The organism is Micromonospora sp. NPDC023814 (assembly GCF_040639595.1).
In the GTDB taxonomy this organism is placed as follows: domain Bacteria; phylum Actinomycetota; class Actinomycetes; order Mycobacteriales; family Micromonosporaceae; genus Micromonospora.
The window spans coordinates 1-55691 of sequence record NZ_JBFAAF010000024.1; the positions used below are offsets into that span (position 1 = coordinate 1).

At 74.4% G+C, this 55691-nt stretch carries 51 protein-coding genes (1 of these 51 running past the window's edge); 24 read left to right on the top strand and 27 right to left on the bottom strand.

Translation table 11 applies throughout. The annotated features are described in order from the left end of the window. The coding region (locus AB0G14_RS15080; protein ID WP_357697563.1) for a Tex family protein at positions 1-2347 on the bottom strand (2347 nt) is incomplete at its 3' end. A 239-nt stretch (positions 2348-2586) separates the two neighbouring features. Here AB0G14_RS15080 and dgt point away from each other — a divergent pair. After that, positions 2587-4098, top strand: a complete 1512-nt coding sequence (gene dgt / locus AB0G14_RS15085) for a dGTP triphosphohydrolase (protein ID WP_350706438.1) — start codon at positions 2587-2589, stop codon at positions 4096-4098. Between the two features lie 6 nt (positions 4099-4104). Here the strand turns inward: dgt and AB0G14_RS15090 are convergent, their stop codons facing one another. From AB0G14_RS15090 to AB0G14_RS15115, 6 genes are all read right to left on the bottom strand, one after another. After that, complete coding sequence (locus AB0G14_RS15090; protein ID WP_357697566.1) at positions 4105-5250, bottom strand: MBL fold metallo-hydrolase; 1146 nt, start codon at positions 5248-5250, stop codon at positions 4105-4107. Positions 5251-5366: 116 nt separating this feature from the next. Continuing rightward, complete coding sequence (locus tag AB0G14_RS15095; RefSeq protein ID WP_357697568.1) at positions 5367-6380, bottom strand: serine hydrolase; 1014 nt, start codon at positions 6378-6380, stop codon at positions 5367-5369. 134 nt (positions 6381-6514) lie between these two features. After that, positions 6515-7696 (bottom strand): zinc-dependent alcohol dehydrogenase, encoded by a 1182-nt coding sequence (locus AB0G14_RS15100; RefSeq protein ID WP_357697570.1) that lies wholly within the window; start codon positions 7694-7696, stop codon positions 6515-6517. Between the two features lie 1074 nt (positions 7697-8770). After that, the gene (locus AB0G14_RS15105; protein ID WP_350706426.1) at positions 8771-9535 is read right to left on the bottom strand and encodes a succinate dehydrogenase/fumarate reductase iron-sulfur subunit; all 765 of its coding nucleotides are present in this window, start codon (positions 9533-9535) and stop codon (positions 8771-8773) included. Further along, complete coding sequence (locus tag AB0G14_RS15110) at positions 9532-11469, bottom strand: fumarate reductase/succinate dehydrogenase flavoprotein subunit (protein ID WP_357697572.1); 1938 nt, start codon at positions 11467-11469, stop codon at positions 9532-9534. Before AB0G14_RS15110 ends, AB0G14_RS15105 begins: the two co-directional genes overlap by 4 nt. A 1-nt stretch (position 11470) precedes the next feature. Further along, entirely contained in the window at positions 11471-12160 is a 690-nt protein-coding gene (locus AB0G14_RS15115; protein WP_357697574.1) for a succinate dehydrogenase cytochrome b subunit, read from the bottom strand. Between the two features lie 77 nt (positions 12161-12237). Here AB0G14_RS15115 and AB0G14_RS15120 point away from each other — a divergent pair, with 77 nt between their 5' ends. Both AB0G14_RS15120 and AB0G14_RS15125 read left to right on the top strand, forming a co-directional pair. After that, positions 12238-13167, top strand: a complete 930-nt coding sequence (locus AB0G14_RS15120) for a LysR family transcriptional regulator (protein WP_357697576.1) — start codon at positions 12238-12240, stop codon at positions 13165-13167. Between the two features lie 87 nt (positions 13168-13254). Beyond that, positions 13255-14577 carry an FAD-dependent monooxygenase gene (locus tag AB0G14_RS15125; RefSeq protein WP_357697578.1) on the top strand — a complete coding sequence of 441 codons (1323 nt, stop codon included), beginning with the start codon at positions 13255-13257 and terminating at the stop codon, positions 14575-14577. A gap of 112 nt (positions 14578-14689) precedes the next feature. Here AB0G14_RS15125 and hrpA read toward each other — a convergent pair whose 3' ends face one another. After that, on the bottom strand, positions 14690-18724 hold the full coding sequence (gene hrpA, locus AB0G14_RS15130) for an ATP-dependent RNA helicase HrpA (protein ID WP_357697580.1): 4035 nt from the start codon (positions 18722-18724) through the stop codon (positions 14690-14692). A 149-nt stretch (positions 18725-18873) separates the two neighbouring features. On the opposite strand from hrpA, the gene AB0G14_RS15135 reads away from it, so the two are divergent. Next, positions 18874-19314, top strand: coding sequence for a cytidine deaminase (locus AB0G14_RS15135; RefSeq protein ID WP_357697582.1), 441 nt, complete (start codon positions 18874-18876; stop codon positions 19312-19314). Between the two features lie 4 nt (positions 19315-19318). Here AB0G14_RS15135 and AB0G14_RS15140 read toward each other — a convergent pair whose 3' ends face one another. Beyond that, entirely contained in the window at positions 19319-19678 is a 360-nt protein-coding gene (locus tag AB0G14_RS15140; RefSeq protein WP_357697584.1) for a YciI family protein, read from the bottom strand. 125 nt (positions 19679-19803) lie between these two features. Here AB0G14_RS15140 and AB0G14_RS15145 point away from each other — a divergent pair, with 125 nt between their 5' ends. The 4 genes from AB0G14_RS15145 (at position 19804) to AB0G14_RS15160 (ending at position 23902) form a co-directional block, all read left to right on the top strand. Beyond that, positions 19804-20850 carry an iron ABC transporter permease gene (locus tag AB0G14_RS15145; protein WP_357697586.1) on the top strand — a complete coding sequence of 349 codons (1047 nt, stop codon included), beginning with the start codon at positions 19804-19806 and terminating at the stop codon, positions 20848-20850. Positions 20851-20917: 67 nt separating this feature from the next. Next, entirely contained in the window at positions 20918-22021 is a 1104-nt protein-coding gene (locus AB0G14_RS15150; protein WP_357697588.1) for an iron ABC transporter permease, read from the top strand. A 25-nt stretch (positions 22022-22046) separates the two neighbouring features. Further along, positions 22047-22958, top strand: coding sequence for an ABC transporter ATP-binding protein (locus AB0G14_RS15155; RefSeq protein WP_357697590.1), 912 nt, complete (start codon positions 22047-22049; stop codon positions 22956-22958). Continuing rightward, complete coding sequence (locus AB0G14_RS15160) at positions 22958-23902, top strand: iron-siderophore ABC transporter substrate-binding protein (RefSeq protein WP_357697592.1); 945 nt, start codon at positions 22958-22960, stop codon at positions 23900-23902. The genes AB0G14_RS15155 and AB0G14_RS15160 overlap by 1 nt, the downstream gene beginning before the upstream one ends. 81 nt (positions 23903-23983) lie before the next feature. On the opposite strand, the gene AB0G14_RS15165 is transcribed toward AB0G14_RS15160, so the two are convergent. The 3 genes from AB0G14_RS15165 to AB0G14_RS15175 form a co-directional block, all read right to left on the bottom strand. Beyond that, a complete protein-coding gene (locus AB0G14_RS15165) occupies positions 23984-24430 on the bottom strand; it encodes a DoxX family protein (RefSeq protein WP_357697594.1) in 447 nt (148 codons plus the stop codon). Positions 24431-24828: 398 nt separating this feature from the next. Beyond that, positions 24829-25473: a hypothetical protein gene (locus AB0G14_RS15170; protein WP_357697596.1), complete on the bottom strand. Its 645-nt coding sequence runs from the start codon at positions 25471-25473 to the stop codon at positions 24829-24831. Positions 25474-25681: 208 nt separating this feature from the next. After that, positions 25682-26293, bottom strand: coding sequence for a TetR/AcrR family transcriptional regulator (locus tag AB0G14_RS15175; protein WP_357697598.1), 612 nt, complete (start codon positions 26291-26293; stop codon positions 25682-25684). A gap of 55 nt (positions 26294-26348) precedes the next feature. Here AB0G14_RS15175 and AB0G14_RS15180 point away from each other — a divergent pair, with 55 nt between their 5' ends. Next, positions 26349-27176, top strand: a complete 828-nt coding sequence (locus tag AB0G14_RS15180; RefSeq protein ID WP_357697600.1) for a class I SAM-dependent methyltransferase — start codon at positions 26349-26351, stop codon at positions 27174-27176. 78 nt (positions 27177-27254) lie between these two features. Here AB0G14_RS15180 and AB0G14_RS15185 read toward each other — a convergent pair whose 3' ends face one another. Beyond that, a complete protein-coding gene (locus tag AB0G14_RS15185) occupies positions 27255-29759 on the bottom strand; it encodes a DUF3516 domain-containing protein (RefSeq protein WP_357697602.1) in 2505 nt (834 codons plus the stop codon). A gap of 113 nt (positions 29760-29872) precedes the next feature. Further along, on the bottom strand, positions 29873-30502 hold the full coding sequence (gene trmB, locus AB0G14_RS15190; protein WP_357697729.1) for a tRNA (guanosine(46)-N7)-methyltransferase TrmB: 630 nt from the start codon (positions 30500-30502) through the stop codon (positions 29873-29875). A 225-nt stretch (positions 30503-30727) separates the two neighbouring features. On the opposite strand from trmB, the gene AB0G14_RS15195 reads away from it, so the two are divergent. After that, positions 30728-31384 (top strand): hypothetical protein, encoded by a 657-nt coding sequence (locus tag AB0G14_RS15195; protein ID WP_357697731.1) that lies wholly within the window; start codon positions 30728-30730, stop codon positions 31382-31384. Between the two features lie 8 nt (positions 31385-31392). Beyond that, the gene (locus AB0G14_RS15200) at positions 31393-32070 is read left to right on the top strand and encodes a class F sortase (RefSeq protein ID WP_357697604.1); all 678 of its coding nucleotides are present in this window, start codon (positions 31393-31395) and stop codon (positions 32068-32070) included. Positions 32071-32085: 15 nt separating this feature from the next. Here the strand turns inward: AB0G14_RS15200 and AB0G14_RS15205 are convergent, their stop codons facing one another. The 3 genes from AB0G14_RS15205 to AB0G14_RS15215 form a co-directional block, all read right to left on the bottom strand. Then, positions 32086-32400, bottom strand: coding sequence for an antibiotic biosynthesis monooxygenase (locus tag AB0G14_RS15205; protein ID WP_357452010.1), 315 nt, complete (start codon positions 32398-32400; stop codon positions 32086-32088). A gap of 28 nt (positions 32401-32428) precedes the next feature. Beyond that, positions 32429-33226: an exodeoxyribonuclease III gene (locus tag AB0G14_RS15210; protein WP_357697607.1), complete on the bottom strand. Its 798-nt coding sequence runs from the start codon at positions 33224-33226 to the stop codon at positions 32429-32431. A 68-nt stretch (positions 33227-33294) separates the two neighbouring features. Next, a complete protein-coding gene (locus tag AB0G14_RS15215) occupies positions 33295-34215 on the bottom strand; it encodes a PAC2 family protein (protein ID WP_357697609.1) in 921 nt (306 codons plus the stop codon). 420 nt (positions 34216-34635) lie between these two features. Here AB0G14_RS15215 and AB0G14_RS15220 point away from each other — a divergent pair, with 420 nt between their 5' ends. The 3 genes from AB0G14_RS15220 (at position 34636) to AB0G14_RS15230 (ending at position 36522) form a co-directional block, all read left to right on the top strand. Next, the gene (locus AB0G14_RS15220) at positions 34636-35472 is read left to right on the top strand and encodes a peptidase M23 (protein WP_357697611.1); all 837 of its coding nucleotides are present in this window, start codon (positions 34636-34638) and stop codon (positions 35470-35472) included. A gap of 103 nt (positions 35473-35575) precedes the next feature. Further along, on the top strand, positions 35576-35719 hold the full coding sequence (locus AB0G14_RS15225; protein ID WP_176737248.1) for a hypothetical protein: 144 nt from the start codon (positions 35576-35578) through the stop codon (positions 35717-35719). A gap of 35 nt (positions 35720-35754) precedes the next feature. Continuing rightward, positions 35755-36522 (top strand): EcsC family protein, encoded by a 768-nt coding sequence (locus tag AB0G14_RS15230; protein WP_357697614.1) that lies wholly within the window; start codon positions 35755-35757, stop codon positions 36520-36522. Between the two features lie 70 nt (positions 36523-36592). On the opposite strand, the gene AB0G14_RS15235 is transcribed toward AB0G14_RS15230, so the two are convergent. Both AB0G14_RS15235 and AB0G14_RS15240 read right to left on the bottom strand, forming a co-directional pair. Next, entirely contained in the window at positions 36593-37444 is an 852-nt protein-coding gene (locus AB0G14_RS15235) for a GDSL-type esterase/lipase family protein (RefSeq protein WP_357697616.1), read from the bottom strand. A 157-nt stretch (positions 37445-37601) separates the two neighbouring features. Next, entirely contained in the window at positions 37602-38213 is a 612-nt protein-coding gene (locus tag AB0G14_RS15240) for an antibiotic biosynthesis monooxygenase (protein WP_357452030.1), read from the bottom strand. 158 nt (positions 38214-38371) lie between these two features. Here AB0G14_RS15240 and AB0G14_RS15245 point away from each other — a divergent pair, with 158 nt between their 5' ends. The 5 genes from AB0G14_RS15245 (at position 38372) to AB0G14_RS15265 (ending at position 42950) form a co-directional block, all read left to right on the top strand. Beyond that, the gene (locus AB0G14_RS15245) at positions 38372-38635 is read left to right on the top strand and encodes a DUF6343 family protein (protein ID WP_357697619.1); all 264 of its coding nucleotides are present in this window, start codon (positions 38372-38374) and stop codon (positions 38633-38635) included. A gap of 12 nt (positions 38636-38647) precedes the next feature. After that, positions 38648-40060 carry an NADP-dependent succinic semialdehyde dehydrogenase gene (locus AB0G14_RS15250; protein ID WP_357697621.1) on the top strand — a complete coding sequence of 471 codons (1413 nt, stop codon included), beginning with the start codon at positions 38648-38650 and terminating at the stop codon, positions 40058-40060. Between the two features lie 68 nt (positions 40061-40128). Further along, complete coding sequence (locus AB0G14_RS15255) at positions 40129-41094, top strand: TIGR03885 family FMN-dependent LLM class oxidoreductase (protein WP_357697623.1); 966 nt, start codon at positions 40129-40131, stop codon at positions 41092-41094. A gap of 27 nt (positions 41095-41121) precedes the next feature. Beyond that, the gene (locus tag AB0G14_RS15260; protein ID WP_357697625.1) at positions 41122-42696 is read left to right on the top strand and encodes a Na+/H+ antiporter; all 1575 of its coding nucleotides are present in this window, start codon (positions 41122-41124) and stop codon (positions 42694-42696) included. Beyond that, complete coding sequence (locus tag AB0G14_RS15265) at positions 42693-42950, top strand: UBP-type zinc finger domain-containing protein (RefSeq protein WP_357697627.1); 258 nt, start codon at positions 42693-42695, stop codon at positions 42948-42950. The genes AB0G14_RS15260 and AB0G14_RS15265 overlap by 4 nt, the downstream gene beginning before the upstream one ends. Before the next feature lie 13 nt (positions 42951-42963). On the opposite strand, the gene AB0G14_RS15270 is transcribed toward AB0G14_RS15265, so the two are convergent. After that, complete coding sequence (locus tag AB0G14_RS15270) at positions 42964-43497, bottom strand: GNAT family N-acetyltransferase (RefSeq protein ID WP_357697629.1); 534 nt, start codon at positions 43495-43497, stop codon at positions 42964-42966. A gap of 452 nt (positions 43498-43949) precedes the next feature. On the opposite strand from AB0G14_RS15270, the gene AB0G14_RS15275 reads away from it, so the two are divergent. Then, positions 43950-44675 carry a PP2C family serine/threonine-protein phosphatase gene (locus AB0G14_RS15275; protein WP_350706369.1) on the top strand — a complete coding sequence of 242 codons (726 nt, stop codon included), beginning with the start codon at positions 43950-43952 and terminating at the stop codon, positions 44673-44675. Between the two features lie 6 nt (positions 44676-44681). Here AB0G14_RS15275 and AB0G14_RS15280 read toward each other — a convergent pair whose 3' ends face one another. Both AB0G14_RS15280 and AB0G14_RS15285 read right to left on the bottom strand, forming a co-directional pair. After that, entirely contained in the window at positions 44682-47309 is a 2628-nt protein-coding gene (locus AB0G14_RS15280) for an ATP-dependent helicase C-terminal domain-containing protein (RefSeq protein ID WP_357697733.1), read from the bottom strand. Positions 47310-47475: 166 nt separating this feature from the next. Next, a complete protein-coding gene (locus tag AB0G14_RS15285) occupies positions 47476-48303 on the bottom strand; it encodes a SigB/SigF/SigG family RNA polymerase sigma factor (RefSeq protein WP_357697631.1) in 828 nt (275 codons plus the stop codon). Between the two features lie 373 nt (positions 48304-48676). Between AB0G14_RS15285 and AB0G14_RS15290 the strand changes: the two genes are divergently transcribed. After that, a complete protein-coding gene (locus AB0G14_RS15290; RefSeq protein ID WP_357697633.1) occupies positions 48677-49420 on the top strand; it encodes a hypothetical protein in 744 nt (247 codons plus the stop codon). Between the two features lie 4 nt (positions 49421-49424). Here the strand turns inward: AB0G14_RS15290 and AB0G14_RS15295 are convergent, their stop codons facing one another. Then, positions 49425-51014: a phospholipase D-like domain-containing protein gene (locus AB0G14_RS15295; protein WP_357697635.1), complete on the bottom strand. Its 1590-nt coding sequence runs from the start codon at positions 51012-51014 to the stop codon at positions 49425-49427. Between the two features lie 142 nt (positions 51015-51156). On the opposite strand from AB0G14_RS15295, the gene AB0G14_RS15300 reads away from it, so the two are divergent. Further along, positions 51157-51285, top strand: coding sequence for a hypothetical protein (locus AB0G14_RS15300; RefSeq protein ID WP_350706359.1), 129 nt, complete (start codon positions 51157-51159; stop codon positions 51283-51285). 93 nt (positions 51286-51378) lie between these two features. Here the strand turns inward: AB0G14_RS15300 and AB0G14_RS15305 are convergent, their stop codons facing one another. Both AB0G14_RS15305 and AB0G14_RS15310 read right to left on the bottom strand, forming a co-directional pair. Then, on the bottom strand, positions 51379-52365 hold the full coding sequence (locus AB0G14_RS15305) for a pirin family protein (protein ID WP_357697637.1): 987 nt from the start codon (positions 52363-52365) through the stop codon (positions 51379-51381). A 10-nt stretch (positions 52366-52375) separates the two neighbouring features. Then, positions 52376-52858 (bottom strand): MarR family transcriptional regulator, encoded by a 483-nt coding sequence (locus AB0G14_RS15310; RefSeq protein WP_357697639.1) that lies wholly within the window; start codon positions 52856-52858, stop codon positions 52376-52378. A gap of 146 nt (positions 52859-53004) precedes the next feature. Between AB0G14_RS15310 and AB0G14_RS15315 the strand changes: the two genes are divergently transcribed. Continuing rightward, on the top strand, positions 53005-53538 hold the full coding sequence (locus AB0G14_RS15315) for a GNAT family N-acetyltransferase (protein ID WP_357697641.1): 534 nt from the start codon (positions 53005-53007) through the stop codon (positions 53536-53538). Between the two features lie 102 nt (positions 53539-53640). Here AB0G14_RS15315 and AB0G14_RS15320 read toward each other — a convergent pair whose 3' ends face one another. Together AB0G14_RS15320 and AB0G14_RS15325 are read right to left on the bottom strand one after the other, a co-directional pair. After that, positions 53641-54228 (bottom strand): general stress protein, encoded by a 588-nt coding sequence (locus AB0G14_RS15320; RefSeq protein ID WP_357697643.1) that lies wholly within the window; start codon positions 54226-54228, stop codon positions 53641-53643. A 151-nt stretch (positions 54229-54379) separates the two neighbouring features. Continuing rightward, entirely contained in the window at positions 54380-55189 is an 810-nt protein-coding gene (locus AB0G14_RS15325) for a helix-turn-helix transcriptional regulator (RefSeq protein WP_357697645.1), read from the bottom strand. 67 nt (positions 55190-55256) lie between these two features. On the opposite strand from AB0G14_RS15325, the gene AB0G14_RS15330 reads away from it, so the two are divergent. Beyond that, positions 55257-55691, top strand: the 5' portion of a protein-coding gene (locus AB0G14_RS15330; RefSeq protein WP_357697647.1) for a metallophosphoesterase. It continues 69 nt past the right edge of the window; the window shows 435 of its 504 coding nt (coding positions 1-435); the start codon lies at positions 55257-55259; the stop codon falls past the right edge of the window.

The following is a 55691-nucleotide window of genomic DNA, read 5'->3' on the forward strand; positions in this document are numbered from 1 at the left end:
ATCCGCCGCGCCCGCCGCGGCCGCCCTGCCCACCGCCGTCCCGGCCGCCCTGCCCACCGCCGTGGCCGCCGTCCCGGCCGCCCCGGTCGCCGCGCGGCCCGCCCTGCCCACCGCGCTCGCGGCGGCCGCCCTCCGGACCGCCGCGACCGGCGCCGGCCTCCGCGTCGTCCTCCAGCCGGAGGGTGAGCGAGATCCGCTTGCGGGGCACGTCGACGTCGAGCACCTTGACCCGGACCACGTCGCCGGACTTGACCACCTCGCGCGGGTCCTTCACGAACGTCCGGGACATGGCAGAGACGTGCACGAGGCCGTCCTGGTGGACCCCGACGTCCACGAACGCGCCGAACGCGGCCACGTTGGTGACCACGCCCTCCAGCACCATCCCCGGCGTCAGGTCGCTGATCTTCTCCACGCCCTCCACGAAGGTGGCGGTGCGGAACTCCGGCCGGGGGTCGCGGCCCGGCTTCTCCAGCTCGGCCAGGATGTCCGTGACGGTGGGCAGGCCGAAGGTGTCGTCGACGAAGTCGGTGGCCCGCAGCCCGCGCAGGATCGTGCTCCTGCCGATCAGGGAGCGCACGTCCTGCCCGGTGCTGGCCAGGATCCGGCGCACCACCGGGTACGCCTCCGGGTGCACGCTGGACGAGTCCAGCGGGTCGTCGCCGCCCGGGATCCGCAGGAAGCCCGCGCACTGTTCGAACGCCTTCGGCCCGAGCCGGGGGACCTTCTTCAGCTCGGCCCGGGTGCGGAACGGCCCGTTGGCGTCGCGGTGCAGCACGATGTTCTCCGCCAGCCCGGCGCCGATGCCCGACACCCGGGTCAGCAGCGGCGCGGAGGCGGTGTTGACGTCGACCCCGACCGCGTTGACGCAGTCCTCGACCACCGCGTCCAGCGACCGGGAGAGCTTCACCTCCGACAGGTCGTGCTGGTACTGGCCGACGCCGATCGAGCGCGGGTCGATCTTGACCAGCTCGGCGAGCGGATCCTGCAGGCGGCGCGCGATGGAGACCGCGCCGCGCAGCGAGACGTCCAGCCCGGGCAGCTCCTGGGCGGCGTACGCGGACGCGGAGTAGACCGACGCCCCGGCCTCGGAGACCACCACCTTGGTCAGGTTGAGCTGCGGGTGCCGCTTGATCAGCTCCCCGGCCAGCTTGTCCGTCTCCCGGCTGGCGGTGCCGTTGCCGATGGCGACCAGCTCGACGCCGTGCGCGCCGGCGAGCCGGGCCAGGGTCTCGATCGAGGCGTCCCACTGCCGGCGCGGCTCGTGCGGGTAGATCGTGTCGGTGGCGACCACCTTGCCGGTGGCGTCCACCACGGCGACCTTCACGCCGGTGCGCAGGCCCGGGTCCAGCCCCATCGTGGGCCGGGTGCCGGCGGGCGCGGCGAGCAGCAGGTCGCGCAGGTTGGTGGCGAAGACCCGCACCGCCTCCTCCTCGGCCGCCTGCCACAGCCGCATCCGCAGGTCGGCGCCGAGGTGGATGAGGATCCGGGTGCGCCAGGCCCAGCGCACCGTGTCGGCCAGCCACCGGTCGGCCGGCCGGCCCTTGTCGGTGACGCCGAACCGGCCGGCGATCGCCGCCTCGTAGCGGCTCGGCCCGGTCGGCGCCGCGTCGGCCTCGCCGGCCTCCTCGGGCTCCATGGTCAGGTCGAGCACGCCCTCCTTCTCGCCCCGGAACATGGCGAGGATCCGGTGCGAGGGCAGCTTCGGGTACGGCTCGGCGAAGTCGAAGTAGTCGGCGAACTTCGCGCCGGCCGACTCCTGGCCGTCGCGTACCCGCGAGACGAGGCGGCCCCGCGACCACATCTGCTCGCGCAGCGTGCCGATCAGGTCGGCGTCCTCGGCGAACCGCTCGATGAGGATGGCACGGGCGCCCTCCAGGGCGGCGGCGGGGTCCGCGACCCCCCGGTCCGCGTCGACGTAGCCGGCGGCGGCCTCGCGGGGATCCCGGGACGGGTCGGCCAGCAGCGACTCGGCGAGCGGCTCCAGCCCCGCCTCGCGGGCGATCTGCGCCCGCGTCCGCCGCTTGGGCTTGTAGGGCAGGTAGATGTCCTCCAGGCGGGACTTCGAGTCGGCCGCCATGATCTGCGCTTCCAGGGCCTCGTCGAGCTTGCCCTGGCCGCGGATCGACTCCAGCACCGCCGCGCGCCGCTCGTCCAGCTCGCGCAGGTAGCGCAGCCGTTCCTCCAGGGTACGCAGCTGGGTGTCGTCGAGCAGGCCGGTGGCCTCCTTGCGGTAGCGGGCGATGAACGGCACGGTGGCGCCGCCGTCGAGCAGCTCCACGGCCGCCCGTACCTGACGCTCGGCGACGCCGAGCTCCTCGGCGATCCGCTGATGAACAGAGAGGGTCACGATCTCGATCCGCCTTCGGTGTGGGTTCCGCTGAGCATTGTGCCGGCCCCCACCGACTGCCGTCGCCGCCCCCGCCCCGGCGCGTCGGGTGTAAGGAAGGGCACCTTGTTATCGCCTGGGTAGAGGAAGGGGCCCTTCCTTACACCCGCCTCGCCCGCGACGCCGCGGCCGGTGCGCCGCCGGCTACCGAACCGGCGGGCGTGCGCCGTTCCGGCCCACGCTGCGCTAGCGTGGCGATCATGGAACCTCCCGCGGACCCGCGGGCCCGGCGGCTCTTCGGCGGCAGCGCCCGGGCCCTCGGCGACCTTGCCGCCAGCCCCTTCCGGGCCGACCGGGACCGGATCGTGGCCTCGCCGTTCTTCGCCCGGCTGAACGGTGTGACCCAGGTGGTCAGCCCCGGCGGCTCCGGCCTGCTGGTGCACAACCGGCTGACCCACAGCCTCAAGGTCGCCCAGGTGGCACGCGCGATCGCCGAGCGGCTCACGGCCGACGGCGAGCACCGCGACCTGCTGGAGAAGCTGGGCGGCTGCGACCCGGACGTGGTGGAGGCCGCCGCCCTCGCGCACGACCTCGGCCACCCGCCGTTCGGGCACCTGGGGGAGCGGGTGCTGGACCGGCTGGCCCGGCAGCGGCTCGGGCTCACCGACGGCTTCGAGGGCAACGCCCAGTCGTACCGGATCGTCACCAGCACCGAGATCCGCGGCGCGGCGACCACCGGCCTGGACCTCACGGCGGCGGTGCGGGCGGCCATGCTGAAGTACCCGTGGACGCGCCTGGACCACCCGGACCCGCACCCCCGGCTGCTGGACCCGCCGCCGCGCGGCGCCACCCCGCCGCCCGACGACCCCGGCAGCGGCTCCTCGAAGTTTGGCGCGTACCGGACGGAGGTCGACGACCTGCGGCAGGCCCGGGAGCCGTTCGTCGGCCGGATTCCCGACTGGCAGCAGACCGTCGAGGCGTCGGTGATGGACACGGCGGACGACATTGCGTACGCGATCCACGACGTGGAGGACTTCTACCGCGTCGGGGTGCTCCAGCAGGGCGCGGTCTCCGCCGAGCTGATGGCCTGGCAGCGCGAGAGCGGGCACTTCCGGGCCATCACCGACGCGGCCCTGACCGCCGCGGCCCGCCGGCCCGGCTCGGCGATCGAGCGGCTGCGCCGGCAACTGCACCGCAAGGACGCCTGGATTGCCGACGACGAGGCGTTCGCCGCCGCCGTCGAGCACGTCCGCGAGGAGCTGGTGGAGGGGCTGCTGGCGATGCCCTTCGACGGCTCCATCGAGGCGGAGCAGTACGTGGCCCGCTTCTCCGCCCGCTGGACCACCCGCTTCGTCGACGCGATCACGGTGGTCGAGCAGCCCTCGGTCCGCTCCGGCCACGTGCTGCTCGCCCCGGCGCAGTGGCACGAGGTGCAGGTGCTCAAGTTCGTCCACCACCGGTTCGTGCTGGCCCGGCCCGACCTGGCCCTGCACCAGCGCGGGCAGGCCCGGCTGCTGGGCACCCTGGTGGAGGCGCTGCTGGACTGGCTGCTCGACCCCGAGGAGGAGTCCCGGCTGCCGCGCCGCCTGCACGACCTGGTGGAGCTGGCCGAGGCGGAGCTGCACCCGCGTACGCCGGACCGGCTCGGCAAGGCCCGCGGCCGGGCGATCGTCGACTTCGTCGCCCAGCTCACCGACGGCCAGGCGGTCGCCATGCTGGACTCCCTGTCGGGCCGCTCCGGCGCGCTCTGGACCGACGCGTTCGTCCTCTGAGGACGGTCAGGCGACGGCCTGCCACCAGCCGTCGACGGCCGGCGGGTCGTCCACCACCACCCGCTCGCCGGGGCGGGGCACGGCGAGCCGCACGTCGCGGGCCTTCGCCTCGGCCCAGATCCGGTCCACCGGCTCCGACCAGTCGTGCAGGGCGAGGTTGAACGTCGCCCAGTGCACGGGGACGAGCAGCCCGCCGCGCAGGTCGAGGTGGGCGGCGACGGCCTCCTCGGGAAACATGTGGATGCTCGGCCAGGCCCGGTCGTACGCGCCGATCTGCATCAGCGTGACGTCGAACGGCCCGTGCTCCGCGCCGATCGCCGCGTAGCCGTCGAAGTAGCCGGAGTCGCCGGTGTAGAAGACCTTCCGGTGCGCGCCGGCCACCACCCAGGAGCCCCACAGCGTGCCGTCGCGGCGCAGCCCCCGGCCGGAGAAGTGCTGGGCGGCGGTGGCGGTGATCTCCAGCCCGGCCACCCGGTGGCTCTCGGACCAGTCCAGCTCGACGATCCGCGCCGCCGGGACGCCCCAGCGGTCCAGGTGCGCGCCCACCCCGAGCGGCACCAGGAACGGCGCCGACTGGAGGTCGGTCAGCGCCCGGACGGTCGCCATGTCGAGGTGGTCGTAGTGGTCGTGCGAGATCAGGATCGCGTCGACCGGGGGCAGCTCGTCGAGGCGGACCGGCATCTCGTGCAGGCGGCGGGGGCCGACCAGGGCCGACGGCGAGCACCGCTCGCTCCACACCGGGTCGATCAGCACCTTGTGGCCCTCGATCTCGATCAGCGCGGAGGCGTGGCCGTACCAGACGACGTTCAGCTCGCGCGCGACGTCGGTGGCCGGGGCGGCGCTCGGGCGCAGCAGCGGCACGGGGGCGCTCGGGCGGCGCTTCTGCTTGCCGAAGATCAACTCACGGATCAGGCCCCGGTCGGGCGCGCCGGGCATCGAGCGGGCGCCACCGGGGTTGTGGAAGGTGCCGTCGCGGAACTGCGGCGAGCGCGCCGCCCGCTCCGCCCGCGCGCCGGTGAGCCGGCCGCCGAGCGCCGCCGGCACGTCCCGGGCCACCCACGCCAGCGCGGCCAGCGCGGCCAGCCCGGCCGCCCCGCGTAGCTGGCGCCCCAGCGCCCGGTCGAGTCCCGCGCGTTCCGCTGGTGCGCCCATCGCCGTCCCTCCGCCGTGTCCCGTCGTACACGGTAGCCGGGTCCTCGGCGGGTCTGCGGGCGGTCAGGGTGGCCCCCGTCGCACGCCGGCCGGGGCCACCCGCGCCGCGCGGCGGCTCAGCCGCCGTTGCTGGGCCGCTGCACGGCCGGGCGGTGGGTGGCGCCGGCGCCGGTGAGGCGGTCGACCGCGGCGAGGAAACGCCGGCCCATCCGGGCCCGGGCCTCGACGGCGGGATGGGTGGCGCCGTAGTCGTCGGCGCCGGCCTGCCCGTCGGCGAAGAGGGCGTACGTCAGCAGGGGCGCGCCGGCCGCGTCGAAGATCACCCCGGCCTCGTGCCGGGCGTCGGCGAACCAGCCGGCCTTGGTGGCGATCCGGGCCCGCTCGGCCGAGGACATGACGCGCCGGACCCCGTCGGTGTACGCGACGGGGGCCCGCAGCAGCCGCAGCACGAAGGCCGTGGCGGCCGGCGAGAGCAGGGTGCCGCCCACCAGGGCGCGCAGCAGGTCGTGGGTCTCCCGGGGGGTGCTGGTGCCGAGGAAGAACCGGTTCGGGTTGGCCACCGGCTGCACCTGCGTGTTCGGGAAGCCCTTGTCCCGCAGGATCTGGTTGAGTTCGGCGGCGGGGCAGACCAGGCCGCACAGCCGCACCGCCGTGTCGTCGGAGACGGTCAACAGGTTGGCCAGCGCGTGGCCGAGCGTCACCGAGCTGGGGTAGGCGCCGTCCAGGCTGAACATGCCGTCCCCGCCGGGCACCACGATCGCGGCGGTGACCTCGACCCGCTGGTCGAGCGCCAGCAGCCCCCGGTCGACCTTGTCCAGCACCGCCGTCGCCACCGCGATCTTGTTGACGCTGTACGCCTCGATCCGCCGGTCCGGCTCGTCGGCCACCGCCACCGCCGGCTCGCCGGCCGGGTCGGCGACGCTGACGTACGCCTGCCAGTTGCCGCCGGCGCGGTCGGTCTCCCGCGCGTAACTCGCGGCGACCCGACGGGCGGCCTGCCGGGGTGTGGCCGGAGCCGGCTCGGTGACCTCGGGGGCGGCGGACGCCGGCGCGGCGGCGCCGAGCACCGTCCCGGCGGTGGCCACCGTGCCGAGTCCCAGCGCGGTCCTGCGGTTCACCCGGATGGTCAATCGTCTCTCCCGTCGTGGTGGTCGGCCGTGCTCTCCGGCCCACCACCCTAGGCGAAACGATCGACGCCGGTGATCCCACGACGCGCTCGCCCGGCCGATGCCGCTGGTCGCGCCGGTGACGACCACCGTCCGGCTCACGGCGCGAGCACGACCTTGACGCAGCCGTCCCGCTTCTTCTGGAACATCTCGTACGCCTGCGGCGCCTGCGCCAGCGGCACCCGGTGGGTGCGCAGGTCCGCCACGCCCAGCGGGTCGTCGTCGGAGAGCAGCGGGATGATCTCGTCGGTCCACCGACGCACGTGGCACTGGCCCATCCGCAACTGGATGCCCCGGTCGAACATCTCCATCAGCGGCATCGGGTCCACCTCGCCGCCGTACACCCCGGAGACGGAGACGGTGCCACCGCGCCGGACCGCCTTGAGCGCCGCCTTGAGCACGACGAGCCGGTCGACGCCGGCCTTGTCGATCATGGTCTGGGCGAGTTTGTCGGGCAGCAGCCCCGCGGCGGTCTGGGCGAGCTTTCCGACGGGGGCGCCGTGCGCCTCCATGCCGACGGCGTCGATCACCGCGTCGGGGCCGCGCCCGTCCACCAGGTCGATCAGCGCACCGGGCACGTCGTCCAGCTCGCTGACGTCGAGCACCTCGATGCCGTGCCGGCGCGCCATCGCCAGCCGCTCCGGAACCAGGTCCAGCCCGATCACCCGGTCGGCGCCGAGGTGCCGGCCGACGCGCGCGCAGAACTGGCCGACCGGGCCGAGCCCGAAGACGGCGAGGGTGCCGCCGCGCGGGGTGTCCGCGTACTTCACCGCCTGCCACGCCGTCGGCAGGATGTCGGACAGGTAGAGCCACCGCTCGTCGGGCCCGGTCTCCGGCACCTTGATCGGGCCGAACTGGGCGTGCGGCACCCGCAGGTACTCCGCCTGCCCGCCGGGCACCGAGCCGTAGAGCGAGGTGTAGCCGAACAGCGCGGCGCCCTTGCCCTCGGACGTCACCTGGGTGGTCTCGCACTGGGCGTAGAGCTGCCGCTGGCACATCCAGCAGGTGCCGCAGGAGATGTTGAACGGCACCACCACCCGGTCGCCCGGCTTGAGTCGGGTCACCCCCGGGCCAACCTCCTCGACGATGCCCATCGGCTCGTGGCCGAGGACGTCGCCGGGCTTGAGGTACGGCCCGAGCACCTCGTAGAGGTGCAGGTCGGAGCCGCAGATGGCGGTCGAGGTGATCCGGACGATCGCATCGGTCGGCTCCTCGATCCGTGGATCCGGCACCTCCTCGACCCGTACGTCCCGCTTGCCCTGCCAGGTCAGTGCCTTCATGTCCCGACGTCCCCTCTCGCGTCCTCCGGTGGACTGCTACCCGCCCACGCCGGCTTGAACCGGGGCCTGAGCCGGACCCGCCTGCCGCCGGGCCACGACCGGCGGCGGGGTGGGCGGGGTGGGCGGGGTGGGCGGGGTGGCGGAGGTGCGGTCGCTGTCGAGCTGCCCCATCGGGCGGGGCGCGGGCGCGGCTGGGCGGCTGTCCGGCCCCGGTGGCCGCGGCGGGTGGTGAGGTGGGGCGCGTGGACGCTGTCGAGCTGCCCCACGGGACGGAGCAGCGTGGCTGGCGGACGGGCACTGCGGTCGCTGTCGAGCTGCCCCACGGGACGGGGCAGCGTGGCTCGCGGTCGGGCAGTGTGGTCGCTGTCGAACTGCGCCGGGGGATGAGGCGGCCGGGCCGGATGCGACCGGGCGCCGGCAGGGGCACGGATTGCCCCGGACGCCGGCGATGGAGCGTGCCGGTGTCGGGGCGTGACGACGGGCGGCCTGGCGGGGTGTTGCCGGCGTGGCGGCGGGGGCACCGGCGCTGTTGCTGCGGGCGTGCGGTGGGTGTCGGTAGTGGGGCTGCGGGCGTGACGTCGGCGGGCTTCGGCAGTGGTGTTGTGGCCGGGACGGCGGCCGGCCCGGCGGCGGTCCTATGGACGGGGCAGCTCGACAGTGCCGGCGAGGTTGCCCATCCGGCCGAACCGGCGCGATGGAACCGGCCCGGCGCTGAAGGCGGTCGACGGGCGTCCCGCCGTCGGCGAGGGGCGTTGGCGGCTCGGGGGCGACCGCCGGGCCGGGCCGGCGGGCCGACAGGACCGGCCGCGAGGCGGGCCGACGGACCGACCACGAGGGGACGGGCTGCGAGGGAACGGCCGCGAGGGGACGGGCTGCGAGGGGACGGGCCGCGAGGGGACGGGCTGCGAGGGGACGGGCCGCGAGGGGACGGGCTGCGAGGGGACGGGCCGCGAGGGGACGGGCTGCGAGGGGACGGGCCGCGAGGGGATGTCGGGCAGGCGAGCGCCGGAAAGCGGGCGGGCCGCCGCACCCGCAGGGGTGCGACGGCCCGCCGTCGGTGTGCTGCCGGAAGGGTCAGGCGCCGGGGGTGTTGTCGCCCCGCTTCGAGGTGGCCATCAGGTAGTCGCGGTTGAGTCGGCCGATCGTGTTCAGCGGGATGCCCTTCGGGCAGACCACGGTGCACTCACCGGCGTTGGTGCAGCCGCCGAAGCCGGCCTCGTCGTGCGCGTCGACCATGCCGATCACCCGGGTGTAGCGCTCCGGCTGGCCCTGCGGCAGCAGTGAGAGCTGGGTGATCTTGGCGGCGGTGAAGAGCATGCCGGAGCCGTTGGGGCAGGCGGCCACGCAGGCGCCGCAGCCGATGCACTCGGCCGCCTCGAAGGCGGCGTCGGCGTTGGCCTTGGCGACCGGGGTGGAGTGTGCCTCGGGGGCGCTGCCGGTCGGCGCGGTGATGTAGCCGCCGGCCGCGATGATCTTGTCGAACGCGCCCCGGTTGACCACCAGGTCCTTGATGACCGGGAACGCCCGGGCCCGCCACGGCTCGATGTCGATCGTGTCGCCGTCCGAGAACTGCCGCATGTGCAGCTGGCAGGCGGTGGTGCCGCGCTGCGGCCCGTGCGCGTTGCCGTTGATCATCAGGCCGCACATGCCGCAGATGCCCTCGCGGCAGTCGTGGTCGAACGCCACCGGCTCCTCGCCGGCGAGGATCAGCCGCTCGTTGAGCACGTCGAGCATCTCCAGGAACGACATGTCCGGGGAGACGTCGTCGACCTTGTAGGTCACCATCCGACCCTTGTCCTCGGGGCCGGACTGGCGCCAGATGCGCAGGGTCAGGTTCACTTGTAGCTCCGCTGCGTGGGGTGGACGTATTCGAACTTCAGGTCTTCCTTGTGCAGCACCGAGGGCTCGCCGGTGGCGGTGAACTCCCAGGCCGCGACGTACGCGAACCGCTCGTCGTCGCGTTCCGCCTCGCCGTCGGGCGTCTGGTGCTCGGCCCGGAAGTGGCCGCCGCAGGACTCCTCGCGGTGCAGGGCGTCGATGCACATCAGCTCGGCCAGCTCGAAGAAGTCGGCGACCCGGCCGGCCTTCTCCAGCGACTGGTTGAGCCCCTCGCCGTTGCCCGGCACCCGGACCCGCTGCCAGAACTGGTCGCGCAGGGCGCGGATCTCGTCGATCGCCTTGCGCAGCCCGGTCGCGCTGCGCTCCATGCCGCAGTGCTCCCACATGATCTGGCCCAGCTCGCGGTGGAACGAGTCGACGGTCCGGTCGCCGTCGACCGCCAGCAGCCGCTGGATGCGGTCCTCGACGTCGGCGCGCGCCTGCACGGCCGCCGGGTGGCTGGCGTCGACCTTGTCGAACGGCCCGGCCGCCAGGTAGTTGGCGATGGTGTTCGGCAGCACGAAGTAGCCGTCGGCCAGGCCCTGCATCAGCGCCGAGGCGCCGAGCCGGTTCGCGCCGTGGTCGGAGAAGTTCGCCTCGCCGACCACGAACAGGCCCGGGATGGTCGACTGGAGGTCGTAGTCGACCCAGAGACCGCCCATCGTGTAGTGCACGGCGGGGTAGATCCGCATCGGGACCTCGTACGGGTCCTCGCCGGTGATCCGCTCGTACATCTCGAAGAGGTTGCCGTACTTGGCCTCGATGGCCTTGCGGCCGAGCCGGTTGATCGCGTCGGCGAAGTCCAGGTAGACGCCGAGCCCCGTCTGGCCGACGCCGCGTCCCTCGTCGCACACGTTCTTGGCGGCGCGGGAGGCGATGTCCCGGGGGACCAGGTTGCCGAAGGAGGGGTAGATCCGCTCCAGGTAGTAGTCCCGCTCGTCCTCGGGGATGTCCTTCGGGCTGCGGGTGTCGCCCTTGGCCTTGGGCACCCAGACCCGGCCGTCGTTGCGCAGCGACTCGCTCATCAGGGTCAGCTTCGACTGGTGGTCGCCGGAGACCGGGATGCAGGTCGGGTGGATCTGCGTGTAGCAGGGGTTGGCGAAGTACGCGCCCTTGCGGTGCGCCCGCCAGGTGGCGGTGACGTTGCAGCCCTTGGCGTTGGTGGAGAGGTAGAAGACGTTGCCGTAGCCGCCGGAGGCGAGCACGACCGCGTCCGCGAACTCCGTGGTGATCTCGCCGGTGACCATGTCCCGGACGACGATGCCCCGGGCCTTGCCGTCGACGACGATCAGCTCCAGCATCTCGTGCCGGGCGTTCATCTCGACGTTGCCGAGGCCGATCTGCCGCTCCAGCGCCTGGTACGCGCCGAGCAGCAGCTGCTGACCCGTCTGGCCCCGGGCGTAGAAGGTGCGCTGCACCTGCGCGCCGCCGAAGGAGCGGGTGTCCAGCAGGCCGCCGTACTCGCGGGCGAACGGGACGCCCTGGGCGACGCACTGGTCGATGATGTTGACCGAGACCTCGGCCAGCCGGTGCACGTTCGACTCCCGGGACCGGAAGTCGCCGCCCTTGACGGTGTCGTAGAAGAGCCGGTGCACCGAGTCGCCGTCGTTGCGGTAGTTCTTGGCGGCGTTGATGCCGCCCTGCGCGGCGATGGAGTGCGCCCGGCGCGGGCTGTCCTGGTAGCAGTAGGACTTGACCCGGTAGCCCTGCTCGGCGAGCGTGGCGGCGGCCGAGCCGCCGGCCAGGCCGGTGCCGACCACGATCACGGTCATCTTCCGGCGGTTGGCCGGGTTGACCAGCTTGGCCTCGAAGCGGCGGCGGTCCCAGCGGGTCTCGATCGGGCCCTCGGGAGCCTTGGTGTCGGCGATCGGGTCGCCCTCGGTGTAGAGATCCATGTCAGGACACCAATCCGGTGAGTACGGCGAACGGGACCACCAGGAAGCCGGCGCAGAGCGCGACGGCGAAGACCAGCGCGGCGGTGCGCGCCCGGCGCTCGCCCTTCGGGGTCTGCTGCCCCAGGCTGCGGAACGCGCTGAACGCCCCGTGCCGCAGGTGGAAGCCCAGCGCGACGATCGCCAGGGTGTAGAAGAGCGTGACGTACCAGCGCTCCGGCGCGAAGTCGGCGACGACGCTGGCGTACGGCTTCGTCGGGTCGCCGACCGGGTTCAGATGGCCGGTGGTCAGGTCGAGCAGGTGGTAGATCACGAAGAGCAGGATGATCACCCCGCCCCAGCGCATGGTGCGGGCCGCGTAGCTGCCCTGGACCTTCGGGCGGTGCGCGTACCGGACGGGGCGGGCGGCGCGGGAGCGCCGGGCCAGGGCGGTGGCGGCGGCGATGTGCGCCACGACGGCGACGGTCAGCGCGCCGCGCTGGATCCACAGGAACCAGACGCCCGGCAGCATCGGCTTGCCGATGTCGCGCAGCCAGTGCGCGTAGTGGTCGAACGAGGTCTCCCCCGTGAACACCTTCAGGTTGCCGAGCATGTGCAGGATGAGGAACAGCACCAGGATGATGCCCGTCACCGCCATGACGGCCTTGAGGCCGACGTTGGAGCGGATGGGCGACCGAGTTCTCGTGACTACCACCCGATCGACGCTAGGAGCACATGGATCAGTCGTCCAATGCATCGACCCCGCAGTCTTGATAGCTATAGGCTATGTAGATGCAGCTCCATCAGCTGAAGTACTTCGTCGCGGTCGCCGAAGTCCGGCATTTCACCCAAGCTGCCGATCTGGTGGGCATCACGCAACCCTCCTTGAGTAAGCAAATTCACGCCCTGGAGGACGCCCTCGGCGCCCCCCTCTTCGAGCGGGTAAGGGGCAACATCGCGCTGACCGCGGCGGGGGAGGTGCTGCTTCCGCTGGCCAAGCGGATCCTCGCCGACGTGGACACGGCGACCCGCGAGGTGCAGGAGCTGGTCGGCCTGCGGCGCGGCCGGGTCCGGCTCGGCGCCACCCCCAGCCTGGCCACCTCGCTCGCCCCGCCGGTGCTGCGCCGGTTCCGCGACGCCCATCCCACCGTCGACCTGCGGGTGGAGGAGAGCGGCTCGCAGGACCTGGTCCGCGACCTGCTCCGCGGCGACCTCGACCTGGCGCTGATCATCATGCCGGCACAGGGCACCGATCCCGGGCTGCGCGCGGACCCGATCCTGCGGGAGAGCCTGGTGGTCGCCTCGGTGGAGGAGCTGCCGGTCGCCCCCGACGCCGGCCAGCTGCGCATCGGCGACCTGCGCGACCAGCCGATGGTGATGTTCCGGGAGGGCTACGACCTGCGCGACGCCACCATCCAGGCCTGCCGGGAGGCCGGCTTCGAGCCCACCATCGCGGTCGACGGCGGCGAGATGGACGCCGTGCTGAGCTTCGTCGAGGCCGGGCTGGGCATCGCGCTGGTGCCCGGGATCGTGGTGGCCCGCCGGGCGGGCGTCCGGGTCACCCGGCTGGCCCCGCCGGGCGTCCGGCGGACCATCGCGGTCGCCCGGCGCCGCGACGTGGTGCCCACCCACGCCGGCCGGGAGCTGCGCCGGATACTGCTGGAGTACGTCCGCGACGCCACCGCCGACGGCGACCTGCCGCCCGGCGTCGAGCCGCTCTGACCCGCCGGGACAACCCGTCGACAAGACGACCCCGGGTGCGCAAGGCGGAAGGCGAATCCCGGCCGGCGGTCGACCTACGCTGCCCGCATGGCAACCGGCAGCGCCGTGGTGATCGGCGCCAGCATGGGCGGCCTGCTGGTCGCCCGCGCACTCACCGAGGCGTACGACCGGGTCACCCTCGTCGACCGCGACGTGCTGCCCGAGCGGGCGGACAGCCGCCGGGGCGTGCCGCAGGGGCGGCAGTTGCACGTCCTGCTGGCCCGGGGCCGGCAGGCGTTCGAGGAACTGCTGCCCGGCATCACCGCCGAGCTGACCGCGAACGGCGTGCCCACGGTCGACCTGCACGAGCAGGTCCACTGGTACAACGACGGCCACCGGATGCGGCGCGCGCCGTCGCCGCTGCTCGGCTTCGGGGTCAGCCGGCCGCTGCTGGAACAGGTGGTCCGGCGGCGGGTCGCCGCCCTGCCCGGGGTCCGGATCGTGTCGGGCTGCGAGGCGGAGGGGCTCACCACCACCGCCGATCGGCGCCGGGTCACCGGCGTGCGGCTGCGCCCCCGCGACGGGGAGCCGCACACCGTCGAGGCCGACCTGGTGGTGGACGCCGGCGGCCGGGGCAGCCGTAGCCCCGTGTGGCTGGCCGAGCTGGGCTACCGGCCGGCGCCCGAGGACCGGGTCCGGATCGGGGTCACCTACGTCACCCGCACCTACCGCCGTGAGCCGCACCACCTGGAGGGGCTGCTCGGCGCGCTCACCAACGCCGTGCCCGGCCAGCCGTGGGGCGGCATCGTCGCCGTGCAGGAACAGGACCGGTTCGCGGTGGCGCTCAGCGGCATGCTCGGCGAGGAGCCGCCGGCCGACGACGAGGGGATGGCCGCCTTCGCCGACCGCCTCGCCGCCCCGCAGATCGCCGAGCTGCTGCGTACGGCGCGGCCGGCGAGCCCGCCGGTGACGATGCGGTACCCGGCCAGCGTGCGGCGCCGCTACGAGCGGCTGCGCCGCTTCCCGGCCGGCTACCTCGTGGTGGCCGACGCGTTGTGCAGCTTCAACCCGGTCTACGGGCAGGGCATGACCGTGGCCGCGCTGGAGGCGCTGTTGCTGCGCCGGCTGGTCCGGCGGCGGCCGGACCGGCTCGCCCGGAGCTTCTTCCGGGGCGCGGGTCGCCTGATCGACGGCCCGTGGTCCATCGCGGTCGGCACCGACCTGCGCTTCCCCGAGGTGCCCGGTCGGCGTTCGCCGCGGGTGCGCCTGGTCAACGCGTACGTCGGCCGGCTGCACGCGGCGGCGGCCCGGGACGCGGCGCTGGGCGCGGCGTTCCTGCGGGTGCTCAACCTCGTCGACCCGCCGGCGCGGCTGCTCTCCCCGCCGGTGCTGCTGCGGGTGCTGCGCGGTGCGTCCGCGTCGGCGCGCTGACCCGCCCGGCTCAGCCGCGCCCGGCCCGCCCGCGTCGGCGCGCTGCCCCCGCCGGGCTCACCCGGCGGCCGTCGCGGAGACGAAGACCGGCGTCGCCCGGCCGCACGGGGGGCTACCTGCCCTCGGCGTCGTCCATCGCGCGGTAGATCCGCTGCTCCGACACCGGGTACGGGGTGCCCAGGGCCTGGGCGAAGACGTTCACCCGCAGCTCCTCGATCATCCAGCGGATCTGCCGGACCGCCGCCGACTGCCGGCGGCTCGGCGGCAGCGCGGCGAGCATGTCCCGGTATTCCTTCTGCACCACCGCGATCCGGTCCTGCTGCTGCTTGTCGCGCTGCGGGTTGCCGGGCAGCCGGTCCAGCCGCCGCTCGACCGCCGTGAGGTAGCGCAGCAGGTCGGGCAGGCGCGCGTACCCGGTCTCGGTGACGAAGCCGGCGTGCACCAGGCCAGTGAGCTGGGCCCGGATGTCGGCCAACGCCGCCACCACGGCCAGGTTCTGGGTCTTGCCGAGCCGCTGCTCCACCGCGTGCGCGGCGGCGAGCACCCGGCGCACCCGGTCCATCACCTCGACCACGGTGTCCACCAGGTCGGCGCGGACCTTCTCGCGCAGGGCGGCGAAGCCCTCGGCGTCCCAGGCCGGCCCGCCGGCGTCGCCGATCAGCTTGTCGATCGCCGCCCCGGCGGCATCGTCGATGAGCTGCTGCACACCCCCGTGCGGGTTGCGGCTCAGGGCCAGCTTCGCCTCGTTGCTCAGCCGCCCCTGGAGGAACCTCGCCGGCGACGGCACGGTCAGCCGGAGCAGCCGCCGGGTGCCCGCCCAGTGCGCGGCCTCCTGCTCGGCCGGCGAGTCGAACACCTTCACCCCGACCGTGGCGCCCTCGTCCACCAGCGCCGGGTACGCGGTCACCGCGTACCCGGCCCGGACCTGCTCGATGGTGCGCGGCAGCGTGCCGATGCCCCAGTCGGTCAGCCCGGTGCGGGCCACGTCCGGCGCGGCGGCGGCCACCACCTGGCGTACCTCCGCCTTGAGCTGGCGTTGCAGGGCCGGCAGGTCCTTGCCCTCGGCGACCGGCTTGTTCTCCTCGTCGAGCACCCGGAAGCTCACCCGCAGGTGCGCGGGGAGCCGGTCGAGGTCCCATGCGTCGCGGGGCACGGTGACGCCGGTCATCCGGCGCAACTGCCGGGTCAGCGCGTCCAGCAGCGGCTCCTCGCCGGCCGGCATCGCGGCGAGCGCCGCGCGGGCGTAGTCCGGCACCGGGACGAAGTTGCGGCGCACCGCCTTGGGCAGCGAGCGGATCAGCGCGACCACCAGTTCCTCGCGCAGCCCGGGGACCTGCCAGTCGAAGCTCTCCGCCGGCACCTGGTTGAGCAGCGGCAGCGGGATGTCGACGGTCACGCCGTCGGTCGCGGTGCCCGGCTCGAACCGGTAGGTCAGCGGCAGGGTCACCCCGTCGGCCGACCACTCGTCGGGGTAGTCGGCCTCGTCCACCCCGCCGCGGCCGGCGTTGACCAGCAGCTCCCGGGTGAAGGTGAGCAGGTCCGGCTGCTCGCGGCGGGTCTTCTTCCACCAGGCGTCGAAGTGCCGCCCGGAGACCACGTCCGCCGGGACGCGGGCGTCGTAGAAGTCGAAGACGGTCTGGTCGTCGACGAGGATGTCGCGGCGGCGGGCCCGGTTCTCCAGTTCCTCGATCTCCGCCAGCAGCCGCTGGTTGTCCCGCCAGAAGTGGTGGTGGGTCTGCCAGTCGCCCTCCACCAGGGCGTGCCGGATGAACAGCTCGCGGGACAGCGCCGGGTCGATCCGGCCGAAGTTGACCTTGCGCGAGGTGACCAGCGGGACGCCGTAGAGCGTCACCTTCTCGTACGCCATCACGGCCGCCTGCTTCTTCTCCCAGTGCGGCTCGCTGTAGCTGCGTTTGACCAGGTGCTGGGCGAGGGGCTCGACCCACTCCGGCTCGACCCGGCCGTTCACCCGGCCCCAGAGCCGGGAGGTCTCCACCAGCTCGGCGGCCATCACCCAACGCGGCGGCTTCCTGAACAGCGCCGAGCCGGGGAAGAGCGCGAACTTGGCACCCCGCGCGCCCAGGTACTCGTGCTTCTGGGCGTCCTTGAGCCCGATGTGCGACAGCAGGCCGGCGAGCAGCGACTGGTGCACCCTGGGGGTGTCGATCTCCTCCGGCAGGTCCGCGCCGCCCCGGCGCCGGCCGCCGCCGTCGGCGTCCCGCGCCGGTCGCCCTTCTTCGGGGGTACGCAACACCTGGCGCAACTGGCTGACGATGTCCTGCCATTCGCGTACCCGCAGGTAGTTGAGGAACTCCGCCTTGCACATCCGGCGGAACGCGCTGGAGGACAGCTCGCGCTGCTGCTCGCGCAGGTGCCGCCACAGGTTGAGCAGCGTCACGAAGTCCGACTCGCGGTCGGTGAACCGGGCGTGCGCCTGGTCGGCCTGGGCCTGCCGGTCCGCGGGCCGTTCGCGGGGATCCTGGATCGACAGCGCGGCGGCGATCACCATCACCTCGGTGGCGCAGCCGTTGCGCTCACCCTCGACGACCATCCGGGCCAGCCGCGGGTCGACGGGGAGCTGGGCGAGCCGCCGGCCGAGCGGGGTGAGTCGCTTCGCCGGGTCGGTCTCGGCCGGGTCCAGCGCGCCCAGCTCGTGCAGCAGGTTGACGCCGTCGGCGATGTTGCGCCGGTCCGGCGGGTCGATGAACGGGAACGCGGCGATGTCGCCGAGCCCGATCGAGGTCATCTGGAGGATGACCGAGGCGAGGTTGGTGCGCAGGATCTCGGGGTCGGTGAACTCGGGGCGGGACAGGAAGTCCTGCTCGTCGTAGAGGCGGACGCAGATGCCGTCCGAGGTGCGCCCGCAGCGCCCCTTGCGCTGGTTGGCGGAGGCCTGCGAGACCGGCTCGATCGGCAGCCGCTGCACCTTGAGCCGGCTGCTGTAGCGGGAGATGCGGGCCGTGCCCGGGTCCACCACGTACTTGATGCCGGGCACGGTGAGCGAGGTCTCCGCGACGTTGGTCGCGAGCACCACCCGGCGCCCGGCGTGCGGGGCGAAGACCCGGTGCTGCTCGGCGGTGGAGAGCCGGGCGTAGAGCGGCAGGATCTCCGTGCCGCGCAGTGCCGGCTTCTTCTCCACCAGCTTGCCCAGCGCGTCGGCGGTGTCCCGGATCTCCCGCTCGCCGCTGAGGAAGACCAGGACGTCGCCGGGCCCCTCGGCGGCCAGCTCCTCGACGGCGTCGCCGATGGCCTGGATCTGGTCCCGGACGTTCTCCTCGTCGTCCCCGTCTTCCTCGCCCTCGGCGACCTCGACCAGCGGCCGGTAGCGCACCTCGACCGGGTACGTGCGCCCGGACACCTCGACCACCGGCGCCGGGACGCCGTCCGGCGCGTCGTCGGTGGGCGGCCCGGCGAAGTGCCGGGCGAACCGCTCGGTCTCGATGGTCGCCGAGGTGATGATCACCTTGAGGTCGGGGCGGCGGGGGAGGAGCTGCCGGAGGTAGCCGAGGATGAAGTCGATGTTGAGGCTGCGCTCGTGCGCCTCGTCGATGATCAGGGTGTCGTACTGGCGCAGCATCCGGTCGGTCTGCAACTCGGCGAGCAGGATGCCGTCGGTCATCAGCTTGACCAGGCTCCGGTCGCTCACCTGGTCGGTGAAGCGCACCTTGTAGCCGACCACGTCGCCCAGCTCGGTGCCGAGCTCCTCGGCGATCCGGTCCGCCACCGTACGCGCGGCCAGCCGGCGCGGCTGGGTGTGCCCGATCAGCCCGTTGATCCCGCGCCCCAGCTCCAGGCAGATCTTGGGCAGCTGGGTGGTCTTGCCGGAGCCGGTCTCGCCGGCCACGATCACCACCTGGTGGTCGCGGATCGCGGCGGCGATGTCGTCCTTGCGCTCGCTGACCGGCAGCTGGGCCGGGTAGGTGACCACCGGCACGGCGGCGCGCCGGCTCTCCAGCCGCGCCTCGGCCCGCGCGACGTCGGCGGCGATCTCGGCGAGCGCCTCGTCCCGCCGCTGCGGGTCCCTGAGCCTGCGCACCCCGTCCAGTCGCCGTTGCAGGCGACGCTGGTCGCGGAACATCAGGGGGCGGAGGCGGCGGTGCAGCTCGCGAGCGGGATCGGTTGCGGCGGGTGCGGCTGGATTCTGCATGTCGTCGCCAAGGATAGGCAGCCGGCGGCCGGACCGCCCCCGGGTTACCGGTCCGCCCGCGCGCGCCCGCCCGCGCGCGCCCGCCCGCGGGCGGGCGCCGGCGGGTCTAGAGTTGACCGCCGACCGACGTCGAACCACGGGGATGCGCGATGACGATGCGGGACACCGACCGGGCCCTGGTGCAGGCCGCCACGGCGGTCGCCAAGCTGCGCTGCCGCAGCGAGAACCACACGGTCGCCGCCGCCGCGCGGACCACCGACGGTCGGGTCTTCACCGGCGTGAACGTCTACCACTTCACCGGCGGCCCCTGCGCGGAGGTGGTCGCGGTCGGCGCCGCCGCCACCCAGGGCGTCACCGAGCTGGAGACGATCGTCGCGGTGGGCGACCGGGGACGCGGGGTGATCGCGCCCTGCGGGCGCTGCCGGCAGGTGCTGCGCGACTACTTCCCCACCATCCGGGTCATCGTCGGGCCGATGGACGCGCTGCGCGTCGTGCCGGTCGCCGAGCTGCTGCCCGAGACGTACGTCTGGGCCGACCACCAGCTCGACGGCCCGTCGCTGCCGGCGGCCCGCACGGGCACCGGGGACTGACGGCTCAGTCGCCGGCCGCCGCCTCCAGCATCGACCGGGGGACGGGCACGCTCTCGAACCGCACGTTGCCCTCCGGCACCATCCAGCTCATCACCTGCACGGCCAGCCGCCCGGCCCGCACGGCCGGGTCGTTGTGGTACAGCTCGCGGGCCTCCTCAGGGCTGATCGAGAGCACGACGAACCCACGCAGCCGGTCGTCGTCGGCCCCCACGAAGGGCCCCGCCGCCAGGACGAGACCCTGGTCCACCAGCCCCGCCTGGTGGGCCAGGTGGGCGTCCTGCAACCGGTCGGCCGCGTCCAGCGGCAGCTCCGGGGCGTCCGGCGGGCGCACCAGGAGCACCACCGTGTGCTGGTCGAATCGCATCCCCCCAGCGTAGGGCCGGGACGTGCCGCCGGGCGGCGGCGCGGCGGATCGACCACCGCTGGTTAGGCGGCCCTAACCGGGTGGTCTAAGGTAAGGCGAACCTAAGCACAGCTTGCGGGAGACTCGTGACCACCCTCGCCACCCCACCGGCCCCGGCCGGCACCCGGCCCCGCGCGCATCGCGGCCGCCGGGCGGCGGTCGCCGTCGCCGCCGCGCTGGCGCTGCTGTTGGCCGTGCTGGCGAGCTTCGCGCTCGGCAGCCGGTCGCTCGCCGTCGACGAGGTGTGGCGCGCCCTGGTCGCCCCGGACGGCGGCGAGGCCACCACCATCGTCCGGGAGCTGCGGATGCCGCGCACCGCCCTCGGCCTCGCCGTCGGGCTGGCGCTCGCCGTCGCCGGGGTGCTCTTCCAGGCGCTGACCCGCAACCCGCTCGCGGAGCCGCGCATCCTCGGGATCAGCGCCGGCGCGTCGTTCGGCGTGGTGCTCGCCATCTCCGTCTTCGGCGTCGGCAGCCTCGCCGGCTACGTCTGGTTCGGCATCGGCGGCGCGCTCCTCGCCGGCCTGCTGGTCTTCGCCGTCGCCACCCGCGCCCGCGAGGGCGCCAGCCCGGTCACCCTCGCGCTGGTCGGCGCGGCCCTCGACGCCAGTCTCGCCTCCGTGGTGTACGCGCTGCTCAGCATCGACGCCCGCACGTTCGAGGACTACCGGTTCTGGGTGGTCGGCGGGCTCACCGGGCGGGATCTCTCGGTGGCCGCCCAGGTGCTGCCGTTCGTGCTCGCCGGGCTGGCGCTGGCCGCCCTCGTCGCCCGCGGCCTGGACGCCCTCGCCCTCGGCGACGACGTGGCCCGGGGCCTCGGGCACCGGATCGGGCTGGTCCGCCTCGGCGGCGGCGTCGCCGCCGTGCTCCTCACCGGGGCGGCCGTCGCCGCTGCCGGCCCGATCGCCTTCGTCGGGCTCGCCGTGCCGCACCTGGCCCGCGCCCTGGTCGGCGCCGACCACCGCTGGACCCTGGCGGTCTCCGCGCTGCTCGGGCCCGCGCTGCTGCTCGGCGCCGACGTCGTCGGCCGGCTGGTCGCCCCGCCCGGGGAGGTGCCGGCGGGCATCGTCACCGCACTCGTCGGCGCCCCGCTGCTGGCCTGGCTGGTCCGGCGCGCGAAGGTGGTGACGGCGTGATCGGCCTCGCCCTGGTCGGCGCTCTGCCGCCCGCCCTGCTCGTTCCCCGCGCGAAGGTGGTGACGGCGTGACCGCCCCCGCCCGCCCCGCAGCGCGGAAGCCGGCCGCCCGGTCGACGGGCCGCCCCCGTGCCGGGGTCGTCGCGCTGCCCGGGCGCTCGCTGGTGCGCGTCGGCCCGGTCGCCGTGCAGATCCGCCGCCGCTCGGTGCTCGTCGCCGCCACGCTGGTCGTGCTGCTGCTGGGCGCCGGGGTGCTCAGCCTCTCCCTCGGCACCCCGTACGTCGCCCCGGTCGACGTGCTGCGCGCCCTCTCCGGCGCCGGCACCCCGTACGACCTGGTCGTCTTCGACCTGCGGCTGCCCCGGCTGGTGCTGGCCGCGGTGGCCGGCGCGGCCTTCGGGGTGGCCGGCACGCTGATCCAGAGCGTGGCCCGAAACCCGCTCGCCAGCCCGGACGTCGTCGGCATCACCCAGGGCGCCGGTCTCGCCGCGACGGTGGCCCTGACCAGCGGCGTCGCCGCCGTGCTGGTGGCGCCGGCCGCGCTGGTCGGCGGTCTGCTGGCCGCCGTGCTGCTGTTCGTCCTCGGCGCCAGGCACGGGCTGGCCGCCCAGCGGTTCGTGCTCGCCGGGGTGGCGGTCGCCTTCGCGTTGCGGGCGCTGATCGAGGTGGTCATGCTCACCGCCGACCCGATCGACGGGCTGCGCGCGCAGATCTGGCTGATCGGCACGCTCGCCGGCAAGGGCTGGACCGAGGCCCTCTGGATCGCCGCCACCCTCGTCGCGCTCCTGCCCGTGCTCGCCTGGGCCGGCTGGGCGCTGAACAGCACCGCGCTGGACGACGACACCGCCCGGGGGATCGGCCTGCGCCCGGTGGCCCGCCGGGTCGGCCTCGCCGGCACCGGGGTGCTGGCCGCCGCGATGGTCACCGCCCAGGTGGGCGCGGTCGACTTCGTCGCCCTGGTCGCCCCGCAACTGGCCCGGCGGCTGGTCCGCGCGGAGCGCCCCCCGCTGGTCTGTGCCGCCCTGCTCGGGGCGCTGCTGCTGGTGCTGGCCGACCTGGCCGGCCGGCGGCTCTTCGCCCCCACCCAGCTGCCCGCAGGGGTGCTGACCGCCGCCATCGGCGGCCCGTACCTGATCTTCCTGCTGGTCCGCGGCCGCCGGCGGCCCTCGTGATGTCCCACCCTGGCAAGGAGGCATGATGCTCTCCACCCGCGACCTGGTCGCCGGCTACGACGAGCGGACGGTGCTGGACGGGCTCGACCTGGAGTTGCCCGCCGACGCGTTCACCGTGATCGTCGGGCCCAACGCCTGCGGCAAGTCCACCCTGCTGCGCACCATGGCCCGCCTGCTCACACCCCGGCGGGGCGCGGTGCTGCTCGACGGCGCCGCCATCCGGGACCTGCCGACCCGCGAGGTCGCCCGCCGGCTCGGCGTGCTGCCGCAGAGCCCGCTGGTGCCGGAGGGGGTCACCGTCGCCGACCTGGTCGGCCGGGGCCGGCAGCCGTACCAGCGGTGGTGGCGGCAGTGGTCGGAGGAGGACAGCGCCGCCGTCGACCGGGCCATGGCGCTCGCCGACGTGGCCGGGCTGGCCGGCCGGCCCGTGGACACCCTCTCCGGCGGTCAGCGGCAGCGCGTCTGGATCGCCATGACCCTCGCCCAGGACACCGAGGCGCTGCTGCTCGACGAGCCGACCACCTTCCTCGACCTCGCCCACCAGGTGGAGGTCCTGGACCTGCTGCACCGGCTGCGCGCCGAGCGGGGCCGGACGGTGGTGGCCGTGCTGCACGACCTCAACCAGGCCGCCCGGTACGCCGACCACCTGGTCGCGATGCGGTCCGGCGCCGTGGTGGCCGCCGGGCCGCCCCGGGAGATCCTCACCGCCGACCTGGTCCGGGACGTCTTCGGGCTCGACTGCGTGGTCGTGCCCTGCCCGGTGACCGGGGCGCCCCTCGTGGTGCCCGCGCTCACCACTCCCTCGCTGACCCGGCCGTCCGACGCGGCCGACCTGGTCGGCTCAGCTCCGGCGGGACCGCCGGCCCCGGCAGCCCGCCCCCCGGCCGAGGACGCGCTCACCCCGCGCACCGGCTCGTACCCCTCGAAAGGAATCTGATGCGTCGTCTCGCCGCCGCCCTCACCGCGGCGCTGGCCCTCGGCGTCGGCCTCACCGCCTGCGGTGAGAGCGACCCGGTCGCCGGCACCACCACCGGGGAGACCCGGGAGATCACCCACGCCATGGGCACCACCAAGGTGCCGGCCGACCCGAAGCGGGTCGTCGTGCTCGACACCGACAAGATCGACACCGCGCTGTCCCTCGGCGTCACGCCGGTCGGCGCCGCCACCGCGGGCGAGGCGAAGAGCTGGCCGACCTACTTCGGCGAGGAGAAGCTCGCCGGCATCAAGGAGGTCGGGGTGCTCACCGAGCCCGACCTGGAGGCCATCAACGCCCTCAAGCCGGACCTGATCCTGGGCAGCAAGTTCCGCCAGGAGAAGTTCTACGACGAGCTGGCCGCCATCGCGCCGACCGTGTTCACCGAGAAGGTCGGCATCACCTGGAAGGAGAACTTCCTCCTCGACGGCAAGGCGCTCGGCAAGGAGCAGCAGGCCAAGGACCTGCTCACCGCGTACGAGACCCGGGCCAAGGAGTTCGGCGCCAAGCTGGGCGACGCCGCCGACCGCAAGGTGTCCATCGTCCGCTTCATGCCGACCGAGATCCGGGTGTACGGGCCGGACTCGTTCTCCGGCATCGTGATCGGCGACACCGGCCTGGGCCGCCCCGAGCGGCAGCTGCTGACCGGCAAGGAGGACCGGCGGATGGACCGGGTGAGCCCGGAGCGCATCGGCGAGGTCGACGGTGACGTCATCTTCGTGACCGCGTACGGCGAGAAGGCCGCCGCCGAGCAGGCCAAGGTCACCGGCGGGACGCTGTGGAAGGCCCTGCCGGCGGTCAAGGCGGGCAAGGCGCACGTCGTCTCCGACCAGATCTGGATGACCGGCATCGGCGTCGGCGCCGCCAGCCGGATCCTCGACGACCTGGCGAAGTACCTCACCGCCTGACCGACGTCCGCCCGGGCTCGCCGGGCAACCGCCAGTGGTGGCCGCACCGTCCCCGGTGCGGCCACCACTGCGTTGTGCGGGTCAGGCCCGGCCGGCGGGGGCCGGTTCGGCGGCCCGGCGGCGGCCGGTCAGCAGGTGGTCGACGCTGAGCCGGCCGGCCCCGACCGCCGCCAGCAGCAGGCTCGCCGCGCCGAGGACGAGGACCAGCTCGTAGCCGCCCTTGTCCACGAACAGGCCGTTGCCAACGTGCACGAAGATGAACGCGCCGAGCATGTCCAGTGCGAGCAGGACGCCGGCGATCGGGACGGCCGCGCCGAGGACCAGCGCCGCGCCGCCGAGCAGCTCGACGCCCGTGGCGAACCACGCGGACAGGGTCGGCAGGGGTACGCCGGCCTGGTCGAAGAAGGCGGCGGTCCCGTCGACGCCGTTGGTGACCAGCTTCTGCCAGCCGTGGGCGAAGAAGACGATGCCGACGCCGATCCGGGCGAGCAGCATCGCGACGTCACGGACGGTAGTGGGCAGGGTCATGGTTCTGCTCCTCATGCTGGGTGGAGTGCCGAACGGCCGGTCGGGTCGACGCGCGCCGTGTCGCGGGCGGCCGGCCGCGACGCGACCGGCCGAACACCCAGCCGGTACGGATCTCGGTCCGCCGGGCCTGTCGGGTGCCGCCTGGGGACCACCGTACCGGCAGATGGTTGAAGGCTCAATGGTTGACGGGGAAAGTGATTGTCGCCGCGCCCGCCGATCGCCGGCCGAGCTGCGCGGTCGTGCCCGGAGAAAATGGCCTCGGGGGTCGCCGCCCGGGCGCGGTGGGCCGCCGGAACGGCGAACGCGCCACCCTCCGGGCGGTGTCGCCGCTCCGGAAGGTGGCGCGTGTCGTGGCCCGGGGGCCCGTCGGAAGGGAGGGTGGGTGGGTGGTGGACGGGTCAGGCGGCCGTGGCCCAGATCGCCTGGAAGGCGGCCGCCTCGCCGGCCAGCCAGCGCTCGATCTGCTCGGGCCGGGCGTCGGCGGGCATGTGGTGGGCCTCGCCCCGGCGGACGTCGACCAGGACGGGCTCGGCGTGCGGGAGCACCGCGTCCATGTGCCGGGCCATCAGGTGCAGGGTGGCGAGCACCGCCTCCGGGCTGGGCGGGGCCTCGTCGAAGTGCAGGCGGACGGCCTCGGTGCGGCCGTCGGCGTGGCGTACGCCGAACTGGGGGTTGATCTTGACGGGCAGGTCGCCGAGCATGGCGAGCGCGTCGCGGGTCTGGGCGAGGTCGACGGCCCTCGGCTCGCCGAGGGAGTGCAGCCAGGCCTTCGCGCCGGGGACGAGGGCCTCGTAGAGCGGGCGCCAGCGGGGCTTGACCACGTCGGCCACCTGGTCGAGGTGCGTGCCGCCGGTGTGGAAGGCGATGTCGGCCTTGAGCGCCTTGACGAACTGGCCGTGCGGGTTGAACCCGGAGCGGCTGGCCCGCTGCTTGCGCAGGCCCCCGACGAAGGTGGCCTTGGTCGGGCCGGTGCGGTCGACGTAGCGGGTGAAGCCGAGCAGGGTGGCGTAGGGGGTGAGTGGGGCGGAGGCGGGCGTGGTCACGGGCGTCCTCCCAGGTCAGGACTTCGATTAGTACATACATTCTAATCGACGGGTGTGACACTTCCCAGTGCGAAAAAGGGCGCCCCTGCCGTGTCCGCGGGCACGTGGCACGGTCCGGGCCGGCTGGCGGATAGGGGCGGTTGAGTGCCGGTGAAGCCGAGGCGGAAGGGCAGCCTCGGTGCTCGGAGGAATCGCGCCGACGCGTCGTTCAGGACCGTTGGTGCTCGACGTCCCCGATGACGGTGGTCACGACCTTGTGGACGACTCCGGTGCCCGGCGGGGCGCCCTCCCGGTCGGCGAACAGCAGGTGTCCCGTGCCGACGAGCATGGGTGCGAGGGTCTCGATGTCGGCGTCGACGGCGATCCGGCCCAGTTCGCGCTCGGTGAGGAGGTAGGACGTGATCATGGCCGTGGCCTCCGACAGGATCGGCATGCGGGCCGGCCTGGCCTGGCGCAGCCGGGTGAGCAACTCGTCCCGGGCGAGGACGAGGCGAATGATCGCCAGGGTGACCGCCCCGAACAGTTCCGTCAGTATCCCGGTGAGGTTGTCGACGACGGTGCCCGTGCCGACGGCCTCCTGCAGGGCGGCGGCCTGGGTGTCGATCCGGGCCATCCGATCCAGCACGAACTCGACGAGGAAGGCGTCGAAGTCGGCGAAGTGGCGGTGCAGGACCCCCTTGGCGACCCCCGCCTCCGTGGTGACCGCGCGGCTGGTCAGCCCGCTGGGTCCGTGCTGGAGCAGGACGCGTTCGGCGGCGTCGAACAACTGCTCGCGGGCGTCGCGGATGGCCACCCCGGTCGGCACTGTGCGTTCCTCCATCGATGGTCTGGCATCTGGTTGACAAAGTGGGCACACGCCCACTTAAGGTGGGCGCATGCCCACTTTACCTCCGGAGCACTCCCGGTCCTCCCGGCCCGAGGCGCATCAGGCCCGAGAGATAGCGGAGTCGTTTGGCGTCGACCCGGCACGCTACGACCGGGCCCGGCCCCGCTATCCCAGCACGCTGGTGCGGCGGATCGTCGCCGCCAGTCCCGGGCCCGAAGTCCTGAACGTCGGCTGCGGCACCGGCATCGAGGCCCGGCAGTTCCAGGCGGCCGGTTGCGCGGTGCTCGGGGTCGAGCCCGACGCGCGGATGGCCGACTTCGCCCGACGCAGCGGGGTCGAGGCCGAGGTGGCGACGTTCGAAGCCTGGGACGCCGCCGGTCGGACGTTCGACGCGGTCATCGCCGGGACGGCCTGGCACTGGGTCGACCCGGTCGCCGGCGCGGCCAAGGCCGCCCGGGTGCTGCGGCCCGGTGGCCTCCTCGCGCCGTTCTGGCACGTGTTCCAGCTCCCACCCGACGTGGCGCAGGCCCTCGCCGCGGTCTACCGGCGGGTGGTACCCGACTCGCCGTTCACCTTCCCACCGGACAAGCAGGGCTTGGACGCGTACCAGCCGCTGGTGACCAGGGCCGCCGACGGGATCCGCGCGGTGGGCGGGTTCGGCGAACCCGAGCAGTGGCGATTCGACTGGGAACAGTCCTACACCCGCGACGAGTTGCTCGACCTGATACCCACCCAGGGCCTTCTCACCCGGCTCCCGCCGGAGAGACTGGCGGAGGTGCTGGACGGGGTCGGGGCCGCTGTCGACGCGTCGGGGGGCAGCGTCACCGTGCCCTACACCACGGTGGCTGTCACGGCCGTACGAACCAGCGGCACCTGACCGGCGTTCGTCCACGGCGGGCCCGCGCTCGGGGAAGGACCGCCCAGGCATCCTGGACGGCCCTTCCCGGGCAAGAAACTAGAGCTGACCGACGGAGGTGATCCGGACCACCGCGGCGCCCGCCTCGTCGGAGGCGGCGAGGTCGACCTCGGCGCTGATGCCCCAGTCGTGGTCGCCCTCCGGGTCGTCCAGGATCTGCCGGACCGTCCACTTCTCCCGGCCCTGCTCGATCATGAGCAGCGCCGGCCCGCGCGCGTCCGGCCCCACCCCGACCGAGTCGTACGCCTCGAAGTACGGCTCCAGCGCGTCGGCCCAGGCGTCCGCGTCCCAGCCCGCCGCGCCGTCCAGCTCGCCGAGGTCGTACCAGCGGCGCAGCGCGGCCAGCTCGACCCGGCGGAACAGGGCGTTGCGCACCAGCACCCGGAAGGCGCGGGCGTTGCGGGTGACCGCCGGGACGCGGTCGTCCAGCGCCTCGGCCGCCTCGGCGGCGTCGGTGGGGTTGCGCAGCCGCTCCCACTCGTCGATGAGGCTGGAGTCGACCTGGCGGACCAGCTCGCCGAGCCACTCGATGAGGTCGACCAGCTCCTCGGTCTTCGCGTCCTCGGGCACGGTCTGCCGCAGCGTCTTGTACGCGTCCGCGAGGTAGCGCAGCACGAGGCCCTCGGAGCGGGACAGCCCGTAGAACTGGACGTACTCCGTGAAGGTCATCGCCCGCTCGTACATGTCCCGCACCACGGACTTGGGGGAGAGCTGGTGGTCGGCCACCCACGGGTGGCCCTGCCGGTACATCTCGTACGCCGACTCCAGCAGCTCCGCGAGGGGCTTGGGCCAGGTCACCTCGTCGAGCAGTTCGAGCCGGGCCTCGTACTCGATCCCCTCGGCCTTCATCGCGGCGACCGCCTCGCCACGGGCCTTGAACTGCTGCGCGGAGAGCACCTGGCGCGGGTCGTCGAGGATCGACTCGATCACCGAGAGGACGTCGAGGGCGTACGCGGGGGACTCGACGTCGAGCAGCTCGATCGCCGCGAGGGCCAGCGGTGACAGTGGCTGGTTGAGGGCGAAGTCGAGCTGGAGGTCGACGGTGAGGCGGACCCGCCGGCCGGTCTCGTCCGGCTCGTCGAGCTGCTCGACCACCCCGCCGGCGCGCAGCGCCCGGTAGATCGCGATGGCGCGCCGGATGTGCCGGCGCTGGGCGGCCCGGTCCTCGTGGTTGTCGGTGAGCAGGTGCCGCATCGCCGCGAACGCGTCGCCGGGGCGGCCGATCACGTTGAGCAGCATCGAGTGGCTGACCTGGAAGCTGGACGTCAGCGGCTCGGGCTCGGCCTCGACCAGGCGCTCGAAGGTGGGCTTGCCCCAGCCGATCGACCCCTCCGGCGGCTTCTTGCGCACCACCTTACGCCGCTTCTTCGGGTCGTCGCCGGCCTTGGCCAGGGCCTTCTCGTTGTCGATGACGTGCTCCGGGGCCTGCACCACCACCCGGCCGATGGTGTCGAAGCCGGCCCGACCGGCCCGCCCGGCGATCTGGTGGAACTCGCGGGCCTTGAGCAGCCGGGTCCGCACGCCGTCGTACTTGGACAGGCCGGTGAACAGCACGGTGCGGATCGGCACGTTGATCCCGACGCCGAGGGTGTCCGTGCCGCAGATGACCTTGAGCAGACCGGCCTGGGCGAGGGTCTCCACCAGTCGGCGGTACTTGGGCAGCATGCCGGCGTGGTGCACGCCGATGCCGTGCCGGACCAGCCGGGACAGGGTCTTGCCGAAGCCGGAGGTGAACCGGAAGTTCCCGATCGCCTGGGCGATCATGTCCTTCTCGGCCCGGGTGCAGACGTTCACGCTCATCAGCGCCTGGGCGCGTTCCAGGGCGGCGGCCTGGGTGAAGTGCACGACGTAGACCGGTGCCTGCTTCGTCTCCAGCAGCTCCTCCAGGGTCTCGTGCAGCGGCGTCATCGCGTACGAGAAGAGGAGCGGGACCGGCCGCTCGGCCGAGCGGACGACGGCGGTGGGCCGGCCGGTGCGCCGGGTCAGGTCGTCGACGAAGCGGGTGGTGTCGCCGAGGGTGGCCGACATGAGGACGAACTGGGCCTGCGGCAGCTCGATCAGCGGCACCTGCCACGCCCAGCCGCGGTCCGGCTCGGCGTAGAAGTGGAACTCGTCCATGATCACCTGGCCGACGTCGGCCCGGTCGCCCTCGCGCAGCGCCAGGTTGGCCAGGATCTCGGCCGTGCAGCAGATGATCGGGGCGTCGGCGTTGACGCTGGCGTCGCCGGTCAGCATGCCGACGTTGTCGGCGCCGAAGACCTCGCAGAGGGCGAAGAACTTCTCCGACACCAGGGCCTTGATCGGGGCGGTGTAGAAGGTGGTCCGGTCGTCGGCCAGGGCCGCGAAGTGCGCCGCGATCGCCACCAGGCTCTTGCCGGAGCCGGTCGGCGTATTCATGATCACGTTGGCGCCGGAGACGATCTCGATGACCGCCTCCTCCTGGTGGGGGTAGAGGTCGAGGCCGCGCTCCTTCGCCCAGCCGGCGAACGCGTCGAAGAGGGTGTCGGGGTCGGCGCTGGTCGGCAGCGCGGCGGTGAGCGTCATAGCGGGTCCCATGGTGCCTGGATCATGCCCTCGCGCGCCAACCGGCCCCGGCGGCGGTGGTGTTAGGAAGGGCCCCTTCTACAACAAAATCCGCTAGTAGGGGGCCCTTCCTCTCACCTTCGCCGGTAGATCAGGTCGAAGATCGGGCGGCCGGCCGTCAGGGCCCGGCGCTCGAACTTGGTGACGGGGCGGTGGGGCGGGCGGGGGGCGAAGCCGTCGTGCGCGTTGACCAGCCCCGGGTCGGCGTCCAGGGTCTCCCGCATCGCCTCGGCGTACTCGGCCCAGTCGGTGGCGCAGTGCAGGGCGCCGCCGGGCGCCAGCCGGGAGCGCAGCAGCGCGACGTGGGCCGGCTGGATGATCCGCCGCTTGTGGTGCCGCGACTTGGGCCACGGGTCCGGGAAGAAGACGTGCACCGCGTCCAGCGACGCCGCCGGCAGGCCTGCCACCAGGTCCAGCGCGTCGCCCTGCGCCACCCGCACGTTGCGCAGGCCGTGCCGGTCCACCAGGTCCAGCAGGTTGGCGATTCCGGGCGTGTGCACCTCGACCGCCAGATAGTCTCGATCCGGGTCGGCGGCGGCCATCGCGGCGGTGGTGTCGCCCATCCCGGACCCGATCTCCACCACCACCGGGGCCCGACGGCCGAACAGGCCGGCCAGGTCCACCGGCGTGCCGGGCTCGTCCGGGACGAGCAGGCCGTGGACCGGCCAGAGCCGGTCCAACGCCTCCGTCTGGCGGCTGCTCATCCGGCCGCGGCGCGGATGGAAGGTGCGGATGGTCCGGGCGGCGGTCGGCGCGGGTGCGGCGGCGGGAGAGTCGAGGGAGGTCACAACGACCCGAGCGTACGCGACGACCGCGCCGGATCGGATGTGATGTTCGCCCGGGGATGAGAGGATCCATCCCGTACGGCAGACCGGGCTCCTGGTGTTGCCCGGCACTGCCTCAACGCGCCGGGAGGTGGCGTCGTGTCGGTGCACCGCGGTGGTCTGGCGCTGGCGATCGCGACCGCGCTCACCGGCCCGCTGCTCGCGGCCCTGCCGGCCGGGGCCGCCCCGCCGGCCACCGCCCTCCCCGCTGCCACCGGCCTCCCCGTCGTCGCCGGCCACCCCGCTGTCACCGGTCTTCCCGTCGTCGCCGGCATGCCCGTTGCCGGATTGCGGGCGGAGCCCGCGCCGGGGGGCCCGCCGCAGCCGAAGCCGCCGGAGCCCGCCGTCTTCGTCGAGGTCAGCCCGAGCACCGTGCAGCCGGGCTTCCTCGTCGGCATCCGGGCCAGTTGCAATGACAACTCGATCCCCGCGATCGTGGTCTCGGACGCCTTCGGCCGGGTGCAGGTGCAGCCGCAGCGCGGGCTGCTGACCGCCGCGCCGATGGTGCGCGAGCGCACCCGGCCCGGCAACTACCGGGTCAAGCTGGAGTGCCCCGACGGGGAGACCGCCTCGACCATGCTCCAGGTGGTCAAGGCGGTGAAGCCCAGTCGCGGCCCGGCGACGGGCTTCGGCGGAGGCGACGGCGGGTTCACCGGCGGGCTGCTGCTTCCCGGTGGCCTCGCGCTGACCGTGGCCGGCATCGTCCTCGCGGTGGTCGCGGCGCGCCGCCCGCGCTCCGTCCGTGGCGCTGCCCGACGCTGAGCCCGCCCATGGCCACCTCGCCCGCCCCCCAGCCGCCCGCCGCAGCGGCCCGCCGGCGTCCGCCGCCCGGACGCCGCCCCTGGTCGGTGCCGCTGGCCGTGGTGCTGGTGCTGGTCGGGGTCTTCGCCACCGGGGCGGGGCTGGGGCGGACGGCCGGGCCGTTCGACTGGGCCGCCGGCGCGGGGGAGTCACGTCCGGCCCGCGGCGAGAGCGGCGCCCTGTCGGCCAGCCGGCCCGTACGCCTGTCGATCCCCTCGATCGAGGTGGCCGCGCCGGTGGCGCCCGTGGGCGAGGCCCGGGACGGCTCGATCGCCGTCCCGCCGCTGGACCGGGCCGACGAGACCGGCTGGTACGACCGGGGCCCGACCCCGGGCGAGCCGGGCCCGGCGGTCATCGTGGGGCACGTGGACACCAAGAGCGGCCCGTCGGTCTTCTACGACCTGCACAGGCTGCGTCCGGGCGACACGGTCGAGGTGACCCGGGCGGACCGCTCGGTCGTGGTGTTCCGGGTCGACTCGGTGGAGCACTTCCCGAAGGAGCGGCTGCCGGCGGAGCGGGTCTACGGCGACGAGGGCCCGCCGGGTCTGCGCCTCATCACCTGCGGCGGCGACTGGCTCGGCGGCCGGACGGGCTACGCCGACAACATCATCGCCTTCGCCACCCTGCTCTCCTCCCGCCCCGCCTGACCCACCCGGGGCGGGTCAGGGGCGGGGCGGGACCTGCTGGACGACCTCGAACTCCAGGAGGCTGGCGCCCGAGGCGACCGGGGGGCGCCGCTCGCCCGTGCCGGCGTGGGCGGCGCGGGAGGGGCCGGCGGCCCACGCCTGGTAGGCCTCCTCGCTCTCCCACCGCGTGTAGACGAAGTAGCGGTTCTCCCCGGCGACCGGGCGGAGCAGCTCGAAGCCGAGGAACCCCGGGGAGTTCTCCACGGCGCCGGCCCGGGCGGCGAACCGCTTCTCCAGCTCCTCGCCCGCGCCGGGAGGGACGTCGATCGCGTTGATCTTCACGACTGCCATGGCTCCACCCTAGTCACGCCGTCGGGGCTCAGAACGACTCGACCGCCGGAACCAGGTCGGCGTCCACCACGATCGGGGCGTGGTCGGACGGGCCCTTGCCCTTGCGGGCCTCCCGGTCCACGTACGCCGAGCGGACCGCCCGCGTGAACGGCGCCGAGGCGTACACGAGGTCGATCCGCATGCCCTTGTTCTGGTGGAACATCCCCGCCCGGTAGTCCCAGTAGGTGAACGGGTGGGGGCCCTTCATCGGGGTGGGCACCACGTCGGAGAGCCCGAGGTCGCGCAGCGCCGCGAGAGCCGCCCGCTCGGCCGGGGTGACGTGCGTGGAGTGGGTGAACACCGCCGGGTCCCAGACGTCGGCGTCGGTCGGGGCGACGTTGAAGTCACCGCAGACGGCCAGCGGCACCCCGCTCGCCAACTCCGTCTCCAGGGCGTCCCGCAGCGCCTCGAACCAGGACAACTTGTACGCGTAGTGCGGGTCGTCCGGCGTGCGGCCGTTCGGCACGTACACCGACCAGACCCGCACCCCGTCGCAGGTCGCGGAGATGGCCCGGGCCTCCGGCTCGGGGAACCCCGGCTCGCCCGGGAACCCCACCACCACGTCGGCCAGGCCGACCCGGGACAGGATCGCCACCCCGTTCCACCGGCCGTCGCTGTGGCTGGCCACGCGGTAGCCCAGCTCGCCGACCTCGGCCACCGGGAAGGCCCCGTCCGGGCACTTCGTCTCCTGCAGGCAGACGACGTCCGGCCCGGTGCCGGCCAGCCACTCCAGCAGCCGGGGCAGGCGGGCCTTCACCGAGTTCACGTTCCAGGTCGCCAGGCGCATGGGTCCAGCCTGCCCCATCCGCGCCCGCGCCGCCGCGTCAGCTCCCGGGGTGTCGCGCCGGCGGCCCGTCAGGTGTTCGGGGTGTCACCCGGGCGGGTCTGCTCGGCCAGGAACCGCTCCAACTCGGCGCCCAGCTCGTCGGCGGTCGGCAGCGGCCCCGTCTCCTTGGCGAGCAGGCTCCGCTCGCCCCGGCCGCGCGCGAACGCGTCGTACTGCTCCTCGAGGGCGTGCACCAGCTGGGCGGCCTCGTCGGTCTGCGCGACCTGCCGGTCGATCTCCAGCCGGACCACCTCGGCGGCCGAGCGCAGCCCGTCGCGGGGCAGCAGCAACCCGGTGCTGCGGGACACGGAGGCGAGCAGCACCTCGGCGGCGGCCGGGTACTCGGTCTGCGCCACGTAGTGCGGCACGTGGGCGGCGAAGCCCAGGGCGTCGCGGCCCAGCTCGCCGAGGCGGAACTCCAGCAGGTGCCCGACGCTGCCCGGCACCTGCACCCGCTGCAACCACGGCTCGTAGCCGGCGATCAGCTCGCGCCGGGTGGCGTGCGCGGTCACCCCGGCGGGACGGGTGTGCGGCACGGCCATCGGGATCGCGTTGAGCCCCACGGTGAGCCGGACGTCCAGCCGCGCGGTGAGCGCGCCGACGGCGGCCACGAAGCGCTCCCACTGCAGGTCCGGCTCCGGGCCGGTGAGCAGCAGGAAGGGCGTCTCGTCGTCGTCGCGCAGTACGTGCAGCTCCAACGCCGGGGCGTCGTACGACTCCCAGTGGTCCTCGACGAAGGTCATCACCGGCCGGCGCGAGCGGTAGTCGAAGAGCTGGTCGACGTCGAACCGGGCGATCGGGCGGGCGTCCAGCGAGGTGAGCAGCTGCTCCCTCGCCAGTCGGGTGGCGCTGCCGGCGTCGACGAACCCGGTGAGGGCCTGGATCAGGACGGGCTGACCGAGGTCGGGCAGCTCGTCGATGAGTTCGTAGAGCTCGTGTGGGTCGAGCACCGGTGCGGACCTCCCTGGTCGTGCGTACGGGTCGCCGCGCGGGGACGGCACCCGTTCGGGGAACGTACCCGTCATCCTCGTGCATTCCTGCCGGCGGCTCCTCGGGGGCCGCCGCGTGATCAGCAATCAGGGCGTATCCCCGCAACTCCACCGTCGGACGCCCAGCGATGACCGTGAGGTGGACCGGCCTATCGGCCGAAAGGGTGAACTGGGGGATCATGTACTCGGCGTTGACGCTTCGTCCCCCTTCCGTGCGGCCAGGGGGCGCGCGGGCGCCGCCGCGAGGTCTGCCCGCTACGCGAGGTGCGTCCCCGGCCCGCCCCGAACGGCCGGGCCGTCCTGCGGGTGGGGGTGCTTTCGTGAAAAATGCCACGAGATCACCCGGGGTGATTGGAGTTTGCGTCTGCCTAGCCTCGGCTGATGCGTGACGACCGCACCCTCGACCATCAGATCACCCCCGGTGACCCGATCGACCGTTCGGACGATACCCCCTCGCACGATCGGCCGGCTGGCCTCCGTTCCGCCGGGGCGTACGCCCGGATGCTGCTGCCCGCGCCGGCCCGGGCCCGGGTCGCCCTCGCCGCCGGCGTGCTGTTCTGCCTCGGCCTGACCGCCGTCGCCCAGGGCGCCCGGGACGACTCCGCCCCCGCCCCAGCCCCCGTCGCCGCCCCCTCCGCGCTCGCCGAGCGCGCCGAGGCGGACGCTGCCTCCCGCGGCCTGGAACGCGCCCCCGCCGCCACCCCCACCCCCGCCGCCGACCCGGACACCGTCACCCCCGCCCCGAAGAAGACCAAGCGCAAGCCCGTCGACCCCGCCCCCGTGGCCGGTCTCGACAACGCCCAGATGGAGAACGCCGAGGTGATCGTGCGGACGGGGCGGAAGATGGACATGCCCCGGCGCGCGTTCGTCATCGCGGTCGCCACCGCGATGCAGGAGAGCAACCTCTACAACGTCGCCAGCGGGGTGCTTTCCGAGTCCCAGAACTACCCCCACCAGGGCATCGGTTGGGACCACGACTCGGTCGGGCTGTTCCAGCAGCGCTCCAGCAGCGGGTGGGGCGAGGTGGGGCAGCTGATGGATCCGGAGTTCGCCACCCGGCAGTTCCTCGCCGCGCTGGCGCAGGTGCCCGGCTGGCAGCAGATGCGGCTGACCGACGCCGCCCAGGCGGTGCAGATCTCGGCCTACCCGGAGCACTACGCCAAGCACGAGTGGCGGGCCACGGAGGTCGTCGAGGCGATCCTGGAGGCCGGCCAGTAGTCTTCCGCCGACCACAGTGGACGGTTGCGGTTCGGGTGTCCGGGGTACGGATGTTGTCGTTCCGAGGTACACATGGAAGAGGCACCACCGACAGGAGGACGACATGTCTCTGATGCAGCGGATCAGCACCTTCCTGCGCTCGCCGAAGGGCCAGCAACTGGTCGACCGCGGCCGGCGTGAGCTGGCCAAGCCCGGCACCCAGCAGAAGCTGAAGGGCCTCGCGGCCAAGCTCCAGAACCGTCGCTGACCCCCCGACGACCTCTCCGACCCCCGGGAGAACCTGTGACCGATTCCGCGCCCGCCGACGGCCAGCCCACCCAGCCCGCCGCGGGAGCGCCCCAGCCGCCGGCGGTGGTGCCGGCGCCTCCGCAGGAGGTCCCGGAGGCGCCGCCGCTCAAGCTCTGGGACCGGATGCGGGAGGATCCGCAGTACGCCCCGGAGCACCTCGCCCTGGAGGCCGTGCGCCGGCTGGGGCCGGAGGCGGCGCAGTGGGCCGCGCGGGCCCGGGCCGAGCAGCCCGGGGCCTCCGTCGAGGCCCTGGCGGAGCAGGCCGTACGCAAGTTCGTCAACCACGCCCGGCTCTCCGGCGCCGTCTCCGGGGCGGCCGGGCTGCCCGGTGCCGTGATCGACGTGGGCGTGCTGGCCTGGACCCAGGCCCGGATGGTGCTGCACGTCGCCGCCGCGTACGGCGTCGACCCGCGGCACCGCGACCGGGCCACCGACCTGCTCGTGCTGCAGAAGGTGCACAAGGTGGCCGAGAGCGCCCGGCTCGCGCTCGGGGTGGCCGCCGGGCGGGAGCGCGCCGGCGCCCTGTTCGGCAGCGGCGGGCAGAACCCGCTCGGCAGGGTGATGCTGCGCCTGGGCGTACGCCTGGCCCAGATGGCCGGGGTACGCGCGGCGAAGCGGCTCTTCGCCAAGGTGGTGCCCGGGGCGGCGATCATCCTCGGCACCTGGGCGAACTCGTCGGCCACCAAGGACCTGGCCGCGCGTTCCCGCGCCCTCTACCGCCACTATGGCACCCTCACCGTCCCCGAACCCCGCCGACCCTGATCCCTCGGGTCGGCTCCGTCCGCGCCGGCTTCCCGGCCGGTCCGTGCCGGCGATGGCCGGTCTGGGTCGGTCAGGAGGCGAGGCCCGAGGCGCGCCAGGCCACGTCGGCCAGGCGGTCCTGGCCGGCGGCGTTGGGGTGGAACCAGTCCAGCGGGTTGACGAGGTCCAGGTCGAACCGCACCCGGTGCACCGCCCCGCCGTCGTGGCGGCAGCGTGAGCCGTACGCCTTGCAGGCGGCGGCGAGCTGGGCGTTGTAGTCGTCGATCCGCTCCCGGACGGCCGCCCGGCGGGCCCGGTCCAGCGGGTCCGTCGAGGCCGGGTCGGCCAGCAGCGCCGGGCAGACGCCCCGCTTCCAGGCCCGGACCGCCCGGGCGTCGGTGTGCCCGACCTCCCAGAGCCGGTACAGGTCCGGGATGCTCACCACCAGCACCCGCGCCTTCGGCCGGCCCTGCCGCAGCACCCGCAGGCCCCGGTCCACCTCCGCGCGGAACCGCGTCACGGGCGTCATCGCCTCGATGCCGCCCCGGCACACGTCGTTGGCCCCGATCAGCACGGTCACGTGGTCGACGCGGTCGCGTACCGCCTGCTGGGCCTGTCCCTCCAGCGACGCCGCGCGCGCTCCCGGGCGGGCGTGGTTGTAGGCCCGGCCGCGGATGGCGGGGGTGCGGTCGAGCAGCCGGCGGTAGAGGCTGTCCACGCGCAGCCCGTCCCCGGTGGACCACGAGTTGCGCTGGCACGAGGTCAGCACCAGGCAGGAGCCGAAGCCGGTGCTGATCGAGTCGCCGAGCGCCGCGATGCCGCCGGGCGTGCCCGGCGACGGCGTCCCGCGCGGCGGGCGGGAGCCGGAGTCCCCGCCGCCCTCGCAGGCGAGGGCGACCAGTGCCAGCAGACAGGCGACGGCGGCGACCCAGCGTCGAGGCATCTCTTCCCCAGTCCCGCAGCGGAGAGCAACAGCGCGGTAACTGTACGCGCGGGTCGGGGTGCGGTCACCCGCTGCTGTCGGCTATGCGGCACAGCCCTGTTCCGGCGCGCCTCGACCTGCTATTGGCAGCCCGCCTGCGAGGCAGGCGACGGGGGTGTCAGCGGGCCGGGCGCCACGGCGGGCGCTGCCCGTGCAGCCACCAGTGCAGGGACGCCGTGATCCGGGGCAGCACCAGGTAGGTCATCAGCGGGGTCAGCGTGAGGGTCATCAGCAGCACCCGGGCGGCCAGCGGCACGTCGGGGAGGAGCCGGCTGGTCAGCAGCGTCGCGGTGAGGCTGAGCGGGAAGAAGGCCAACCAGATCGTCACGGCCTGCTTCCAGCGCGGCGGGGACGGCGGCGGCACGGTGGGATCGGCGCTGACCGGCACCGTCTCGACGACGTGCTCCCGCGGCGGGTCGAACCAGCCCTCGATCCCGGTGCGCCGCTCCACCCGGGTGTGCTCCACGATGCCCTGCGCCGAGGACAGCCACCAGTGCCGCTGCGGCGACTCCTCCCACCGGCGCAGCGTCTCGTGGTCGGCGAAGCGGTAGATGATGTGCCACTCGCCGGAGCCGGGCGCGCTGCGTACCCAGCCGGACCCGAGGAATCCCGGGAACGCCTCGGCCAGCGCCGTGCCGGCCCGCATCCAGGCCACCATCTCGCTGGTCCGGGCGGGATCGGTGCGCCGCGCGACGGCGACGGTCACCGGCAGGGCGTGGGTCATGGTCATGCCGACCATCCTCCCCGGCCACGGCGGGATCCGGCGGCTCATGGCGCACGGGTGTAACGCACCTTACCGGCCGCGTGACGCGGCCCACGCGGCCCGCGACCCGGGCCGGGATGGCCGCGGAGCGGGTTAAGCCGGCCGATCGGGGGTAGGTCCGTGCAATGACGAGATCGCAGCCCCGGCGCGCCCGTGGCACGGTCGGCCACGCCTACAGCGCGCTCAACATGCGCCTCCTGCTCGCCGGGTTCGGGCTGGTCACCATGGCCGTGTTCGCGGTGCTGGCGTTCCGCGCCGACCTGGTGTGGCTGGGGGTCCTCTGCGTGGTCTTCGCGGTGGTCGCCGTGGTCGACCTGGTCATCATCCAGCGCCGCCGTGCCGCCCGCCGCCGGGAGGAGCCGGGCGCCCGCCACTCACTCTTCGAGTGACAGGAGTACGAGATGCCCATCGCGACCACCAACCCCGCCACGGGACAGGTGCTCAAGAGCTACGACCCGATGACGGCGGAGCAGATCGACGCCGCGATCGAGCGCGCCGACCTGGCGTACCGCCAACTGCGGGGCACCACGATCGCGCAGCGCGAGCGGTGGCTGACCGCGGCGGCCGACCTGCTGGAGGCCGAACGCGACGAGACCGCCCGGCTCATGACCACCGAGATGGGCAAGACGTACGCGGCGGCCAAGGCCGAGGTCACCAAGTGCGCCACCGCCTGCCGCTTCTACGCGGCGAAGGCCGCCGGGTTCCTCGCCGACGAGCCCGCCGACGCGACGGCGGTCAAGGCCACCCGGGCGTTCGTCCGCTACCAGCCGATCGGGCCGGTGCTCGCGGTGATGCCCTGGAACTTCCCGCTCTGGCAGGTGATGCGCTTCGCCGCGCCGGCGCTGATGGCCGGCAACACCGGCCTGCTCAAGCACGCCTCCAACGTGCCGCAGACCGCGCTGCTGCTGGAGGACCTCTTCCGCCGTGCCGGCTTCCCGGAGGGGGCGTTCACCACGCTGCTGGTCGGCTCCGCCGAGGTCGACCGGGTGCTCAGCGACCCCCGCGTACGCGCGGCGACGCTGACCGGCAGCGAGGGCGCCGGCCGCTCGATCGCCCAGATCGCCGGCCGGGAGCTGAAGAAGACGGTGCTGGAACTGGGCGGGAGCGACCCGTTCGTGGTGATGCCCTCGGCGGACCTCGACCGGGCCGCCGAGGTGGCGACCACCGCCCGCTGCCAGAACAACGGCCAGTCCTGCATCGCCGCCAAGCGGTTCATCGTGCACGCCGACGTGTTCGACGCCTTCGCCGAGAAGTTCGCCGCGCACATGTCGGCCCTGCGGGTCGGGGACCCGATGGACCCCGACACCGACGTCGGCCCGCTGGCCAGCGAGGGCGGGCGCGACGAGATCCACGCCCAGGTGCGGGACGCGGTCGACAAGGGCGCCACGGTGCTCTGCGGCGGCGAGCCGCCCGCCGGCCCTGGCTGGTTCTACCCGCCGACCGTGGTGACCGACCTGAGGCCGGAGATGCGGATGTGGTCCGAGGAGGTCTTCGGGCCCGTCGCCGGTCTCTACCGCGTGTCGTCGTACGACGAGGCGATCGAGGTGGCCAACGGCACCGCCTTCGGGCTCGGGTCGAACGCCTGGACCCGTGACCCCGAAGAGCAGGAGCGCTTCGCCACCGACCTGGACGCCGGCAACGTGTTCGTCAACGGGATGACCACGTCCTACCCGGAACTGCCCTTCGGCGGGGTGAAGAACTCCGGCTACGGCCGGGAGCTCTCCGCGCTGGGCATGCGCGAGTTCTGCAACACGAAGACCGTCTGGGTGGGTGAGGGGGCCGCCACGGCCGGCGCGGGCGCGCACGCCGAGTAGCAGCGCCCGAGCGCGGCCGGGCGGGGGGCAGCTTTAGCCGGACACCGTCATGGGTACGGAGTGACGCCATGACGGTGTTCGGCTTCCACGCGTCCCACGAGCAGATCCATCCCCGCGCCCTGCTGGACGCGGTGGTCCACGCCGAGCGGGCCGGCTTCGACGCCGCCATGTCCTCGGACCACTTCTCGCCCTGGAGCGAGCGGCAGGGCCAGTCCGGCTTCGCCTGGTCCTGGCTCGGCGCGGCCCTCCAGGCCACCAACCTGCCCTTCGGCGTGGTCAACGCGCCCGGCCAGCGCTACCATCCGGCGATCATCGCGCAGGCGATCGGCACCCTCGCGGCGATGTACCCGGGCCGGTTCTGGGCGGCGTTGGGCACCGGCGAGGCGAGCAACGAGCACATCACCGGCGACGGCTGGCCGCGCAAGGACGTCCGCAACGCGCGGCTGCGGGAGTGCGTGGACGTGATCCGCGCACTGCTGGCCGGCGAGGAGGTCAGCCACGACGGCCTGGTCCGGGTCGACCGGGCGAAGCTGTGGACCCAGCCGGAGCAGCCGCCGACGCTGATCGGCGCGGCGGTCAGCGTGGCCACCGCCCGCTGGTGCGCCGAGTGGGCGGACGGGCTGATCACCGTGAACGCGCCGACCCCGCACCTGCGGCAGATGATCGAGGCGTACCGGGGTGCCGGCGGGCGCGGGCCGCTGCACCTGCAGGTGCATGTGAGCTGGGCGCGGGAACAGGCCGAGGCCGAGCGGCTCGCGTACGACCAGTGGCGCAGCAACGTCTTCGCGCCGCCGGTCTGCTGGGACCTGGACACGGCGGAGCACTTCGACGTGGTCTCGGCGCAGGTGCCGATGGAGCGGGTCCGCGAGGTCGTCAACGTCTCCGCCGACCCGGGTCGGCACGTCGGCTGGCTGGAGGAGTACCTGGACCTCGGCTTCGACCAGATCGCCCTGCACCACGTCGGGCAGGAGCAGCGGGCCTTCATCGACACGTTCGGGGCGGAGGTGCTGCCGAAGCTGCGCGGCGTCGGGTGAGCGGAGCGGGCCCCTAGGCTCGTACCCATGGAAGCCCTGTTCGACGTCGTCGTTTTCCTCGCGATCGCGACGCTGGGTGCGGCACTGGCCCGGAAGCTCGGGCTGCTCGCGCCGATCCTGCTCGTGGTGCTCGGCCTCGCCCTCGCCTTCGTGCCGGGCTTCCCGCAGGTGCGGCTCGACCCCGAACTGGTGCTCGTGGGCATCCTGCCGCCCCTGCTCTACGTCGCCGCGCTCGAGACCTCGGTGCCGGCGTTCCGGCTCAACCTGCGGCCGATCCTGCTGCTCGCCGTCGGGCTGGTGCTGTTCACCGCGTTCGCGGTCGGCCTCGTCGTCCATCTGCTGCTGCCGGCGGTGCCGTTCGCGGTCTGCCTGGCCCTCGGTGCGGTGGTGGCACCGCCCGACGCGGTCGCGGCCACCGCGGTGGCCCGGCGCATCGGGCTGCCCCGACGGGTCGTGACGATCCTGGAGGGGGAGAGCCTGCTCAACGACGCGACGGCGCTGGTGCTGCTGCGGGTCGCCACCCTGGCCAGCATCGGTGCCGCCGTCGGCGTCACGGAGGTGGCCGTGGAGGTCGTCACGGCCACCGGCGGCGGCATCGTGGTCGGCGTGCTCGGCGCGGTCGTCTTCGGCTTCCTGCACCGGCGCATCACCGACCCGCTGCTGGACAACGCGCTGTCGCTGATCATCCCGTTCGCGGTCGCCTTCGCCGCCGAGGAGATCCACGCCTCCGCGGTGGTCGCGGTGGTGGTCACGGGATTGGCGCTCGGGCACCGGTTGCCCCGGCTGATGTCGGCCGCGTCCCGACTCCAGGTCGGGGCGTTCTGGCGGTTGACCCGGTTCCTGCTGGAGGGCCTGGTCTTCCTGCTGGTCGGCCTCCAACTGCCGGAGGTGCTGCGGGAACTCGACGAGCCGGCCGGATTCCTGGTGGCGATCACCGCGGCGGTGCTGCTCACCGTCTTCCTGACCCGGTTCGTCTGGCTCTTCCCGGCCACCTACCTGGCCCGGCTGGTGCCCAGGATCCGTCGCCGGGAGTCCCCGCCGTCGCCGCGCTACCCGATCGTGCTCGGATGGGCCGGCATGCGCGGCGTGGTCACCCTGGCCGCCGCCCTCGCCCTGCCGCTCACCCTCGCCGAAGGCCGGTCCTACCCGCGCGCGCTGTTCATCTGGCTGGCCTTCGCGGTGATCGTGGTGACCCTGGTCGGACAGGGCGCCACCCTGCCGCTGGTGGCTCGCCGGATGCAGCTGCCGCCCGACGACCCGGTGCAGGACGCGCTCTCGGCCGCGGCCGTGCAGCAGCAGGCCAGCCGCGCGGCACGGGAGCGCCTCGACGCGCTCGCCGACACCGCCCCCGCCCCCGTGGTGGAGCGGCTGCGCCGGGCGCTGGACGAGCGCACCAACCTGGCCTGGGAGCGCCTCGGCGGCACCGCGCGGGAGACGCCGTCCCAGGCGTACGGCCGGCTGCGGCAGGAGATGATCGACGCAGAGCGGGAGGTGTTCCGGGACGCCCGGGACTCCGGCCGCATCCCGGAGGAGGTGCTGGTGCGCGCCTACCGGGAGCTGGACCTGGAAGAGTCGTTGCTGCGGCGGGAGGTCGTGCAGTGAGTTGTCAGCACCTGACCGGGGCGGGTACCGCCGTGCCGGAGACCACCGACGTCTGCCCGGAGTGCGTGGCCGTCGGCAACGAGTACTGGGTGCACCTGCGGTCCTGCCTCACCTGCGGGCACGTCGGCTGCTGCGACTCCTCGCCGTACCAGCACGCCTCGGCACACTTCGCCGCCACCGCGCACCCGGTCATGCGGTCGATCCAGCCCGGGGAGACCTGGCGCTGGTGCTTCGTGGACGAGGAGATCGGCTGAGGCCCGCCCGGAGTCAGGGCAGGCGGCGGGCGAGGACCTGGCCGGGCCACGGGTCGCGGCCCGGGCGCTCGACCGTGAACGGTTCGGTGGGGGTGAAGCCCTGCCGCTCGTACCAGCGGACCAGCGCGCCGTCCCCGCCCGCGTAGCAGTCGACCCGGAGCAGGCTGAGCCCGTGCCCCCGGGCCAGCTCCGCGGCATGGGCGAGAAGCCGGCCGCCGATCCCCGAACCGCTGTGCGCCCTGTCGGTGACCAGCAGGTTGACGTACAACTCGGGCTCGGTGGCCGGCGGCACGTAGTCCGTCGCCGCGCCCACCACCAGCGCCCCGACCGGCCGGTCGCCGAGCGTCGCCAGCCACAGCCCGCCGCCCGCCGCCCAGGCGTCGGCCTGCGCGATCCGCCGCGGATCGGTCGACGCCGGCTCGGTGCCCCACTGGCCGGTGCGCCCCCGCGCCACCAGCCAGGCGGTCGCGTCGTCGAGCAGCCGCAGCACGGCGGGCGCGTCGGCGGGGCCGCCGGGACGCAGGGTGAGGCTCCGCTGCTCGGTCATGGTGGGCATCGTGCTACAGCGGTGGGTGTCGATTGCTGCCGCGGTCGTGCGTCGAGTGGCAGCCCGGTTGCGCCATTCCGCGACCATCGCGCCTCCCTGGCCGCCCGGCGAACGCTGTCGAGCTGCCCCATCCATGGGACCAACCGTGCCCACCCCCGAGGTTCTGCGCCCGCAGCATCCGGTGGCAGGCGGCCAGGTGCACCGTGCCGGCGGCGGGCTGTTCCCGGCGGCGCACCGCGGCCTCGACCGCGAGGGCGGTCCCGGGTCGCCGCCAGCAGCAGCGTGCGCAGGTCCGCCGGGGCCGCCCGGTCCACCGATATCGGCGCTGGCGTCCGGGACGTGGTGGCCTTCCGTCGGTGCAGCGGCGCGCGACAGTGAGATTCGCCGCGCGACGCGCCGAGGCGCTGATCTCCTAGAGACAACTGCGCCCTCGGCCTGGCAGGCTGCCACCCATGACCCTGAAGCTGCGTTCCGTGGGAACGAGCGACCGTGGGCTGATCCGCAGTGGGAACCAGGACGCCCTGCACGCCGGCCCCTGGCTCGTCGCCGTCGCCGACGGCATGGGCGGGATGGCGGCCGGCGACCTGGCCAGCGCGATCGCCATCGAGGCGGTCGCTCCGCTGGACGTGGAGACCCCGGAGGACGCGCTGGTGGCCGCGCTGCAGAGCGGCATCGAGCTGGCCACCGCGCGGATCCGCCAGGCGGTCGCCGAGGACCCGGAGCGGCAGGGCATGGGCACCACCCTGACCGCCCTGCTCTTCGCCCGGACGGGCAGCTGCCTGGCCCTCGCCCACGTCGGCGACTCCCGTGCCTATCTGTTCCGGGAAGGGGTGCTCAAGCAGATCACCCGGGACGACACGTTCGTGCAGATGCTCGTCGACCAGGGGGTGATCACCCCCGACCAGGCCAGCAGCCACCCCCGCCGGGCCGTGGTCACCCAGGCTTTGCAGGGCGACGAGGTCTCCCCGGCGTACGCGACGATGGTGCCCTGGCCCGGCGACCGCTGGTTGCTGTGCAGCGACGGCCTGTCCAACGTGGTCCGCCCGGACACGCTCGCCGAGGTGCTCGCCGAGCACCCGGACCGCGCGGAGTGCGCCCGCAGGCTGATCGACCTGGCGCTGCGCGCCGGCGGGCCGGACAACGTCACGGTGGTCATCGCCGACGTGGTGGAGGAGTAGCCCGGCTCAGCGGCGGCGCGGGGTGGCGTGCCGGGTGGGCGCGGCCGTGGTCGGGTCCTCCGGCCACGGGTGGCGCGGGTAGCGACCGCGCAGCTCCGCCCGCACCTGCGGATAGCCGGTGCGCCAGAACGACGCCAGGTCGGCGGTGACCGCCACCGGCCGCCCCGCCGGCGAGAGCAGGTGCAGCAGCACCGGCACTCGCCCGTCGGCGATCCGCGGCGCGTCCCGCCAGCCGAACGTCTCCTGGAGCTTCACCGCGAGGACCGGCGCCGCCGGGTCGGCGTAGTCGAGCCGGATCCGGGAACCGCTCGGCACGGTGACCCGCTCCGGCGCCACCTCGTCGAGCCGGGCCGCCAGCGCCCACGGCAGCAACCGGCGCAGCGCGCCCGCCACGTCGACCCGGGCCAGGTCGGCCCGGCGGCGGGCGGCGGCCAGCTCCGGGCCGAGCCAGGTCGGCGCGTCGGCGAGCAGCGCCTCGTCGCCCACGTCGGGCCAGTCGCCGCCGAGCGCGTGCCGGCAGAACGCCAGCCGCCCGCGCAGCGCCCGCGCCGCCGGGGTCCAGGTCAGCAGCCCGAGACCGGTGCGGCGCAGGCCCGTCAGCAGGGCCGCCGCCACCTCCTCCGCCCCGGGCCGGACCGGCCGTTCGGCCAGCTCGATGGCGCCCAGCCGCACCACCTCACGCGCCACCACGTCCTCGCCGGACCAGCCGACCTCCCGCTCGGCGCGCAGCAGCGGCCCGCCCGCCTCCCGGGCGGTCGCCTCGTCGAGCGGGGTCGCCAGCCGCACCCGGGCGGCCGGCGCGCCGGGGGAGCGGTCCGCCACCGCCACCGCCAGCCACCCGGCGCCCGCCAGCCCCGACCCGGGCGCCAGCTCCGCCGCGGTTCCGCCGCTCATCAGGTACGCCGAGCCGCCCGGCCGCCGCGCCCGGGACAGCCGCTCGGGGTGGGCCAGCCCGACCAGCAGCCCGGCGGCGAGGTCGTCGGTCAGGTGGTCCTGGCCGGGGCTCCCGGTCGGGCCGAGGTCGTCGGCCGGCCGCGCCCGGCCGGCGCCTCCGGCCGTCGCCGCGTCGGGGCGGTGGGCCGGGCGGGTCCGGCCGGTGCCGGCCGCCGGCGCCGGTCCCGAGGGGGCCGGGGGCAGGGCGGCGCGCAGGCGGCGTACCTCCGCCCGCCAGCGGGCCGTGGCGCCCGGGTCCGCGCCCGCGCGCAGCCGGCGCCACGCGGCGGTCAGGTCGTCGCCCGGCCCGGCGAGAGTGTCCTCCGCGAGCAGCGCCACGACCTCGGCCGCCCGGTCCGCGCCCACCCGGGCGGCCCCGTCCAGCAGCGCCCGGGCCAGCCGGGGATGCGCCCCGACGGCGGCGATCGCCCGGCCCCGGTCGGTGATCCGGCCCTGCGCGTCGACCGCGCCGAGGGTGGTGAGGGCGTCCCGGGCCACCGTCATCCCCGCGGCCGGCGGCGGGTCCGGCAGGGCCAGCCCGGCGCCGTCGGGCGACCCCCAGGCGGCGAGTTCCAGGGCGAATCCGGTCAGGTCGGCGGTGGCGATCTCCGGCTCCGGTTGCGCGGCCAGCCGCTCGTGGGTGGCCGCCGACCAGCAGCGGTAGACGTGCCCGGGCGCCTCCCGGCCGGCCCGGCCGGCCCGCTGGGTCGCCGCCGCCCGGGACACCGGCACGGTGACCAGCGCGCCCAGGCCCCGGGCCAGGTCCATCCGGGCCACCCGGGACAGCCCGGCGTCCACCACCACCCGGACCCCCGGCACCGTCAGGCTGCTCTCCGCCACCGAGGTCGCCAGCACCACCCGCCGCCGGTCGGCCGGCCGCAGCGCCGCGTCCTGGTCGGCGGCGCGCTGCCGGCCGTGCAGCGGGAGCACGGCGACCGTGTCGCGCAGGTCGGCCAGCCGGGCCGCGACGGCGGCGATCTCGCCGGCCCCGGGCAGGAAGACCAGCACGTCCCCGCCGTGCTCGCGCAACGCCCGGCGCACCGTCGCCGCGACGTGGTCGAGCAGGCCCCGGTCGACCGGGCCGGCACCGGGCGCGGCCACCGGCCGGGGCGGCGGCGCCCAGATCCGCGTCACCGGGTGCAGGGCCGAGGAGGCCCGGACGACCGGCGCGGCACCGCCCGCGCCGCCGAGCAGCGCGGCGAACCGGTCCGCCTCGGGGGTCGCCGACATCGCCAGCAGCCACAGGTCGGGGCGGAGCGCGGCCCGGGCCTCCACCGTGAAGGCGAGCGCCAGGTCGGCGTCGAGGTGCCGCTCGTGGCACTCGTCGAGCAGCACCGCGCCCACCCCGGCCAGCTCGGGGTCACGGTGCAGGCGGCGGACCAGCAGGCCGGTGGTGACCACCTCGACCCGGGTGCGCGAGCCGGACCGCCGCTCGCCGCGCACGGCGTACCCGACCCGCTCGCCGACGGGCTCACCGAGCAGCGCGGCCATCCGGCGTGCCGCCGCCCGGGCGGCCACCCGGCGCGGCTGGGCGACCAGCACCCGGCCCGCCACCTCGTCGGCCACGGCCAGCGGGGCGAGGGTGGTCTTGCCGGTGCCCGGCGGGGCCACCAGCACCCCGGTGCCGGCCGCGCGCAGCGCCGCGACCAGTTCCGGCAGCACCGGCCGTACGGGCAGGTCGAGGGGCACGTCCGAGAGCACGGCCCAGTCTCGCACCGCCCGCCGCGGCTCAGGCGGGGCGTACCCGTGGATCCCGGCGACGAAGGCCCGCCAGGCCAGCACCGGCCCACGCCGGTCGTCGGTCGGTGCCACGGGTTCGGACGCGGCGAGGGCCGGACCCACCGGCCCGGCCCTCGCCCACCATTTCCTAGTACGTGCCGTCGAGCTGTCCCCGCAGCTTGGTCAGCGCGCGGGCCAGCAGCCGGGAGACGTGCATCTGCGAGACGCCGATCTGCTCGGCGATCTGCGACTGCGTCAGGTTGCCGTAGAACCGCAGCGTGAGGATCTTCTGCTCCCGCTCGTCGAGGGTGGCCAGCGCCGGGCCGAGGGCGACCCGCAGCTCGGCCAGCTCGAACTCGCCGTCCTCGCCGCCGAGCATGTCGCCCAGCTCCGTCGCGCGGTCACCGTCGCCCGTGGGCGTGGAGAGCGAGACCGCGTTGTAGGCCCGCGCGCCCTCCAGGCCCTCCAGGACCTCTTCCTCGGTGAGCTTGAGGTGGGCGGCGATGTCGGCGACCGTCGGCGAGCGGCCGAGGCTCTGCAGCAGCGAGCTGTTGGCGTCGGAGATGGCCAGCCGCAGCTCCTGGAGGCGGCGCGGCACCCGGATGTCCCAGGTGCGGTCGCGGAAGTGCCGCTTGAGCTCGCCGATGATGGTCGGGATGGCGTAGCCCGCGAAGTCGACGCCCCGCGACGGGTCGAACTTGTCGATCGCCTTGATCAGGCCGACGGCGGCGGTCTGGGCCAGGTCGTCGGTGGGCTCGCCGCGACCGCTGTAGCGGTGGGCGAGGTGGTTGGCGAGCGGCAGCCAGGCCTCGATCGCCTTGTCGCGCAGGGCGGCGCGGGACGGGTGGTTGGCCGGCAACGCGGCCATCGCGTCGAGCAGGTCGGCGGCGCTGTCGGTGAGCGCCCGCGGGTCGAGCTTCTCGGTGGTGCTCGGGGCCGCTGTGGTCGCCTGCTCGCTGATCGTTGGCGCGGTCATGGGTGGTCCTCCCTGCACCTCGTCCGCAGATAGAAAGACGTGACGCTTTGGTTTAGCTTCAGATGTCCGTTCGGAAGTCACCTTAGCCCGATCGGTCCGACGAAATCCAGCCGAAAGTACGATGTGCTTAAGTGATTTTCCTTCACTAAAGATGCAAAAGGGGCAAAGTCGCATCGGATTATGAGTCGGCTTACGCGACGCGTACGGTCAGCCCGGCACCGGCCGAACATCGACGCATCGGCATCTGGTGGGCCACGCCGGCCGGCCGGGTGGCCCTGCGGGCGCGGATGACCGGCCGCCAATGTCGGCTTTCCGTCGTTGTCCTATGTACGGGACCGGCCGTAGCGTGCGGTTACATCCTTCCGGAGGTGCCGTGCTCGACCCCGTCGCTCCCCAGCTCGTCGTGAACAGCCGCACGCTGTTCTTCAGCTGGCTGCCGGCGGACCCGCAGGCGGTCGCGGCGCTGGTGCCCCCGGGGCTGACCCCGTGCCCGGACCGGCAGGTCTTCATCAACCAGTACGTCGTCGACGACGAGAGCCAGACCTCCGGCTTCGGTGCCCACTCGCTGACCTACCTCGGGGTGTGCCTGGCCGGCGTCGACGCCCCCGGCGGGGCCAGCCTCGGCGGCTGGTGGACGCACTACGTGACCTCCAGCGAACGGGTCCGCGACTACGCCACCGCGCGCGGCGCGCCCGCCGTCGTCGGCCGCACGAGCATCGCGCGCCGGGGCGAACACCTGGTCGCCGAGACGGCGATCGCCGGCGCCCCGCTGATCCGCGCGCGCTGCCAGGTCGGTGAGACGGGCCAGACGATCAACAGCGGCCACCACCGGTACTTCACCGCCCGGGACGGGCAGCTGCTCAGCGCCGTGTACCCGTTCGTCGCCGAACCGGTCGACCCGTTCGTGATCGACTCGGTGGAGTTCCTGGACCCGGGGCACCCGCTCTACGCGCTACGCCCGGAGAACCCCCTCACGATCGGCTTCGGCTTCTACTCCCCGCGTGCCTCGTTCGCCTACCCCGGCGGCCTGACCGTGTACACCCCGGAGACCGACGGCACGTCCCGGGCCGCCGGGCCCGTACGCGCCCGGGCCGCCGCGGTCTCCGTGCCGGCGTAGCCCCTCACCAGGTACCGGCCCGGCGCGCCCGCAGCGGCCGGCCGTCGGGGTCGTAGACCAGCCGGTACGCCGGCAGCGCCCACGCGCGGGTGTACCAGGGCAGCCGCTCCGGCCGGTGCGCCAGCAACCGGCCCGGCGGCCGGGGGCCGACCCGCCCGGAGTCGTGCCACCGCCGCAGCGCGTCGGCGGCGGCGGTGATCGCCGCCACGGCGTCGGCGGGGTCGATCAGGTCGGCGTCCTCGCCGCCCTCGGGGTCCCGGTCCAGGTGCTCGCGCCACAGGCGCAGCCGCAGGTCCCTCGCGAAGACCCGGGCCCCGTCGCCCAGGCCGCCCGGGTCCGTCGGCGCCCGCCCGTCCCGGGTGTCGTCCAGCACCGCGCAGGAGAGTTCGCTGTCGTGGGTCCAGGACCGGCGGTTGAAGTTGTCGCTGCCGACGCTGGCCCAGACGTCGTCGACCACGCACACCTTGGCGTGCACGTACACCGGCGTGCCGGCGTGGTTCTCCAGGTCGAAGACGTGCACCCGGTCCGGGGCCGCCCGCTCGCACAGCGACAGCGCCTGCTCGCGGCCGACGGAGTTGGGCGGCAGCGCCAGCCGGCCGTCCACGTCCGGATAGCGGGGGACCACCGCGACCAGGTGCAGGTCGGGGCTGTCCCGCAGCGCGCGGGCGAACAGGTCGGCCACCTCCGTGGACCACAGGTACTGGTCCTCGAGGTAGATCAGCCGACGGGCCCGGCGGACCGCCTTGGTGTAGCCGCGGGCCACCGTACGCTCGCCGTCCGGGGCGAAGGAGTAGCGCGGGCGGACCACCGGGTAGGTGCGCAGCACCTGGACGTGGTGCGGGCCGCAGGGCGGCGGGGCGGCCGGCTGGTCCGGCAGCGGGTCGGGGCGCAGGTCCGAGCCGCGCAGCCGGTCCCGCAGGTAGGCCAGGGGGTTCTCCGAGTCCAGCGGCATCGGGTCGGTCCACCGTTCGCGGAAGGCGGTGTCCAGCGCGCCCACCACCGGCCCCCGCACCGCGAGCTGCACGTCGTGCCAGGGCGGGTGCTGCCCGTATCGGGCGGACATCTGCACGACCTGCCGGTCGCCCCGGTGGCCGGCGTCGTCCCGCCGGCTGTGGCACAGGTCGATGCCGCCGGCGAAGGCGACGTCCCGATCCGGCGCCCGCGGGTGGCGCAGCACCACCAGCTTCTGGTGGTGCGAGCCGCCCCGGCGGACCCGCTGGTCGAGCAGCACCTCGCCGCCGGCGGCGGAGATCGTCTCGCTGAGGTCGCGGTTCTTCGCCTCGCTGTAGGCCAGCGCGTCGAGGTGGGAGCGCCAGATCAGGCCCTTGACCACCACGCCGCGCTGGGCGGCCTGCGCGAAGAGCTGGGCCACGGTCGGCCCGTCGGGGCGCAGCAGCTGGTCCGGGTCGCCCCGCCAGTCGGTGAAGAAGAGATGGTCGCCCGCCTCCAGCGCCGACACCTCGTCGACCAGCCGGTCGAAGTACGCGGCACCGTGAATTAACGGCTCCGCAAGGTTTCCGCTGCTCCAGACGGGTAACTCTGACACCGGGTTGGCGCGTTCCCGTGCGCTGAGGAACCAGTTGCGCGGTCCCACCGTTCCAGCCCCCCGAGGTCGACGACGTCCTCGCGGTAGGACCCCCGTCGCGGGTCCGCATCCCGGCCGGCGCCCCCGGCGAACGGTCGGCCGACCCCCGACGCCACCCGACACGACGCGAGCAAACCGAGGAGGCAACACCATGCCCGGCGAGACGACGAACTCCGTGCCCGAGTACCGCGAGCAGGCGGTGGAGAGCGAACGGGGTGCGCTGGTGGCGGTGTTGCTCATGGTGATCCTGGGCGTCGCCGGCATCTTCGCCGTCTCCTGACGCCACGCGCCGCCGTCCGGTGACGGCACTGCTCTCGACGCGCCGGTGGCGCCTCCGGTCGTCCGCCGGAGGCGCCACCGCCCGCGCCTGCGCTCAGGGCCGGGGCGCCTGGCCGTCGGTGTGCGGCAGCCGCTCGGCCGGGACGACGCCGAGCCGGCCGGCCTGGAAGTCCTCGACCGCCTTGAGCAGCTCGTCGCGGGTGTTCATGACGAACGGGCCGTAGTGCGCCACCGGCTCCCGGATCGGCTCGCCGCCCATGATGTAGAGGTCCAGCGCCGGGGTGTGGCTGTCCTGGCGGGCGTCCGCCGCGAAGGTCAGCGCGTCGCCCGGGCCGTGCACGGCGAGCTGACCCGTGTGCACCGGCCGCCCGTCGGTGCCGACGGTGCCGCGGCCGCCCAGCACGTAGACCAGGGCGTTGAAGTCCGGCCGCCACGGCAGGTCGACGCGCGCGCCCGGCTGCACGGTCACGTGGGTGATGGTGATCGGGGTGTGGGTGGAGCCCGGCCCCCGGTGCCCGGCGACCTCGCCGGCGATCACCCGGATCAGCGCGCCGCCGTCCGGCGTGGTGAGCAGCGCCGCCTCCTTGCCGCGGATGTCCTGGTAGCGGGGCGGGTTCATCTTGGCGACCCGGGGCAGGTTGACCCAGAGCTGCGTGCCGTGGAACAGCCCGCCGCTCGTCACGAGGTGCTCCGGCGGCGCCTCGATGTGCAGCAGGCCGCTGCCGGCCGTCATCCACTGGGTGTCGCCGTTGGTGATGGTGCCCCCGCCGCCCTGCGAGTCCTGGTGGTCCATGACCCCGTCGATCATGTAGGTCACGGTCTCGAAGCCGCGGTGCGGGTGCCAGGCCGTGCCCTTCGGCTCGCCCGGCGCGTAGTCCACCTCGCCCATCTGGTCGAGGTGGATGAACGGGTCCAGCTCGGTCACCGGCACGCCGGCGAAGGCCCGGCGGACCGGGAAGCCCTCGCCCTCGTAGCCGCTCGGCGCGGTGGTCAGCCGGCGGACCGGCCGGAACGTGGTGGACTCGTCGAGCCGGGGCAGGCGCGGCAGGACGAGCACGTTGTCGACGGTGATGGCGGGCATCGGAGGCTCCTCAGTTGTCGGGGTGCGGGGTCGACGCGTCGCGGTCCGCGCGCAGGCGCCGGCCGAGCCGCTCGAAGATCCGGGTGAGGCAGGCGACCTCGGCGTCGTCGAGGTCGTCCATCAGGTGGGCGCGCACCGACCTCAGGTGGTGCGGGGCGGCTTCGCGCAGGGCCAGCAGCCCGGCGGCGGTGAGCACCGCCTCGCTGCCGCGCCGGTCCTCGGGACAGGGCTCCCGGGCGACCAGGCCGCGCCGCTGCATCGACGAGATCTGGTACGTCAGGCGGCTCGGCGAGAAGACCAGGCGCCCGGCCAGCTCACCCATCCGCAGCCGCTGACCCGGCGCCTCGGAGAGCAGGACGAGCACGTGGTAGTCGGCGAAGCTGAGCGCGCTGTCGGCGCGCAGATCCTCCTCCAGCCGCGTGAACAGCCGCTGGCTGGCCTCGATGTAGGCCCGCCAGGCGGCGAGTCGGGGGGCGCTCAGGCTCTCGGTCACGCCGCCACAGTAGCACTCTTTCAAAATTCAACTAGTGGCGTGTGAGCCCGGTTACCGTCGCTGTCCAGAACGGATCCTCCAGCTTTGAAAGACAGCGCCGGGAAACCCGAGCGGCGGGGTGCGCGGGTGTGTCAGACTCCGGCGTCGTGGACCATCTCGAACTGACCGCCCCGGGCCTGCTGCTGCGTCCGTGGCGGGAGGAGGACGCACCGGCGGTCCTCGCCGCGCTGCGCGAGCCGGCGATCGCCCAGTGGAACCCCCCGGCGGGGCCGGTCGACCGGGAGGCGGCGCTGGCGTGGGTGCGTCGCCGGGCCGACTGGTCCGCCGGGGACCACGTCTCCCTGGCGGTCGTCGACCCGGCCGACCCCGCCAGGCTGCTCGGCTCGGTGTCGCTGTTCCGGATTCACGACCGGAACGCCTCCATCGGCTACTGGACGGTGGCCGCGGCGCGCGGTCGCGGCGTCGCCTCCAGGACCGTCGTCCGGCTCACCGGGTGGGCGTTCGCGGCGCTCGGGCTGCACCGGATCGAGCTGTGCCACGCCGTGGCCAACCCGGCCTCCTGCCGGGTGGCCCAGCGGGCCGGTTATCCCGCCGAGGGCACGCTGCGGGAGTCCTACCGCTACGGCGACGGCCGCCGCTACGACGAGCACCTGCACGCCCGCCTCGCCACCGACCGCTGACCAACGCCCCGCGCCACGCCCGCCACCCACCCGGGCCCGGCAACTATCCACCCCGCCGCCCGGGCGGGACGTCCCCGGGCGGCGGTCGCCCGGGTCCGGACGTCACCGGATCTGCGGCGACGCGGTGAGGTGCATCCGGCCGACCAGCTGCCGGGCCTGCTCGGCGAACTGTGCGTCGACGATGACCGCGTACTGGCTGGCGCGCAGCGAGCTGGCGGAGGTGAAGTCGCGTTGCCCGCCGGTCATCGCGTGCGTGACCGCGCCGAACACCGCCCCCCAGATCGCGCCGACCACCAGCGCGACCAGGATGATCGCGATCCAGTTGTCGCCGGCCGTGAAGATGCCGAACAGCAGCCCGACGAAGAGCCCGAACCAGGCGCCCGTGCCGGCGCCCAGCAGCGCCGCCCGGCCGGTGGTCAGCCGGCCGAGCACCGTCTCGACCAGGGTGAGGTTCGTGCCGACGATGGCGGTGTGCTCCACCGGGAAGCGGTTGTCCGCCAGGTAGTCCACCACCCGCTGGGCGGACGGATAGTCCGGGTACGAGCCGATCGTCACGGTGGGCGGGCCCATCTCCGGGCCGTGCCCGTCGCCGGCATGGGCGGCCGGCCGACCGGCGGGACCGGACGGGAGGGTGTCGCCGCCAGGCATGCCGGGCCGCCAGCCCGAGGTCCCACTCGACGGTGTGCTCATCAGCCTCCTCCTTCGTCAACCGCCCGGGTTCCCGCCGCCGTCCACGGGTAACGCCGCCGGGGGCGCGGACCGGACCGCCGGACCGGCCCGGTTCGACAGGACGCCGCGTCCGGCCGGTCAGCCGTGGCGGTCACCGGCGGCCGGGACGGGGTCAGCGGCCGGCGTCGCGCAGGTACACCGAGGTGACCTCGTCCGCCGGGAAGAACGACTCGATGGACAGCTCCTCGACGGTCACGTCGAGAGGGGTGCCGAAGGTCGAGACGGTGCTGAGAAAGGAGATCTCGCCGCCGGGACGGCGCAGCCGCAGGGGCACCACGACGTCACCCGCGCGGGGCAGTTCGGCGTCCGGATCGGCCGACCCGCCCGGGTAGCCGCGCAGCTCCTCGTGGAGCGCGGTCAACTCCGGGTCGGCCGTCAGTCCCAGGTGCCGGCGCAGCCGGCCGAGCAGATGGTCGCGCCATTCGGCGAGGTTGACGATCCGGGGGGCCATGCCCTCGGGGTGCAGGGTCAGCCGCAGCGCGTTGACGGGCGGCCGGAGCAGGTGCGCCGCGACGCCCTCGGTGAGCAGCGGCAGGGCGGCGTTGCCGGCGACCAGGTTCCAGAGCCGGTCCACCGCGACCGCCGGGTACGGCTCGTGCGCGCGCAGGACCCGGCGTACCGCGTCGAGGACCCGGCGCAGCTCGGGGGAGTCCAGCGGCGCGTGGGAGTAGACCGGGGCGTACCCGGCGGACAGCAGCAGCCGGTTGCGGTCCCGCAGCGGCACGTCGAGGTGCTCGGCCAACCGCAGCACCATCTCCCGGCTCGGCGTCGCGCGGCCGGTCTCCACGAAGCTGAGGTGCCGGGTGGAGATCTCCGCCTCGACCGAGAGGGCGAGCTGGCTGAGCCCGCGCCGCTCCCGCCACTGCCGCAGCAGCGCCCCCACCGGCGCCGACCGCCCCTCGACCACCGTGGCAGCGCCCACGTCCCGATCCTACGGCCGGATGGACGGGCGGTTGGGCGCCGCCGCCGCCGTCGCGGAGAATGGGGGGATGCGTCTGGTGATCACCGCCGACACCCACGTGCCGGCGCGGGCCAAGGACCTGCCGGCGCCGCTCTGGGCGGCCGTCGACGCCGCCGACGTGGTGCTGCACGCGGGAGACTGGGTGGACGAGTCGCTGCTCGACGCCCTGGTCGCCCGGGCCCGCCGGCTCGTCGGCGTGTACGGCAACAACGACGGGCCGGCGCTGCGCGCCCGGCTGCCGGAGGTCGCCCGGGTGGAACTCGACGGGCTGCGGATCGCGGTCGTGCACGAGACCGGGCCGAAGGCCCGGCGCGAGGAGCGTTGCGCGGCCCGCTTCCCCGACACCGACCTGCTCGTCTTCGGCCACTCGCACATCCCCTGGGACACGGTCGCCCCGGGCGGGCTGCGCCTGCTCAACCCGGGCTCGCCGACCGACCGACGCGCCCAGCCGTACGCCACCTTC

Bases quoted from the DNA above. Each gene is read 5' to 3' on its own strand.
- AB0G14_RS15120 (WP_357697576.1), top strand. From the start codon at position 12,238: ATGCAGCTCCATCAGCTGAAGTACTTCGTCGCGGTCGCCGAAGTCCGG.
- dgt (WP_350706438.1), top strand. From the start codon at position 2,587: ATGGAACCTCCCGCGGACCCGCGGGCCCGGCGGCTCTTCGGCGGCAGC.
- AB0G14_RS15260 (WP_357697625.1), top strand. From the start codon at position 41,122: ATGGAAGCCCTGTTCGACGTCGTCGTTTTCCTCGCGATCGCGACGCTG.
- AB0G14_RS15185 (WP_357697602.1), bottom strand. From the start codon at position 29,759: ATGACGCTCACCGCCGCGCTGCCGACCAGCGCCGACCCCGACACCCTC.
- AB0G14_RS15275 (WP_350706369.1), top strand. From the start codon at position 43,950: ATGACCCTGAAGCTGCGTTCCGTGGGAACGAGCGACCGTGGGCTGATC.
- AB0G14_RS15155 (WP_357697590.1), top strand. From the start codon at position 22,047: ATGCTCTCCACCCGCGACCTGGTCGCCGGCTACGACGAGCGGACGGTG.
- AB0G14_RS15225 (WP_176737248.1), top strand. From the start codon at position 35,576: ATGTCTCTGATGCAGCGGATCAGCACCTTCCTGCGCTCGCCGAAGGGC.
- AB0G14_RS15165 (WP_357697594.1), bottom strand. From the start codon at position 24,430: ATGACCCTGCCCACTACCGTCCGTGACGTCGCGATGCTGCTCGCCCGG.
- AB0G14_RS15090 (WP_357697566.1), bottom strand. From the start codon at position 5,250: ATGGGCGCACCAGCGGAACGCGCGGGACTCGACCGGGCGCTGGGGCGC.
- AB0G14_RS15305 (WP_357697637.1), bottom strand. From the start codon at position 52,365: ATGCCCGCCATCACCGTCGACAACGTGCTCGTCCTGCCGCGCCTGCCC.
- AB0G14_RS15220 (WP_357697611.1), top strand. From the start codon at position 34,636: ATGCGTGACGACCGCACCCTCGACCATCAGATCACCCCCGGTGACCCG.
- AB0G14_RS15245 (WP_357697619.1), top strand. From the start codon at position 38,372: ATGACGAGATCGCAGCCCCGGCGCGCCCGTGGCACGGTCGGCCACGCC.
- AB0G14_RS15135 (WP_357697582.1), top strand. From the start codon at position 18,874: ATGACGATGCGGGACACCGACCGGGCCCTGGTGCAGGCCGCCACGGCG.
- AB0G14_RS15175 (WP_357697598.1), bottom strand. From the start codon at position 26,293: ATGGAGGAACGCACAGTGCCGACCGGGGTGGCCATCCGCGACGCCCGC.
- AB0G14_RS15140 (WP_357697584.1), bottom strand. From the start codon at position 19,678: ATGCGATTCGACCAGCACACGGTGGTGCTCCTGGTGCGCCCGCCGGAC.
- hrpA (WP_357697580.1), bottom strand. From the start codon at position 18,724: ATGCAGAATCCAGCCGCACCCGCCGCAACCGATCCCGCTCGCGAGCTG.
- AB0G14_RS15250 (WP_357697621.1), top strand. From the start codon at position 38,648: ATGCCCATCGCGACCACCAACCCCGCCACGGGACAGGTGCTCAAGAGC.
- AB0G14_RS15300 (WP_350706359.1), top strand. From the start codon at position 51,157: ATGCCCGGCGAGACGACGAACTCCGTGCCCGAGTACCGCGAGCAGGCG.
- AB0G14_RS15125 (WP_357697578.1), top strand. From the start codon at position 13,255: ATGGCAACCGGCAGCGCCGTGGTGATCGGCGCCAGCATGGGCGGCCTG.
- AB0G14_RS15240 (WP_357452030.1), bottom strand. From the start codon at position 38,213: ATGACCATGACCCACGCCCTGCCGGTGACCGTCGCCGTCGCGCGGCGC.
- AB0G14_RS15270 (WP_357697629.1), bottom strand. From the start codon at position 43,497: ATGACCGAGCAGCGGAGCCTCACCCTGCGTCCCGGCGGCCCCGCCGAC.
- AB0G14_RS15205 (WP_357452010.1), bottom strand. From the start codon at position 32,400: ATGGCAGTCGTGAAGATCAACGCGATCGACGTCCCTCCCGGCGCGGGC.
- AB0G14_RS15160 (WP_357697592.1), top strand. From the start codon at position 22,958: ATGCGTCGTCTCGCCGCCGCCCTCACCGCGGCGCTGGCCCTCGGCGTC.
- AB0G14_RS15255 (WP_357697623.1), top strand. From the start codon at position 40,129: ATGACGGTGTTCGGCTTCCACGCGTCCCACGAGCAGATCCATCCCCGC.
- AB0G14_RS15320 (WP_357697643.1), bottom strand. From the start codon at position 54,228: ATGAGCACACCGTCGAGTGGGACCTCGGGCTGGCGGCCCGGCATGCCT.
- AB0G14_RS15180 (WP_357697600.1), top strand. From the start codon at position 26,349: ATGCCCACTTTACCTCCGGAGCACTCCCGGTCCTCCCGGCCCGAGGCG.
- trmB (WP_357697729.1), bottom strand. From the start codon at position 30,502: ATGAGCAGCCGCCAGACGGAGGCGTTGGACCGGCTCTGGCCGGTCCAC.
- AB0G14_RS15235 (WP_357697616.1), bottom strand. From the start codon at position 37,444: ATGCCTCGACGCTGGGTCGCCGCCGTCGCCTGTCTGCTGGCACTGGTC.
- AB0G14_RS15285 (WP_357697631.1), bottom strand. From the start codon at position 48,303: ATGACCGCGCCAACGATCAGCGAGCAGGCGACCACAGCGGCCCCGAGC.
- AB0G14_RS15110 (WP_357697572.1), bottom strand. From the start codon at position 11,469: ATGGATCTCTACACCGAGGGCGACCCGATCGCCGACACCAAGGCTCCC.
- AB0G14_RS15100 (WP_357697570.1), bottom strand. From the start codon at position 7,696: ATGAAGGCACTGACCTGGCAGGGCAAGCGGGACGTACGGGTCGAGGAG.
- AB0G14_RS15210 (WP_357697607.1), bottom strand. From the start codon at position 33,226: ATGCGCCTGGCGACCTGGAACGTGAACTCGGTGAAGGCCCGCCTGCCC.
- AB0G14_RS15200 (WP_357697604.1), top strand. From the start codon at position 31,393: ATGGCCACCTCGCCCGCCCCCCAGCCGCCCGCCGCAGCGGCCCGCCGG.